Annotated in this window: 31 protein-coding genes, 2 tRNA genes, 6 rRNA genes and 1 pseudogene (2 of these 40 only partly in view); 29 read left to right on the forward strand and 11 right to left on the reverse strand. The window is 60.2% G+C overall.

What is annotated here, in order from left to right; translation table 11 throughout:
- From LOY53_RS00690 to rrf (LOY53_RS00725), 8 genes are all read left to right on the forward strand, one after another.
- Positions 1–1,795 (forward strand): 23S ribosomal RNA (locus tag LOY53_RS00690); it begins 1,097 nt to the left of the window's first position.
- Between the two features lie 128 nt (positions 1,796–1,923).
- Positions 1,924–2,039 (forward strand): 5S ribosomal RNA (gene rrf, locus LOY53_RS00695).
- A gap of 450 nt (positions 2,040–2,489) precedes the next feature.
- Positions 2,490–4,026 (forward strand): 16S ribosomal RNA (locus LOY53_RS00700).
- Between the two features lie 87 nt (positions 4,027–4,113).
- A tRNA-Ile gene (locus LOY53_RS00705) sits at positions 4,114–4,190 on the forward strand.
- 24 nt (positions 4,191–4,214) lie between these two features.
- Positions 4,215–4,290 (forward strand) — tRNA-Ala (locus LOY53_RS00710).
- A gap of 238 nt (positions 4,291–4,528) precedes the next feature.
- A 23S ribosomal RNA gene (locus LOY53_RS00715) occupies positions 4,529–7,421 on the forward strand.
- Positions 7,422–7,549: 128 nt separating this feature from the next.
- A 5S ribosomal RNA gene (rrf, locus tag LOY53_RS00720) occupies positions 7,550–7,665 on the forward strand.
- Between the two features lie 109 nt (positions 7,666–7,774).
- Positions 7,775–7,890: ribosomal RNA gene (gene rrf, locus LOY53_RS00725) — 5S ribosomal RNA — on the forward strand.
- The 16S, 23S and 5S rRNA genes sit together here with 2 tRNA genes alongside, the layout of an rRNA operon.
- A 53-nt stretch (positions 7,891–7,943) precedes the next feature.
- Here rrf (LOY53_RS00725) and LOY53_RS00730 read toward each other — a convergent pair.
- From LOY53_RS00730 to LOY53_RS00745, 4 genes are all read right to left on the reverse strand, one after another.
- Complete coding sequence (locus LOY53_RS00730; protein WP_309475942.1) at positions 7,944–10,358, reverse strand: TonB-dependent siderophore receptor; 2,415 nt, start codon at positions 10,356–10,358, stop codon at positions 7,944–7,946.
- Between the two features lie 172 nt (positions 10,359–10,530).
- Complete coding sequence (locus LOY53_RS00735) at positions 10,531–11,499, reverse strand: FecR domain-containing protein (RefSeq protein ID WP_258703477.1); 969 nt, start codon at positions 11,497–11,499, stop codon at positions 10,531–10,533.
- Positions 11,496–11,999, reverse strand: coding sequence for a sigma-70 family RNA polymerase sigma factor (locus tag LOY53_RS00740; protein ID WP_258703478.1), 504 nt, complete (start codon positions 11,997–11,999; stop codon positions 11,496–11,498). The genes LOY53_RS00735 and LOY53_RS00740 overlap by 4 nt, the downstream gene beginning before the upstream one ends.
- Positions 12,000–12,114: 115 nt before the next feature.
- A complete protein-coding gene (locus LOY53_RS00745; RefSeq protein ID WP_252826371.1) occupies positions 12,115–12,804 on the reverse strand; it encodes a GntR family transcriptional regulator in 690 nt (229 codons plus the stop codon).
- Positions 12,805–13,009: 205 nt separating this feature from the next.
- On the opposite strand from LOY53_RS00745, the gene lapG reads away from it, so the two are divergent.
- Entirely contained in the window at positions 13,010–13,771 is a 762-nt protein-coding gene (gene lapG, locus LOY53_RS00750) for a cysteine protease LapG (RefSeq protein ID WP_252826372.1), read from the forward strand.
- A gap of 10 nt (positions 13,772–13,781) precedes the next feature.
- A complete protein-coding gene (gene lapD / locus LOY53_RS00755; RefSeq protein WP_252826373.1) occupies positions 13,782–15,728 on the forward strand; it encodes a cyclic di-GMP receptor LapD in 1,947 nt (648 codons plus the stop codon).
- Between the two features lie 114 nt (positions 15,729–15,842).
- Here lapD and LOY53_RS00760 read toward each other — a convergent pair whose 3' ends face one another.
- From LOY53_RS00760 to LOY53_RS00770, 3 genes are read right to left on the reverse strand one after another with little or no spacing between them, the layout of a single operon-like run.
- The gene (locus LOY53_RS00760; protein ID WP_172961388.1) at positions 15,843–17,201 is read right to left on the reverse strand and encodes an HlyD family type I secretion periplasmic adaptor subunit; all 1,359 of its coding nucleotides are present in this window, start codon (positions 17,199–17,201) and stop codon (positions 15,843–15,845) included.
- A gap of 7 nt (positions 17,202–17,208) precedes the next feature.
- On the reverse strand, positions 17,209–19,365 hold the full coding sequence (locus LOY53_RS00765) for a type I secretion system permease/ATPase (protein WP_085274405.1): 2,157 nt from the start codon (positions 19,363–19,365) through the stop codon (positions 17,209–17,211).
- Positions 19,366–19,409: 44 nt separating this feature from the next.
- Positions 19,410–20,747, reverse strand: coding sequence for a TolC family outer membrane protein (locus LOY53_RS00770; RefSeq protein WP_099452579.1), 1,338 nt, complete (start codon positions 20,745–20,747; stop codon positions 19,410–19,412).
- A gap of 350 nt (positions 20,748–21,097) precedes the next feature.
- Here LOY53_RS00770 and LOY53_RS26750 point away from each other — a divergent pair, with 350 nt between their 5' ends.
- The 10 genes and pseudogenes from LOY53_RS26750 (at position 21,098) to LOY53_RS00800 (ending at position 44,990) form a co-directional block, all read left to right on the forward strand.
- The gene (locus LOY53_RS26750; protein WP_408981313.1) at positions 21,098–31,264 is read left to right on the forward strand and encodes a retention module-containing protein; all 10,167 of its coding nucleotides are present in this window, start codon (positions 21,098–21,100) and stop codon (positions 31,262–31,264) included.
- Positions 31,239–32,693 (forward strand): immunoglobulin-like domain-containing protein, encoded by a 1,455-nt coding sequence (locus tag LOY53_RS26755; protein ID WP_408981314.1) that lies wholly within the window; start codon positions 31,239–31,241, stop codon positions 32,691–32,693. Before LOY53_RS26750 ends, LOY53_RS26755 begins: the two co-directional genes overlap by 26 nt.
- A gap of 20 nt (positions 32,694–32,713) precedes the next feature.
- Positions 32,714–34,036 carry an immunoglobulin-like domain-containing protein gene (locus LOY53_RS26760; protein ID WP_408981363.1) on the forward strand — a complete coding sequence of 441 codons (1,323 nt, stop codon included), beginning with the start codon at positions 32,714–32,716 and terminating at the stop codon, positions 34,034–34,036.
- A 20-nt stretch (positions 34,037–34,056) separates the two neighbouring features.
- Positions 34,057–34,167: pseudogene (locus LOY53_RS26765) on the forward strand (immunoglobulin-like domain-containing protein); the annotation flags it as partial.
- Between the two features lie 48 nt (positions 34,168–34,215).
- The gene (locus LOY53_RS26770; RefSeq protein WP_408981315.1) at positions 34,216–40,599 is read left to right on the forward strand and encodes an immunoglobulin-like domain-containing protein; all 6,384 of its coding nucleotides are present in this window, start codon (positions 34,216–34,218) and stop codon (positions 40,597–40,599) included.
- 163 nt (positions 40,600–40,762) lie between these two features.
- Entirely contained in the window at positions 40,763–41,104 is a 342-nt protein-coding gene (locus LOY53_RS00780; protein WP_027595105.1) for a hypothetical protein, read from the forward strand.
- Positions 41,105–41,304: 200 nt separating this feature from the next.
- Entirely contained in the window at positions 41,305–42,204 is a 900-nt protein-coding gene (locus LOY53_RS00785) for a TauD/TfdA family dioxygenase (RefSeq protein ID WP_252826375.1), read from the forward strand.
- 18 nt (positions 42,205–42,222) lie between these two features.
- Positions 42,223–43,242 carry an ABC transporter substrate-binding protein gene (locus tag LOY53_RS00790; RefSeq protein ID WP_258703479.1) on the forward strand — a complete coding sequence of 340 codons (1,020 nt, stop codon included), beginning with the start codon at positions 42,223–42,225 and terminating at the stop codon, positions 43,240–43,242.
- Positions 43,243–43,248: 6 nt separating this feature from the next.
- A complete protein-coding gene (locus tag LOY53_RS00795; RefSeq protein ID WP_252826377.1) occupies positions 43,249–44,112 on the forward strand; it encodes an ABC transporter ATP-binding protein in 864 nt (287 codons plus the stop codon).
- Between the two features lie 14 nt (positions 44,113–44,126).
- A complete protein-coding gene (locus LOY53_RS00800; RefSeq protein WP_027595109.1) occupies positions 44,127–44,990 on the forward strand; it encodes an ABC transporter permease in 864 nt (287 codons plus the stop codon).
- A gap of 57 nt (positions 44,991–45,047) precedes the next feature.
- On the opposite strand, the gene LOY53_RS00805 is transcribed toward LOY53_RS00800, so the two are convergent.
- Complete coding sequence (locus LOY53_RS00805; protein ID WP_258703480.1) at positions 45,048–45,608, reverse strand: WYL domain-containing protein; 561 nt, start codon at positions 45,606–45,608, stop codon at positions 45,048–45,050.
- Positions 45,609–45,814: 206 nt separating this feature from the next.
- Here LOY53_RS00805 and LOY53_RS00810 point away from each other — a divergent pair, with 206 nt between their 5' ends.
- From LOY53_RS00810 to LOY53_RS00840, 7 genes are all read left to right on the forward strand, one after another.
- Positions 45,815–46,609 (forward strand): tetratricopeptide repeat protein, encoded by a 795-nt coding sequence (locus tag LOY53_RS00810; RefSeq protein WP_099452585.1) that lies wholly within the window; start codon positions 45,815–45,817, stop codon positions 46,607–46,609.
- Between the two features lie 261 nt (positions 46,610–46,870).
- The gene (locus LOY53_RS00815; RefSeq protein WP_085273902.1) at positions 46,871–47,323 is read left to right on the forward strand and encodes a MarR family winged helix-turn-helix transcriptional regulator; all 453 of its coding nucleotides are present in this window, start codon (positions 46,871–46,873) and stop codon (positions 47,321–47,323) included.
- Positions 47,320–49,407, forward strand: coding sequence for an FUSC family protein (locus LOY53_RS00820; protein ID WP_027595113.1), 2,088 nt, complete (start codon positions 47,320–47,322; stop codon positions 49,405–49,407). The genes LOY53_RS00815 and LOY53_RS00820 overlap by 4 nt, the downstream gene beginning before the upstream one ends.
- Entirely contained in the window at positions 49,404–49,616 is a 213-nt protein-coding gene (locus LOY53_RS00825) for a DUF1656 domain-containing protein (RefSeq protein WP_027595114.1), read from the forward strand. Before LOY53_RS00820 ends, LOY53_RS00825 begins: the two co-directional genes overlap by 4 nt.
- Complete coding sequence (locus LOY53_RS00830) at positions 49,613–50,488, forward strand: HlyD family secretion protein (RefSeq protein ID WP_252826379.1); 876 nt, start codon at positions 49,613–49,615, stop codon at positions 50,486–50,488. Before LOY53_RS00825 ends, LOY53_RS00830 begins: the two co-directional genes overlap by 4 nt.
- Positions 50,485–51,906: an efflux transporter outer membrane subunit gene (locus LOY53_RS00835; protein WP_186681800.1), complete on the forward strand. Its 1,422-nt coding sequence runs from the start codon at positions 50,485–50,487 to the stop codon at positions 51,904–51,906. Before LOY53_RS00830 ends, LOY53_RS00835 begins: the two co-directional genes overlap by 4 nt.
- A 400-nt stretch (positions 51,907–52,306) precedes the next feature.
- Positions 52,307–54,250: a cytochrome c/FTR1 family iron permease gene (locus tag LOY53_RS00840; RefSeq protein WP_258703481.1), complete on the forward strand. Its 1,944-nt coding sequence runs from the start codon at positions 52,307–52,309 to the stop codon at positions 54,248–54,250.
- A 27-nt stretch (positions 54,251–54,277) separates the two neighbouring features.
- Here LOY53_RS00840 and LOY53_RS00845 read toward each other — a convergent pair whose 3' ends face one another.
- Both LOY53_RS00845 and LOY53_RS00850 read right to left on the reverse strand, forming a co-directional pair.
- A complete protein-coding gene (locus tag LOY53_RS00845) occupies positions 54,278–54,523 on the reverse strand; it encodes a TIGR02647 family protein (protein WP_186681804.1) in 246 nt (81 codons plus the stop codon).
- A 69-nt stretch (positions 54,524–54,592) separates the two neighbouring features.
- Entirely contained in the window at positions 54,593–54,892 is a 300-nt protein-coding gene (locus LOY53_RS00850; RefSeq protein ID WP_027595122.1) for a hypothetical protein, read from the reverse strand.
- A 147-nt stretch (positions 54,893–55,039) separates the two neighbouring features.
- On the opposite strand from LOY53_RS00850, the gene LOY53_RS00855 reads away from it, so the two are divergent.
- Positions 55,040–55,702 (forward strand): glutathione S-transferase, encoded by a 663-nt coding sequence (locus LOY53_RS00855; protein WP_252826381.1) that lies wholly within the window; start codon positions 55,040–55,042, stop codon positions 55,700–55,702.
- 123 nt (positions 55,703–55,825) lie between these two features.
- Here LOY53_RS00855 and argH read toward each other — a convergent pair whose 3' ends face one another.
- A complete protein-coding gene (gene argH, locus LOY53_RS00860) occupies positions 55,826–57,220 on the reverse strand; it encodes an argininosuccinate lyase (RefSeq protein ID WP_258703482.1) in 1,395 nt (464 codons plus the stop codon).
- A gap of 309 nt (positions 57,221–57,529) precedes the next feature.
- Here argH and LOY53_RS00865 point away from each other — a divergent pair, with 309 nt between their 5' ends.
- Positions 57,530–57,671, forward strand: the 5' portion of a protein-coding gene (locus LOY53_RS00865; protein ID WP_027595125.1) for a LytTR family DNA-binding domain-containing protein. The gene runs 602 nt beyond the window's last position; the window shows 142 of its 744 coding nt (coding positions 1–142); its start codon is at positions 57,530–57,532; its stop codon lies off the right edge, out of view.

The raw sequence follows: 57,671 nt of genomic DNA on the forward strand, positions 1-57,671 counted from the left end.
TCGAGTCGGCCTGCGCGGAAGATGTAACGGGGCTCAAACCATGCACCGAAGCTACGGGTATCACCTTTTGGTGATGCGGTAGAGGAGCGTTCTGTAAGCCTGTGAAGGTGAGTTGAGAAGCTTGCTGGAGGTATCAGAAGTGCGAATGCTGACATGAGTAACGACAATGGGAGTGAAAAACTCCCACGCCGAAAGACCAAGGTTTCCTGCGCAACGTTAATCGACGCAGGGTTAGTCGGTCCCTAAGGCGAGGCTGAAAAGCGTAGTCGATGGAAAACAGGTTAATATTCCTGTACTTCCAGTTATTGCGATGGAGGGACGGAGAAGGCTAGGCCAGCTTGGCGTTGGTTGTCCAAGTTTAAGGTGGTAGGCTGAGATCTTAGGCAAATCCGGGATCTTAAGGCCGAGAGCTGATGACGAGTTGCCTTTAGGCGACGAAGTGGTTGATGCCATGCTTCCAAGAAAAGCTCCTAAGCTTCAGATAACTGGGAACCGTACCCCAAACCGACACAGGTGGTTAGGTAGAGAATACCAAGGCGCTTGAGAGAACTCGGGTGAAGGAACTAGGCAAAATGGCACCGTAACTTCGGGAGAAGGTGCGCCGGCGAGGGTTAAGGACTTGCTCTGTAAGCCCATGCCGGTCGAAGATACCAGGCCGCTGCGACTGTTTATTAAAAACACAGCACTCTGCAAACACGAAAGTGGACGTATAGGGTGTGACGCCTGCCCGGTGCCGGAAGGTTAATTGATGGGGTTAGCGCAAGCGAAGCTCTTGATCGAAGCCCCGGTAAACGGCGGCCGTAACTATAACGGTCCTAAGGTAGCGAAATTCCTTGTCGGGTAAGTTCCGACCTGCACGAATGGCGTAACGATGGCGGCGCTGTCTCCACCCGAGACTCAGTGAAATTGAAATCGCTGTGAAGATGCAGTGTATCCGCGGCTAGACGGAAAGACCCCGTGAACCTTTACTATAGCTTTGCACTGGACTTTGAATTTGCTTGTGTAGGATAGGTGGGAGGCTTTGAAGTGGGGACGCCAGTTCTCATGGAGCCATCCTTGAAATACCACCCTGGCAACTTTGAGGTTCTAACTCAGGTCCGTTATCCGGATCGAGGACAGTGTATGGTGGGTAGTTTGACTGGGGCGGTCTCCTCCCAAAGAGTAACGGAGGAGTACGAAGGTGCGCTCAGACCGGTCGGAAATCGGTCGTAGAGTATAAAGGCAAAAGCGCGCTTGACTGCGAGACAAACACGTCGAGCAGGTACGAAAGTAGGTCTTAGTGATCCGGTGGTTCTGTATGGAAGGGCCATCGCTCAACGGATAAAAGGTACTCCGGGGATAACAGGCTGATACCGCCCAAGAGTTCATATCGACGGCGGTGTTTGGCACCTCGATGTCGGCTCATCACATCCTGGGGCTGAAGCCGGTCCCAAGGGTATGGCTGTTCGCCATTTAAAGTGGTACGCGAGCTGGGTTTAGAACGTCGTGAGACAGTTCGGTCCCTATCTGCCGTGGACGTTTGAGATTTGAGAGGGGCTGCTCCTAGTACGAGAGGACCGGAGTGGACGAACCTCTGGTGTTCCGGTTGTCACGCCAGTGGCATTGCCGGGTAGCTATGTTCGGAAGAGATAACCGCTGAAAGCATCTAAGCGGGAAACTTGCCTCAAGATGAGATCTCACTGGGATCTTGAATCCCCTAAAGGGCCGTCGAAGACTACGACGTTGATAGGTTGGGTGTGTAAGCGCTGTGAGGCGTTGAGCTAACCAATACTAATTGCCCGTGAGGCTTGACCATATAACACCCAAGCAATTTGCTAGCGCGAATTGCGGTGGTGAAGACGAAAGACCCGAAAGTTCGTAACCACAAAATCGCATATCCGAATTCGCTGGGCTGTCCATCTGGACATTCTGGCTACAGAATTTCTTGACGACCATAGAGCATTGGAACCACCTGATCCCATCCCGAACTCAGTAGTGAAACGATGCATCGCCGATGGTAGTGTGGGGTTTCCCCATGTGAGAGTAGGTCATCGTCAAGATTCATTTCGCAAAACCCCTATCTGCGCAAGCAGGTAGGGGTTTTGTCTTTAAGTAGAAGCTCAAGCTTCTTGCTGACCAGGTTGAATGACCGCTCAGCAGCGGTAAAAAGGTGGTTGACAGCGTTTTTGAATGCTGTATTATCCGCCCCCGCTACGAGAGATCGCAGCGAGTTAAGTGGTTGAAGTAAAACGAGTTTCTCGCGAAAATACTTCAAAATAAACGCTTGACAGGCCCTGAGGAAAGCGTAGAATGCGCACCTCGGTTGAGACGAAAAGCTCTTAACCAAACGCTCTTTAACAAATTGAATCAAGCAATTCGTGTGGGTGCTTGTGAGTATGGACTGATAGTCACAAAGATTATCAGCATCACAAGTGACCATGCGAGAAATCACATAGTCATTTGAGATTGCTGAGCCAAGTTTAGGGTTTCTTAAAAACCCAAGCAGTATTGAACTGAAGAGTTTGATCATGGCTCAGATTGAACGCTGGCGGCAGGCCTAACACATGCAAGTCGAGCGGATGAGAAGAGCTTGCTCTTCGATTCAGCGGCGGACGGGTGAGTAATGCCTAGGAATCTGCCTGGTAGTGGGGGACAACGTTTCGAAAGGAACGCTAATACCGCATACGTCCTACGGGAGAAAGCAGGGGACCTTCGGGCCTTGCGCTATCAGATGAGCCTAGGTCGGATTAGCTAGTTGGTGGGGTAATGGCTCACCAAGGCGACGATCCGTAACTGGTCTGAGAGGATGATCAGTCACACTGGAACTGAGACACGGTCCAGACTCCTACGGGAGGCAGCAGTGGGGAATATTGGACAATGGGCGAAAGCCTGATCCAGCCATGCCGCGTGTGTGAAGAAGGTCTTCGGATTGTAAAGCACTTTAAGTTGGGAGGAAGGGCAGTAAGCGAATACCTTGCTGTTTTGACGTTACCGACAGAATAAGCACCGGCTAACTCTGTGCCAGCAGCCGCGGTAATACAGAGGGTGCAAGCGTTAATCGGAATTACTGGGCGTAAAGCGCGCGTAGGTGGTTTGTTAAGTTGGATGTGAAAGCCCCGGGCTCAACCTGGGAACTGCATCCAAAACTGGCAAGCTAGAGTACGGTAGAGGGTGGTGGAATTTCCTGTGTAGCGGTGAAATGCGTAGATATAGGAAGGAACACCAGTGGCGAAGGCGACCACCTGGACTGATACTGACACTGAGGTGCGAAAGCGTGGGGAGCAAACAGGATTAGATACCCTGGTAGTCCACGCCGTAAACGATGTCAACTAGCCGTTGGAATCCTTGAGATTTTAGTGGCGCAGCTAACGCATTAAGTTGACCGCCTGGGGAGTACGGCCGCAAGGTTAAAACTCAAATGAATTGACGGGGGCCCGCACAAGCGGTGGAGCATGTGGTTTAATTCGAAGCAACGCGAAGAACCTTACCAGGCCTTGACATGCAGAGAACTTTCCAGAGATGGATTGGTGCCTTCGGGAACTCTGACACAGGTGCTGCATGGCTGTCGTCAGCTCGTGTCGTGAGATGTTGGGTTAAGTCCCGTAACGAGCGCAACCCTTGTCCTTAGTTACCAGCACGTTATGGTGGGCACTCTAAGGAGACTGCCGGTGACAAACCGGAGGAAGGTGGGGATGACGTCAAGTCATCATGGCCCTTACGGCCTGGGCTACACACGTGCTACAATGGTCGGTACAGAGGGTTGCCAAGCCGCGAGGTGGAGCTAATCTCACAAAACCGATCGTAGTCCGGATCGCAGTCTGCAACTCGACTGCGTGAAGTCGGAATCGCTAGTAATCGCGAATCAGAATGTCGCGGTGAATACGTTCCCGGGCCTTGTACACACCGCCCGTCACACCATGGGAGTGGGTTGCACCAGAAGTAGCTAGTCTAACCTTCGGGAGGACGGTTACCACGGTGTGATTCATGACTGGGGTGAAGTCGTAACAAGGTAGCCGTAGGGGAACCTGCGGCTGGATCACCTCCTTAATCGACGACATCAGCCTGCTGATGAGCTCCCACACGAATTGCTTGATTCACTTGTATAAAGACGATGCTGTAACGCGACCCTGTTATAGGTCTGTAGCTCAGTTGGTTAGAGCGCACCCCTGATAAGGGTGAGGTCGGCAGTTCAAATCTGCCCAGACCTACCATTACATGGTTCAGCCGTAGAATACGGGGCCATAGCTCAGCTGGGAGAGCGCCTGCCTTGCACGCAGGAGGTCAGCGGTTCGATCCCGCTTGGCTCCACCAATTTTCGCAGTACGCAGTAACGTGTCAGAACTTAGAAATGAACATTCGTTGATGAATGTTGATTTCTGACTTTTGTCAGATCGTTCTTTAAAAATTCGGATATGTGATAGAAATAGACTGAACACTACTTTCACTGGTAGTGGATCAGGCTAAGGTAAAATTTGTGGGCTCGAAAGAGCAAAACGAATTTTCGGCGAATGTCGTCTTCACAGTATAACCAGATTGCTTGGGGTTATATGGTCAAGTGAAGAAGCGCATACGGTGGATGCCTTGGCAGTCAGAGGCGATGAAAGACGTGGTAGCCTGCGATAAGCTTTGGGGAGTCGGCAAACAGACTGTGATCCAGAGATCTCTGAATGGGGGAACCCACTCAGCATAAGCTGAGTATCTTGTACTGAATACATAGGTGCAAGAGGCGAACCAGGGGAACTGAAACATCTAAGTACCCTGAGGAAAAGAAATCAACCGAGATTCCCTTAGTAGTGGCGAGCGAACGGGGACCAGCCCTTAAGTTGGTTTGAGATTAGTGGAACGCTCTGGAAAGTGCGGCCATAGTGGGTGATAGCCCCGTACACGAAAATCTCTTATCAATGAAATCGAGTAGGACGGAGCACGAGAAACTTTGTCTGAATATGGGGGGACCATCCTCCAAGGCTAAATACTACTGACTGACCGATAGTGAACTAGTACCGTGAGGGAAAGGCGAAAAGAACCCCGGAGAGGGGAGTGAAATAGATCCTGAAACCGTATGCGTACAAGCAGTGGGAGCCTACTTTGTTAGGTGACTGCGTACCTTTTGTATAATGGGTCAGCGACTTATATTCAGTGGCGAGCTTAACCGAATAGGGGAGGCGTAGCGAAAGCGAGTCTTAATAGGGCGTTTAGTCGCTGGGTATAGACCCGAAACCGGGCGATCTATCCATGGGCAGGTTGAAGGTTAGGTAACACTGACTGGAGGACCGAACCGACTACCGTTGAAAAGTTAGCGGATGACCTGTGGATCGGAGTGAAAGGCTAATCAAGCTCGGAGATAGCTGGTTCTCCTCGAAAGCTATTTAGGTAGCGCCTCATGTATCACTGTAGGGGGTAGAGCACTGTTTCGGCTAGGGGGTCATCCCGACTTACCAAACCGATGCAAACTCCGAATACCTACAAGTGCCGAGCATGGGAGACACACGGCGGGTGCTAACGTCCGTCGTGAAAAGGGAAACAACCCAGACCGTCAGCTAAGGTCCCAAAGTCATGGTTAAGTGGGAAACGATGTGGGAAGGCTTAGACAGCTAGGAGGTTGGCTTAGAAGCAGCCACCCTTTAAAGAAAGCGTAATAGCTCACTAGTCGAGTCGGCCTGCGCGGAAGATGTAACGGGGCTCAAACCATGCACCGAAGCTACGGGTATCACCTTTTGGTGATGCGGTAGAGGAGCGTTCTGTAAGCCTGTGAAGGTGAGTTGAGAAGCTTGCTGGAGGTATCAGAAGTGCGAATGCTGACATGAGTAACGACAATGGGAGTGAAAAACTCCCACGCCGAAAGACCAAGGTTTCCTGCGCAACGTTAATCGACGCAGGGTTAGTCGGTCCCTAAGGCGAGGCTGAAAAGCGTAGTCGATGGAAAACAGGTTAATATTCCTGTACTTCCAGTTATTGCGATGGAGGGACGGAGAAGGCTAGGCCAGCTTGGCGTTGGTTGTCCAAGTTTAAGGTGGTAGGCTGAGATCTTAGGCAAATCCGGGATCTCAAGGCCGAGAGCTGATGACGAGTTGCCTTTAGGCGACGAAGTGGTTGATGCCATGCTTCCAAGAAAAGCTCCTAAGCTTCAGATAACTGGGAACCGTACCCCAAACCGACACAGGTGGTTAGGTAGAGAATACCAAGGCGCTTGAGAGAACTCGGGTGAAGGAACTAGGCAAAATGGCACCGTAACTTCGGGAGAAGGTGCGCCGGCGAGGGTTAAGGACTTGCTCCGTAAGCCCATGCCGGTCGAAGATACCAGGCCGCTGCGACTGTTTATTAAAAACACAGCACTCTGCAAACACGAAAGTGGACGTATAGGGTGTGACGCCTGCCCGGTGCCGGAAGGTTAATTGATGGGGTTAGCGCAAGCGAAGCTCTTGATCGAAGCCCCGGTAAACGGCGGCCGTAACTATAACGGTCCTAAGGTAGCGAAATTCCTTGTCGGGTAAGTTCCGACCTGCACGAATGGCGTAACGATGGCGGCGCTGTCTCCACCCGAGACTCAGTGAAATTGAAATCGCTGTGAAGATGCAGTGTATCCGCGGCTAGACGGAAAGACCCCGTGAACCTTTACTATAGCTTTGCACTGGACTTTGAATTTGCTTGTGTAGGATAGGTGGGAGGCTTTGAAGTGGGGACGCCAGTTCTCATGGAGCCATCCTTGAAATACCACCCTGGCAACTTTGAGGTTCTAACTCAGGTCCGTTATCCGGATCGAGGACAGTGTATGGTGGGTAGTTTGACTGGGGCGGTCTCCTCCCAAAGAGTAACGGAGGAGTACGAAGGTGCGCTCAGACCGGTCGGAAATCGGTCGTAGAGTATAAAGGCAAAAGCGCGCTTGACTGCGAGACAAACACGTCGAGCAGGTACGAAAGTAGGTCTTAGTGATCCGGTGGTTCTGTATGGAAGGGCCATCGCTCAACGGATAAAAGGTACTCCGGGGATAACAGGCTGATACCGCCCAAGAGTTCATATCGACGGCGGTGTTTGGCACCTCGATGTCGGCTCATCACATCCTGGGGCTGAAGCCGGTCCCAAGGGTATGGCTGTTCGCCATTTAAAGTGGTACGCGAGCTGGGTTTAGAACGTCGTGAGACAGTTCGGTCCCTATCTGCCGTGGACGTTTGAGATTTGAGAGGGGCTGCTCCTAGTACGAGAGGACCGGAGTGGACGAACCTCTGGTGTTCCGGTTGTCACGCCAGTGGCATTGCCGGGTAGCTATGTTCGGAAGAGATAACCGCTGAAAGCATCTAAGCGGGAAACTTGCCTCAAGATGAGATCTCACTGGGATCTTGAATCCCCTAAAGGGCCGTCGAAGACTACGACGTTGATAGGTTGGGTGTGTAAGCGCTGTGAGGCGTTGAGCTAACCAATACTAATTGCCCGTGAGGCTTGACCATATAACACCCAAGCAATTTGCTAGCGCGAATTGCGGTGGTGAAGACGAAAGACCCGAAAGTTCGTAACCACAAAATCGCATATCCGAATTCGCTGGGCTGTCCATCTGGACATTCTGGCTACAGAATTTCTTGACGACCATAGAGCATTGGAACCACCTGATCCCATCCCGAACTCAGTAGTGAAACGATGCATCGCCGATGGTAGTGTGGGGTTTCCCCATGTGAGAGTAGGTCATCGTCAAGATTCATTTCGCAAAACCCCTATCTGCGCGAGTAGGTAGGGGTTTTGTCTTTAAGTAGAAGCCATAGAAATTCGCGGGCACGTCTTGAAGACGGGCCGGCACACAGAATTTCTTGACGACCATAGAGCATTGGAACCACCTGATCCCATCCCGAACTCAGCAGTGAAACGATGCATCGCCGATGGTAGTGTGGGGTTTCCCCATGTGAGAGTAGGTCATCGTCAAGATTCAAACCCAAAGCCCCTGTCTGCGATGCAGACAGGGGCTTTGTCTTTTCCGGTCAGAATTGATAGCTGACCGTAGCGCTTACGTTTCGCTCTTCACCCATGTAGCAGTAGTTCAGGCTGGCACATGAGGTGATGTAGCTTTCGTTGGTCAGGTTGTTCGCATTCAGGCGCACATCCACCCCGGTGAGGCCGACCTTGCCCAGGTCATAGCCGATCGAAGCGTCAAACAGCGTGTAGGAGGGTACCTTCATGCTGTTTTCCGCATCCACCCAGCTATACCCCACATAGCGCATCCCGCCGCCCAGCCGCAGGCCGTCCAGCGCCCCCTGCCGGAAGTTGTAGTCGGCCCACAGCGAAAACATCTGCTTGGGTGCCTGGGTGGGCGAATTACCCTTGTTGTCCAACTGGGTCGACACCAGGCTCGGCATCGTCTTGGCGTACTTGATGTCGGTAAAGGTGTAGCCGCCCAACAGCTTGAGGTTATCAGTCAGCTGAACATGGGCCTCCAGCTCCAGCCCTTGTGAGCGAACTTCACCCACAGGGCGATAGAACTCCTCGTTCGGTTGTTTGGAGGCAAGGTTCTCTTGCTCGATGCGGAACACCGAGGCGGTGAACAGGTTGTCACTGCCTGGCGGCTGGTACTTGATACCTGCTTCCCACTGGGTGCCCTCGGTCGGCGCCAGTGGGCGGCCATCCTGGTCGGACACGGTATTGGGGTTGAACGACTCCGAGTAGCTGACATAAGGCGCCAGGCCATTCTCGAACAAGTAGAGCACGCCTGCTCGGGTGGTGAACTTGGTGCGCTCGTCATTGACCTTGGTGTTGCTGTCGCGGTTTTCCTCAGAAACCTTCACCCAGTCCTGACGCAGCCCCAGCGAAAAGCGCCACTGGTCGAGCTCGACCAGGTCCTGCAAATACACCCCTGTCTGCTGCAGGCGACGCTGGTAGCGGTTCTCGCCGAGTACCTGCAGGTTGCCATTGCCATATTGAGGGTTGCCGGCATCCAGCGCATCGACCGTGCCGTAGCGCCATTCCACGTCGGCTTTGCGGCGTTGATAGTCGGTGCCCAGCAGCAAGGTATGCTTGGCCGCACCGGTGAAGAACTCAGCCTGCAGCATGTTATCGATGATGTAGGAGTGCAGGCGCTCGTCGCCGCCGGTATAGGCGCGGTTGAGGATATTGCTGTCGGCATCCGCCCAGCCAGCGGAATACACCTGGTCCATCGAGACGTCAGAGTCCTGGTAGCGGAAGTTCTGTCGGGCGGTGAACACATCGTTGAAGCGGTGCTCGAACTGGTAACTGAACGACTGCTGAGTGCGTTCGTAGTTGTCGATCCCAGGCTCGCCTTCAAAGAAGTGATCTGACAGACGCAGCCCGTTGCGCTTGTGCAGCATGCCGTCTGCCGGGTTACCGCCGTGGTACCCACCATTCGGGTCATGCTGCAGATACGCCTGGAGCGTCAGCGATGTGTCTTCAGTGAAGTCGATGCTGACAGCCGGTGCGATGGCGTAGCGTTCTTCCTTGTTGTGGTCGAACTGGGTATCAGCGCTATCGGCCAAACCTGTCAGGCGATAGGCGATACGTTTGTCGTCATCGACTGGGCCGCTGAAGTCGAAACCCATGCCACGCTGACCCTGGGTGCCGACTGTGGCCTGCACTTGATGGAATGGCGTGAGCAGTGGCTTCTTGGTGGTCAGTGCCACCAGGCCCCCTGGGGAGCTGCGGCCATAGAGTACCGAAGATGGCCCTTTCAGGATGTCGATGCGCTCAAGGAAGTACGGGTCCACTTGCATGGTGCTGTAGGTGCCGTTGTCACCCATGGATTTCAGGCCATCGACGTAGATGTTGTCCACCGAGCCGTCGTTGAAGCCGCGCATGGCCACATAGTCGTAGCGGTGTGTGGCGCCATAAGGGTTGGTCAGCACACCTGGCGTATAGCGCATGGCCTGGGCAACGGTCTGCGAGCCCTGGTCGTCCATCTGCTGACGGGTGACCACGGAGACCGACTGTGAAGTCTCCACCAACGGCATGCTGGTCTTGGTGGCCACCTGGCTGTGCGTGGCGTTGTAGCCGTCCATGCTGCCCAGGGCATTACCCAGGGTAAAACTGCGTACATCGGTGTCTGGCAACGACAATGCGGCCTCTTCAGGCTGGGCCCGCAGCACGTAGCTGTGCCCACCCTGGCTGACGGCTTCCAGGCCGCTGCCATTGAGCAGTTGGCGCAGGGCCTGATCAGGCGAGTAATGCCCCTGCAGGCCATTGGATTGCAACCCGTTGGTCAGCTGCGGCGTGCTCGACAGGGTGATCCCCGCCTGACGGGCAAACTGGTTGAGTACATCGTTCAATTGCCCCCCCGGGATCGCGTACTGCTGGCTGACCTGGGGCGCTTCGGCGGCCAGAGCCTGGAGGGGCAGGGTGGACATGCCCAAGGCTGTGCCGAACAAAGCTGCCTGGACTGCCTTGCGCAGAGTGGCTGAATTCAAGACAGGTCGAAAATCATTCTCGTTGCATGGGCGTGTGTGTGGTGAGGCGCTGGGCATGAAAGAGTCCGTTTAAGGGTGGGAGGGCAGAAGATGATGCTTACTGTCCTAGCCGGTTCGGCGCCCAGAACCCGCCAAAAAGAGCAGCGCTTGGGTGAGGTCAGGCAGCCTGCTCCACACGAATCCACCAGCGCGTGCGTTGACGAAGCCTCACAGGCAGCGTTTGTGGCAGCAATTGCAGCAGCTGCTCAGGGTCCTCGAGGCGGAACACACCTGACAGGCGTAAATCGGCAATCTCATCGCTGCAACCCAAGTAGCCATGGCGATAACGGCCCACCTGTTCAAGAAAGTCGCGCAAGCGCATGTCGCGGGTAACGATCAGCCCTTCGCTCCAGGCAGCTGGGTCCATGGTCACGCTCTCCAGGCGTTGTGCGCCCTGAGCGTCCAGGCGCCAGTGCTGGCCGCTGGCAATCCACTGCACCTGGCCGTTCCCCGGCCGGTGTATCGCCACGTTGCCGTGGCTGACGCTGACCTGCGTGCAGTCTCGCTCCTGGCGCACCACAAAGCGCCCGTCGAAACCTTCGAGCAGGCCATCTTGCGTCTGTACCAGCAGAGGGCGAGCCTGGCTCGGTACGTCACTACACGTGAGCATCAGCTCCCCATGCCTGAGGCGGAGCAAGCGCTGCTGATCGTCGAAAGCGAGGTCTACCGCACTGCGCGTGTTGAGTTGCATCAGCGAGCCATCGGGCAGCTGGAAGCTACGCCGTTCGCCCGTGGCAGTCGCGTAGTCCGCAGTCCAACCGCTGACGGTATCGAGGTCTTTGGCCAGCCATGTCGCCGAGCCCGCCATGGCAGCGCAGCCAAGCAACTTGAGCGCCTGGCGACGGTGCAGGCGCCGCTGGCTGGTTTCCAAGGTCTGTAGGGCAACCCCCGCGCCGGGGATGGCGCGCAGGTCAAGGTCCTGATGCAGGTGAACCACCCGTTGCCAGGCCAGTTCGTGCTCGTGCCGTGCGCTACGCCACTGCTCGCATTGCTGCAGCAGCACGGGGCTATTGCCGCTTTCTCGTAGCCTGATCATCCACTGAATGGCGTGCTTGACCGCTTTGGCGGAAGGGGCGGCGGCTGTCATCGCTCGTCTTCAAAGCGCAGCAGGTAGCAATGATAAAGCGCATCAGCAATGTAGCGCTCCACTGTACGCACCGAGATACCCATCTGCTCGGCGATCGCCTGGTGTTTCAGCCCTTCGCACTGGGCCAGCAGGAACGCGCGGCGCACCTTTGGCTTGAGGCCATAAAGCATGCGAGCAATACGCTCCAGCAGTTCAAGCAGCACCTCGCGGGTTTCCGCCGAGGGTGCCGAGGCTTCCGGTAGATGGGCCAAGGCTTCGAGGTAAGCCCGGTGCAATTCTTCGCGGCGCCAGTGATCAATCACCAGCCCGCGTGCCACGGTGCGCAAGAAGGCCCTTGGCGTATTGAGTTGAACTTGCTCGCCACGCTGCAACAGCCGGACGAACGTGTCCTGGGCCAGGTCCGCGGCATCGGCGGCGTTACCTAGCTTGCTGCGCAGCCAGGCATGCAACCAGCCGTGGTGGTCACTGTAGAGCGTTTGCACGGAGTCATTGGAAGGCATGGAGGAGGGCGCTGGCTTCAATGGACATAAATGATAATTAGTCTCATTGTTTGCGGAGCCCGTTTATTTTGCAACAGGCTGATGTCGGGCGATCGTCTGTCCCGTTCAGAACCCGCTACCGCCCTAGCTGTGTGTCCAGATACTGCCTGATGACACGCGCCCCTGAGTTCAAGTGCTGCTCAAGCACCGCGACCGCTTCATCCACCAGCTTGTCGCTGGCCGCATCCACCAGCGCGTTGTGATCGTCCTGGGTGAGCTTGCCCAGCCCCATCGACGAAAGATGGAAGCGCAGAAAGCGCTCTTCTTCGTTCAGTTCGTTCTCGATCAGGCGCAGCAACTTCTTGTTCGGCGCCTTGCTGTACAGCGCCATGTGGAACAGGCGGTTGAGGCGGCCGATTTCGGCGTGACGGGTTTCGTTTTCCAGTTGCTGGATATACCCGCGCGCGTGGGCGATGTCATCGGCATCGAGCAACGGAATGGACTGGCGCAGGGCTTCGCTTTCGAGCAGAACACGCAGGGCGTAGGTGTCCACCGCGTCTTCGCCAATCAAGGGCGCAACCACTGCGCCCTTGTGCATCTCCACGTTCAGCAGCGACTGCGCTTCGAGCTGGCGCAAGGCCTCGCGCACGGGCATGCGGCTGACCCCGAACAAGGTGGCGAGCTCTTGCTGACGCACGGCAGTACCTGGCGGCAGACGACCATCAAGAATGGCGCTGCGCAGGCGCTCCTCGATAACAGCACGTGCCATGTGTGGGGATAGCTGTTCGCTAGCCAGCACGTTGCTCAGTTTGATTTTCTCGGCCACGCGGAGTCTGCCTCGACGATAAGAAAAGTTGGATCCAATGAAACTAGTAACAGGCAAGGGGGCTTGTCAAACCGTCGACCGCACTGGAGCGGCCGACCCAAGGCCGCGGCTATGGTGTATGAAGTCGCTTGGCAAAGGAAGCGGTACATAGAACGAGATAGCCATAAAGTCAGTATGGCCCGACCATTGGCTGCGTGATTGCAGGGTGCCATTGTTTTTTGCACGGGCAGGCCGCACCATCGCTGCTTTCGACGGGTCTGAACAGGTCTTCGCAGTGGCGATATCCTGGATGTTCAAAACGGCTGTGCGACGTGTCGGCCTTGCCGCGCTGCTGGGTAGCTTGCTACTGGGCGGTTTGCACGCGGATTGGGATTTTTCCCAGATCAGCCGCCAGTCGCAGGCGCTGTATGGCCCGCTTGGCGCGGGGCAGGGGCGTATCGACGCCTGGCAGAACCTGATGGCCACGCAGAAGCAGGGCAGTGAGCTGGAACGGCTGCAAGTGGTCAATCGCTTCTTCAACCAGCAATTGCGCTATGTCGAAGACATCGACTTGTGGCATGAGGTCGATTACTGGGCCACGCCGGTCCAGGCCCTGATCAAGGGGGCCGGTGATTGCGAGGACTACGCTATTGCCAAGTATTTCAGCCTGCGACGTATGGGCATCCCCAGCGAGAAGCTGCGCATCACCTACGTCAAGGCGCTGCGGCAGAACCGGGCGCACATGGTACTGACCTATTATTCCAGCCCACAGGCTCAGCCGTTGGTACTCGACAGCCTGATGGATGCCATCAAGCCGGCGAGCCAGCGCACCGACTTGCTGCCGGTGTACGCCTTCAATGGCGAGGGGTTGTGGCTGACAGGCGCCGCCGGCAACAAGAAGGTCGGCGATACCAAGCGCCTGTCACGTTGGCAGGATTTGCTGAAGAAAATGCAGGCCGAAGGGTTCCCGGCCGAGCCGGTTTACTGAAGGAGCACAGATGTCACTGTTCAAACAATTGCTGTTGGCCATTTGCCTGTTCCTGGTGGTCGCCTTCAGCGGCAGCTTCATGGTCAGCCTGGAGAGCTCGCGCAGCCAGTACGTCAACCAGCTGCGCTCGCACGCCCAGGATGCGGCGACTGCCTTGGCGCTGTCGCTGACGCCTAACATTGACGATCCGGCGATGGTCGAACTGATGGTCAGCTCGATCTTCGACAGTGGCTACTATGCGAGCATCAAAGTTGTCGACCTAGGCTCCAATGCCGTGCTGGTGGAGCGCCACGCCGAGCCCGACCCCGGGGGTGTGCCGGCCTGGTTCGTCCACCTCATCGGTCTTGAAGCCGCAGGTGGGGATGCCATCGTCAGCCGTGGCTGGCAGCAGGCGGCGCGGGTGGAGGTGATCAGCCATCCGATGTTCGCCATTGCCAAGCTCTGGCAGAGTGCGTTGGGCAGCCTGGGTTGGTTGTTGTTGTGCGGTGCCGCCAGCGCGGTGCTCGGCGCCTTGTTGCTGCGTCGGCAATTGCGGCCGCTGGATTACATGGTCGAGCAATCCCATGCGATCGCTCGGCGCGAATTCCTCAGCCTGCCAGACCTGCCGCGCACCCCTGAGCTGCGCCGTGTGGTGCAGGCAATGAACCAGATGGTCGAGAAGCTCAAGGCACTGTTTACCGAGCAGGCCGAGCGCAGTGAGCGGCTGCGCGCAGAGTCCTACCAGGACAGCCTCACCGGCTTGTCCAACCGCCGCTATTTCGAGATGCAACTGAATACGCGCGTCAGCAACCTGGAAGAGGCGCGCGCCGGTTACTTGTTGTTGCTGCGGGTTCAGGGCCTGGCAGGCCTTAACGCGCGCCTGGGTGGGCAGCGCACCGATCAGCTGTTGCAGGCAGTGGGCGAGCAGCTGCGCCGTACCTGTGCCAGCTACCCGGAGACCAAAGACCTGATCTCGCGCAGCCGTGGGGGCGAGTTTGCCGTGCTGGCGCCGGGCATGGTGCATGAAGAAGCGGTACAGCTCGCCCAGGCCCTGGAAGCGACACTGCAGAGCCTGCACGAGACGGGCGCCAGTGATGTCGACCCGGTGGCGTGCATCGGCCTTGCGCCGTTCACCCCAGGCGATGCGCCACAGGCATTGCTGAAGCTCGCCGACGAGGCCCTGGCGCGCGCCGAAAACCAGCCTGAGCCGGGCTGGGTGTGCCTTGAACAGGGTGCGGCCGCGGTGGCCGGTGATAGCCATCATGCCTGGCATGAGCGACTTGACCAGGCCTTCGCAAATGGGCAATTCGAACTGTTCTTCCAGCCGGTGGTGGACTGCGGCACAGGGCAACGGGTACTGCACCACAAAGTGATCTCGCGTTTGCACGATGAGCAGGGCGAGGCGCTGCCGGCCGGGCGCTTCTTGCCTTGGCTGGAGCGCTTCGGCTGGATGCCGCGCCTGGATCTGCTGGTGCTGGAAAAGGTGCTTGCCCACCTGCGCACTCATGATCAGGTGCTGGCGCTGAACCTGTCCGCTGCAACCTTGGCCGACCCCAAGGCGCTGCAACGCGTCTACGAGCTGTTGAGCCAGCATGCGGCGCTGGGCCCACGCCTGACATTCGAGATCGGCGAAGAGCAATTGCCCGAACAGTCAGCCCTCGAACAACTGACCCGACGCCTGCACGCGCATGGCTTCGGGCTGGCGCTGCAGCGCTTTGGCGGCCGGTTCAGCATGATTGGCAACCTGGCGCACCTGGGCCTTGCATACCTGAAGATCGATGGTAGCTATATTCGTAACATCGACCATGAACAACACAAGCGCCTGTTCATCGAAGCGATACAGCGCGCGGCGCACAGCATCGACCTGCCATTGATTGCTGAACGGGTCGAGACGGAAGGGGAAAGGTTGGTGCTGCGGGAAATGGGCGTGGGCGGTATTCAGGGGCAGTTGGTGGGTGAGCCCGCACCCTGGCGCTGACCGGGTAGGAGCAGCCTTGTGCTGCGAAGAGGCCAGTGGCGGCACCGATAATCTTCCGTGCTGCCACTGGCCTCTTCGCAGCACAAGGCTGCTCCTACCGGGATTGGGTAAGACTCAACGCTCGCGCAAGGCTTCCGAACGCGCCTTCATGATCGGCTTGAGCAAGTAGCTCATGATGGTCTTCTTGCCGGTCATGATATCCACCGTCGCCACCATCCCGGGGATGATCAGCAGCGGCTTCTCGTCGGTGCCCAAGTGGCTGCGGTCGGTGCGCAACTTGATTAGGTAGTACGTGGTCTTCTTGTCTTCATCGGTGATGGTGTCGGCGCCAATCTGTTCCAGCTTGGCCTTGAGGCCACCGTAGATGGTGTAGTCATAGGCGGTGAACTTGACGGTCGCCTCCTGCCCAGGGTGCAGGAAAGCGATGTCCTTGGGCAGGATCTTCGCCTCGATGACCAGTGTGTCGTCCAGCGGCACCACTTCGACGATGTCGCTACCCGGCTGGATGACCCCGCCGATGGTGTTGACCAGCAACTGCTTGACGATACCGCGTACTGGCGAGGTGACCATGGTGCGGTGTACCCGGTCATCCAGTGCCTTGCTGGTAGCAGTGGCCTTGTTGAGCTCGGTGCGGGCCTCGTTGAGCTGGGTCAGCGCCTCGCTGCGGAACTTGCCACGGGTCTCCTCGACCTTGCTCTGCACTTCGCGGATGGCCGCCTCGGCGCGCGGGATGGCCAGCGCGGTGGAGTCCATCTGGCCACGGTTTTCCACTTCGGCACGGCGCAGGCGCAGCACTTCGACCTGGGAAATCGCGCCCTGGGCCACCAGCGGCTCGGACATCGCGATTTCCTGACGCAGCAGTTGCAGGCTGTTGGCGTACTGGGCGCGCTTGGAGGTGTACTCGCGCAGCTCTTGCTGGCGCTGTACCAACTGCTGCTGCAGGCCGCCGATTTCGTCCTGCAGTTGCTGGCGCCGGCTCAGGTACAGCGACTCTTCGTTGGCTGCCTGGCTGGGCGCTGCCTTGCGCAGTTCTTCATCGATTTTCAGCGGGCGGTCTTCGACCTCTGCACTCAGGCGTTCGACCCGCAGCGCCATGGCCAGGCGGTCGGCCTCGGTTTCACCGACGTTGGAGGCGAAGCGGGTTTCGTCCAGGCGCAGCAAGGGCTGGCCGACTTCGACGATTTGCCCTTCCTTGGCGTAGATCTCAGCGATGATGCCGCCCTCAAGGTTCTGGATCTTCTGCACCTTGGACGACGGAATGGCCTTGCCTTCGCCGCGCGTGACCTCATCGATCGGCGCGACGCTGGCCCAGACGATCATGAACACGAAAAACGCGATCACACCCCAAATGGTCAGGCGAACCACCCGCGGCGCGTCCTCGATCAGCGCCTTGTTGACCTCAGGCAGTGGCTGCCCGCCAAGCGAGTCGGAGCCTTTGAAGTAGCGCCGCAGGCCATCCTTGAATTGCCCCATATCGAGCTTATGCAACACTGATCTGCCCCTTCTTCAGCGCATCCATGACCGCGGCTTTCGGGCCGTCGGCGACAATCTGCCCGCGATCGATCACGATCAGCCGGTCCACCAGCGACAGCAACGAAGCGCGGTGGGTCACCAGCAGCACCGTCTTGTTTTCGATGACCGCCTGCAGGCGCTGCTTGAGGCGCTCTTCACCGGTGTTGTCCATGGCGCTGGTCGGTTCGTCGAGCAGCAGGATCTGTGGATTGAGCAGCAATGCACGGCCCAGGGCGACGTTCTGCCGCTGGCCGCCGGAGAGGTTCTGGCCACGTTCGCCCACCTGCAGCTCATAGCCGTCAGGGTGCAGCCTGGCAAACTCATGAACACCTGCCAGCTCTGCAGCCTGCAGGATCATTTCGTCTTCGATGTAGCGGGCGCCGCTGACCAGGTTGTCGCGCAGGGTGCCGGCCATCAGCTGGATGTCCTGGGGCACATAGCCGATATTGTGGCGCAGCTCGCTGACGTCGATCTGGCGGATATCCACGCCATCGACCAACAGCGACCCGCCGTCGGATTCATACAGGCCAACGATCAGCTTGGCCAACGAGCTCTTGCCCGAACCGCTTCGGCCAATGATGCCCACCTTCTCGCCGGGGCGAATGGTCAGGTTGATGTTCTTGAGGGCCAGGTTCTGCTGGTTAGGATAGGTGAAGTCGACCCCGCGGAACTCGATGCTGCCCTGCAGCACCCGGCGGCTCAGTGGGCGCTCTTCGAAGTTGCGTTCCTGCGGCAGCTCCATCATGTGGTCGGTGGAGACCATGGTCACCTTGGCCTGCTGATAGCGGGCCAGCAAACCATTGAGCTGCCCCAGCGGGCCAAGGGCACGGCCGCTGAGCATGTAACAGGCGACTAGGCCACCCATGCTCAGGTTGCCGTCGATGATCATGTAGACACCGACGCAAATCATCGCCACCCCAGCCAGTTGCTGGATCAGCAGGGTGATGTTCATCGCCAGGCTCGACAACACCTTCACGCGCAGTTCCAGACGGCTGAGGGTGCCGAGCGTCTGTTCCCACATGTACTGGCGCTCGCTTTCAGCGTTGTTGACCTTGACCGCATCCAGGCCTGCCAGGGTCTCGATCAGGCTCGACTGGCGTTCCGAGGCTAGGGCCATGGTCCGCTCCATGGTCGCCATCAGCGGCCGCTGCAGGGCGTAACCGATACCCAGGGCCAGCGGGAAGGCGATGATCGGGATCCACACCAGATGCCCGCCAATGATGGCGATAACGATCAGGATCAACAGCGTGAACGGCAGGTCGATCAGGCTGGTCAGGGTCAAGGAGGCGAGGAAGTCGCGTAAACCCTGGAACTCATGGATGTTCTGGGCAAAGCTGCCGACCCGCGCCGGGCGGTACTTCATCGACATTCCGACGATACGTTCGAACAAGGTCGCCGAGATGATCAGGTCGGTCTTCTTGCCGGCCAAATCCAGGCAGAGGCCGCGCAGGCCCTTGAGGATCAGGTCGAAGAAGTAGGCCCCGGCGATGCCGACGGCCAGCACCCAAAGGGTCGAGGTCGCCTGGTTGGGCACCACCCGGTCATACACGTTCATGACGAACAGCGGCGCTGCCAAGGCGATCAGGTTGATCACCAGGCTGGCGGCGATGGCGTCGATATACAGCCATTTGCTGCGCAGCAAGGTGTCGCGGAACCAGGATTTCGCGCGCGGGATGAGGTTGCCGTGGTTGACGTCGAACTTGTGCTGCGGCTGGGCGAAGAACACACGCCCGCTGTAGTCACTGAGCAGCGCTTCGCGGCTGACGTGCACCTCGCCACCATCGCTCTCGCTGAGCAGCAGGCGTGCGGTGTCTTCATTCTCCCACCCCAGCAGGACGGCGCTGCGGCCTTCCTTGAGCAACAGCATGGCAGGCATGGCGATACTGGGGATCTGCTCCAGTTTACGCTGCAGCAGCCGCCCCTGCAGGCCGGCCCTGGCCGCCGCACGGGGCAGCAGCTCGGGGCTCAGGCGCTGCGCGGGCAGCGGCAGGCCGGTGGTCAGCATGACCCGGCTTGCAGGTTTCTGGTGCAGGACACACAGGCTCAGCAGACTATCCAGCAAGGGATCGTCATGCTGACTGCGTGGATCGTGGCTGAGTTGGACTCGACTGACTTCGGATTCCACGCGGCGCTCTCTTCATCCTTGCGGTGGGTGGGGCAGGGTGAGCCTCAGTTCAGGCCTGGCAGGCTCACCCTTGGTTTCAGATCGTTCTGCACAACGGTGGCCATCGGGGCAACGACACCCTGACTCTTGAGCAGTTGGCCAATGGTCGCCTTGATTCGATACTGAGTAAACAATTGTATGTTCTTCACTTCCACCAGGCGACGCTGGGCAGTGAAGGTTTCATTCTCGCTGTCGAGCAAGTCGAGCAGGGTTCGCTCGCCCAGGCTGAATTGCTGTTGGTAGGCGCTGCGCACACGGTTGCTGTGATCGACGTACTGCTGGGCGATCGGCAACTGGGCGTTGGCGTTCTCCTGAGCATTCCATGCCAGGCCCAACTCTTCATTGAGCTGACGCAAGGCATTGTTGCGGATATCCAGCGCCTGGTTGGACAGGTACGATTTGGACTCCAGGTCTGCCTTGTTGCTGCCGCCAGCATACAGGTTGAAGTTCATTCGCAGCATAGCCTGCCATTCGTTGTTATGGCCTGCTGTGCCATCGATATTGTTATCCGCCGTTCGTCCGAGTTCTGCATCGAAGCGTGGGTAGAAGGACGACTTTGCGGCCTCGTACTGTTTTTCTGCGGCGGCAACGTCCGATTCGGCCGAGCGCAGCACCGGGCTGCTTTCAACCAACTGTGTGCGGGCTTCCTCCAGCGTGGCGGGCAGCAGGTCGATGAACGGCGCCGGTGCGCTCAATTCATCGGGCATCTGGCCGACGACGCTGAGGTAATTGGTGCTGGCATCGGCCAGGTTGGTCTTCTCGGTGATCAAGTTGTTTTGCGCCTGCGCCAGTCGTGCCTCGGCCTGGTCCAGGTCAGCCAGGCGGCCGACGCCGCGGCTGGTGCGCAGTTTGATCTGATCCAGAATTCGTTCGTGGTTGCTCAGGTTGTCTTCGGCCAGGCGTACCATCTCGCGCCGCGACAGTACATCCAGATACACCTGGGCGACGTCGAGCGCGGTGCGCTCGGAGGTGCCCATCAGGGAGTAGGCCCGGGCGTTGGCGGTGGCTTGTTGACGGTCGACTTCGTTTGACGTGGCAAAACCGTCAAAAACCATTTGGCGAAGACGGATTGCTGACTCACCTCGGTTCAGTGTGTCCCAGCGGTTACCGGTGCTCGGGCTATCGGTACCCTCGCGCCCATAGCCCGCCGTTACATCGACCCTCGGCAAGTAGCCGCCCTTGGCCGCGCGCAGCTGGTAATCCGCGGCCACACGAGCATTCACGCCGGCTTGGATTTCCGGGTGTCGCTCAAGGGCTGTTTGCATGGCTTCGGGCAAGGATTGTGCTTGTACGAACGTGGCGGCTAGGGTGATGGGAAGAACGGTAAACAGTGACGCACGCATTTTTGGCGGGTTCCCGAAGGCGCAGTTGTCCTGAATCACGGTTGAAGGTTTTCAGGGCCTGGAAAATGGCACCTGATCTGACCGATGAGCGAACTTCCGACGGGCACTGGATTAGTACTAAAGGAAGGGGTGGCAAAGGTGCAAATATCAATGTGACATTACATTGCCGATTGTTTAGGATGGCGAGTATAAGGTCAATAGTTTGGCAGATAGTTAATTCCAAACAGTTATAGACGGAATTTTGACGTCAAAATCGTCAACACATCAATCGACACAGTTCCGCCTGAAGTGGCTTTCAAGAGCGCCGCTCTGGCAGGGAAGTACCCCAATCGGGTCACACGGAGAGTCCAATGAGCAGCGTTGTAGCCATCGTCAAAAGCATTGTCGGCCAGGTTATTGCGGTATCCCCAGAGGGCATCCGGCGTGTACTCATTGAAGGTGACCGCCTGTTGGCGGGTGAGGAAGTCCTCACCGGCCCAGGCGGCGCGGTAACCCTCGAGTTGGCCGACGGCCGTATGCTCGACCTGGGCCGTGACAGTCAGTGGAGCGCGGATGCGCCTTACAGCAGCGCCGACCTGAGCCAGGCCACTGCGCAGGCTGCACCGTCGGTTGAAGAGCTGCAGCAGGCGATCGCCGCAGGTGTCGACCCGACTACCGAGCTTGAAGCTACCGCAGCAGGCCCGGCAGCGGCAGGCGGTGGCGGTGCGCTGGGGGGTGGCCACAGCTTCGTCATGCTTGAGGAGACCGCAGGCCGGGTCGACCCGAGCATCGGCTTCCCGACTGGCCCGTTGGGCTTTGCCGCAGCGCTGGACAATGAAGACGTTGGCGCGGTGGACACCAGCAACAACAACCAGGCCATTCCGCCCACAACGGAGACCAACGTCTCCACCGCTCTTGTACTCAACGCCACCCCTTCCATCACCGAAGCGGGTGGCGTAATCGTTTACACCGCGACAGTTGGCCAGGCGCCGACGTCCAACCTGATCGTCACCCTGGCCAACGGCGCAGTGATCGTCATTCCGGCAGGGCAGACCAGCGGTAGCGTCAACGTCACCATCCCGGCCAATGACACGCCGTACATCGACGGTGGTCAGATTTCGACCACCGTAACCGGCACCACCGGTGGTAACGGTCTGATCGTGACCCTGCCGCAAACGCCGGCGGTTACGCAGATTACCGATACCATCGACACCACCACGGCGACCTTGACCGCCACCCCTTCGGTAACCGAAGGCGGTGTGATCACCTACACAGTGACCCTGAGCAACCCTGCTCAGACGCCGGTGACCGTGACCCTGTCCAATGGCCAGACGATCACCATTGAGCCTGGCAAGAGCCAGGGCAGCGTTGATTTTCAGACGCCGGCTAACGACGTCTACAACAATGGCTCGACCGTTAGCACCACCATCACCGGTGCTACTGGCGGCAACTTCGAGCAGCTGACGCCGAACCCTGCGCCGGCCGAGACCACGATCAATGATTCGGTGGACGTCACTACGGCGACCCTGACTTCCAATCCGTCGGTCACCGAAGGCGGTGTGATCACCTACACCGTGACCCTGAGCAACCCTGCCCAGACGCCGGTCACTGTTACCCTGTCGAACGGCCAGACCATCACCGTCGAGGCTGGCAAGACCCAGGGCAGCGTTGATTTCCAGACCCCGTCCAACGACGTCTACAACAACGGCTCGACCGTCAGCACCACCATCACCGGTGCCACTGGCGGTAACTTCGAGCAGTTGACGCCGAACCCGACCCCGGCTCAGACCACGATCAATGATTCGGTAGACGTCACTACCGCGACCCTGACTGCCAACCCGTCGGTGACCGAAGGTGGCTTGATCACCTACACCGTGACTTTGAGCAATCCTGCTCAGACGCCGGTCACCGTGACCCTGTCCAATGGCCAGACCATCACCGTTGAAGCCGGCAAGACCCAGGGCAGCGTTGATTTCCAGACCCCGGCCAATGACGTCTACAACAACGGCTCGACCGTTAGCACCACAATTACCGGCGCTACTGGCGGTAACTTCGAGCAACTGACGCCGAACCCGACCCCGGCTCAGACCACGATCAATGATTCGGTAGACGTCACTACTGCGACCCTGACGGCCAACCCTTCGGTGACCGAAGGCGGTGTGATCACCTACACCGTGACCCTGAGCAACCCTGCCCAGACTCCGGTAACCGTGACTCTGTCCAATGGCCAGACCATCACCGTTGAAGCTGGCAAAACCCAGGGCAGCGTTGATTTCCAGACCCCGGCCAATGACGTCTACAACAACGGCTCAACCGTAAGTGTCACGATCAAGGACGCTACTGGCGGTAACTTCGAGCAACTGACGCCGAACCCGACCCCGGCTCAGACCACGATCAATGATTCGGTAGACGTCACTACTGCGACCCTGACGGCCAACCCTTCGGTGACCGAAGGCGGTGTGATCACCTACACCGTGACCCTGAGCAACCCTGCCCAGACTACAGTCACCGTGACCCTGTCGAACGGCCAGACCATCACCGTCGAGGCCGGCAAGACCCAGGGCAGCGTTGATTTCCAAACCCCGGTCAACGATGTCTACAACAATGGCTCGACCGTTAGCACCACCATCACCGGTGCCACTGGCGGCAACTTCGAGCAGCTGACGCCGAACCCGACCCCGGCTCAGACCACGATCAATGATTCGGTAGACGTCACTACTGCGACCCTGACGGCCAACCCTTCGGTGACCGAAGGCGGCGTGATCACCTACACCGTGACCCTGAGCAACCCTGCCCAGACTCCGGTAACCGTGACTCTGTCCAATGGCCAGACCATCACCGTTGAAGCTGGCAAAACCCAGGGCAGCGTTGATTTCCAGACCCCGGCCAATGACGTCTACAACAACGGCTCAACCGTAAGTGTCACGATCAAGGACGCTACTGGCGGTAACTTCGAGCAACTGACGCCGAACCCGACCCCGGCTCAGACCACGATCAATGATTCGGTAGACGTCACTACTGCGACCCTGACGGCCAACCCTTCGGTGACCGAAGGCGGTGTGATCACCTACACCGTGACCCTGAGCAACCCTGCCCAGACTCCAGTCACCGTGACCCTGTCGAACGGCCAGACCATCACCGTCGAGGCCGGCAAGACCCAGGGCAGCGTTGATTTCCAAACCCCGGTCAACGATGTCTACAACAATGGCTCGACCGTTAGCACCACCATCACCGGTGCCACTGGCGGCAACTTCGAGCAGCTGACGCCGAACCCGACCCCGGCTCAGACCACGATCAATGATTCGGTAGACGTCACTACTGCGACCCTGACGGCCAACCCTTCGGTGACCGAAGGCGGCGTGATCACCTACACCGTGACCCTGAGCAACCCTGCCCAGACTCCGGTAACCGTGACTCTGTCCAATGGCCAGACCATCACCGTTGAAGCTGGCAAAACCCAGGGCAGCGTTGATTTCCAGACCCCGGCCAATGACGTCTACAACAACGGCTCAACCGTAAGTGTCACGATCAAGGACGCTACTGGCGGTAACTTCGAGCAACTGACGCCGAACCCGACCCCGGCTCAGACCACGATCAATGATTCGGTAGACGTCACTACTGCGACCCTTACGGCCAACCCTTCGGTGACCGAAGGTGGCGTGATCACCTACACCGTGACCCTGAGCAACCCTGCCCAGACTCCGGTAACCGTGACTCTGTCCAATGGCCAGACCATCACCGTTGAAGCTGGCAAGACCCAGGGCAGCGTTGATTTCCAGACCCCGGCCAATGACGTCTACAACAACGGCTCAACCGTAAGTGTCACGATCAAGGACGCTACTGGTGGCAACTTCGAGCAACTCACGCCGAACCCAACCCCAGCGTCCACTGTAATCAATGACAGTGTCGATACCGTAAACGTAAGCATCGTCAGTAACGGTAATGTCACTGAAGACCAGCAGCCATCCTTCACGATCAAAGTGAGCCAGGCGCTGGACCGTCCGCTCACTGTGACCCTGTCGAATGGCGAAACCGTCACCATCGAGGCCGGCAAGACCGAAGTCGAGTATAAGACCCCGGCTCAGGGCGATGACGTCATCAAGGACGCGGGTTCCGTGACGCTGAGCGTCACCGATGCCACTGTTTCGGGTGCAACCTTCGAGCATCTGGCCATCGGCGGCCCAGCTACCGTCGAGATTTCGGACACCATCAGCGAAGTTGTTGCAACCCTGACTGTCGACAAGGCGACTGTGGCGGAAGGCGGCCAGGTGACCTACACCGTCACGCTGACCAACGCGCAGGGGCTTTCGGTCACTCAGCACGGGGCACTGACCTTCACCCTGACCGACGGCACAAAAGTCACGATTCCGGCTGACAGTGCCTCTGGTACCGCGACCATCACGGTTAACGATGACGTGTACGTCGGCGGCCAGGCCGCTATTGCCAACAAGCTTGAGTCGGTTTCGGGTGCAGACAGCTTCGAGAAGCTGACTCTGGATGGTGAAACCGTCACTACTTCTGTGACGGACGAACCGGGTTCGGGTACTCCAGGTACCGGCAACCAGGGCGATTTGGTGCAGGTCACCATCACCGCTGACCAGGTTTCGGTTGCTGAGAACGTCAAGCCGACCTTCACCGTTCACATCAACACTGCCCTGGCTCACGACTTGGTCGTGACGCTGAGCAACAACGCTACTGTCACCATCAAAGCGGGTGAAACCAGCGCGCCGTACACCCACGAAGCGCAGGGCGACGACGTCTACAAAGACGCCGGTGAAATCAGCCTGGGTATCAAGTCGGCAGCAGACATCGATGGTCGGGCCTTCGAGAACCTGCAGTTGGGCGACGCGGCATCGGTCAAAGTTACCGATACCACTGACGACGTCATCGCCAAACTGACCGCCACCCCTTCGGTCACCGAAGGCGGCGAGATCACTTACACCGTCACCCTGACCAACAAAGACGGTCTGCCGATCGATAACCACGCGCCGTTATACTTCACCTTGAGTGACGGCAAAACGGTCATCACCGTCCCGGCCAACGGCACCACCGGTTCGATTACCGTAACTGCCCCGGACAACGTCTACACCGGTACTAACCCGCCGGTAGAGCAGAGCCTGCAATCGGTTAGCGGCGCTGATGCTTGGAAGTTCGAAAACCTGGTTCTGGACAAGACTCCAGTCAGCACCACTGTCACTGACGAGCCGGGTACCCCAGGCAACGAAGGCGATGTGGTCAAGGTCACCATTACCGCCGATCAAATCTCGGTGGCTGAAAACGTTAAACCGACCTTCACCGTCCATATCAACACTGCCCTGGCCCACGACCTGGTCGTGACCCTGAGCAACAACGCTACCGTCACCATCAAAGCGGGTGAAACCAGCGCGCCGTACACCCACGAAGCGCAGGGCGACGACGTCTACAAAGACGCCGGTGAAATCGAGCTGGGCATCAAGTCGGCAGCAGACATCGATGGCCGTGCCTTCGAGAACCTGCAGCTGGGCGACGCCGCTTCGGTCAAAGTGACCGATACTACTGACGATGTCATCGCCAAACTGACCGCCACCCCTTCGGTCACCGAAGGCGGCGAGATCACTTACACCGTCACCCTGACCAACAAAGACGGCTTGCCGATCGACAACCATGCGCCGTTGTATTTCACCCTGAGTGACGGCAAAACGGTCATCACCGTCCCGGCCAACGGCACCACCGGTTCGGTTACCGTGACTGCGCCGGACAACGTCTACACCGGCGCTAACCCGCCGGTAGAGCAGAGCCTGCAATCGGTTAGCGGCGCTGATGCTTGGAAGTTCGAGAACCTGGTTCTGGACAAGACTCCAGTCAGCACCACTGTGACTGACGAGCCGGGTACCCCTGGCAACGAAGGCGATGTGGTCAAGGTCACCATCACCGCTGACCAAGTCTCGGTGGCGGAAAACGTCAAACCGACCTTCACCGTTCACATCAACACTGCCCTGGCCCACGACCTGGTCGTGACGCTGAGCAACAATGCCACCGTCACCATCAAGGCTGGCGAAACCAGCGCGCCATACACTCACGACGCGCAGGGCGACGACGTCTACAAAGACGCCGGTGAAATCAGCCTGGGTATCAAGTCTGCCGTCGATGTTGACGGTCGTGCCTTCGAGAACCTGCAGTTGGGCGACGCGGCATCGGTCAAAGTCACTGACACCACTGACGACGTCATCGCCAAACTGACCGCCACCCCTTCGGTCACCGAAGGCGGCGAGATCACTTACACCGTCACCCTGACCAACAAAGACGGTCTGCCGATCGACAACCACGCGCCGTTGTATTTCACCCTGAGTGACGGCAAAACTGTCATCACCGTACCGGCCAACGGCACCACCGGTTCGATTATCGTGACCGCGCCGGACAACGTCTACACCGGCGCTAACCCACCGGTAGAGCAGAGCCTGCAGGCAGTCAGCGGCGCTGACGCCTGGAAGTTCGAGAACCTGGTTCTGGACAAGACGCCGGTCAGCACCACTGTTACTGACGAGCCAGGCACGCCGGGCAACGAAGGCGACCTGGTCAAGGTCACCATCACCGCCGACCAGGTTTCGGTTGCTGAGAACGTCAAACCGACCTTCACCGTTCACATCAACACTGCCCTGGCTCACGATCTGGTCGTGACCCTGAGCAACAACGCTACCGTCACCATCAAAGCGGGCGAAACCAGCGCGCCATACACCCACGAAGCACAGGGCGACGACGTTTACAAAGACGCCGGCGAAATTTCCCTGGGTATCAAGTCTGCCGTCGATGTTGACGGCCGTGCCTTCGAAAACCTGCAGCTGGGCGATGCGGCTTCGGTCAAAGTCACCGACACCACGGATGACGTGGTGGCCAAGCTGACTGCCACGCCTTCGGTTACCGAAGGCGGTGCGATCACTTACACCATCACCCTGACCAACAAAGATGGCTTACCGATCGATAAGCACTCGGCGCTGACCTTCACCCTGAGTGATGGCACCACCGTCATTACCGTGCCGGCCAACAGCACCACTGGTTTCACCACGGTGACTGCCCCGGACAACGTCTACGTCGGTACCAACGACCCAGTGATCAAATCGATCGCTTCTGTTGATGGCGCGGATGTCGGCAAGTTCGAGAACCTGGTTCTGGACAAAACCCCGGTCAGCACCGCTGTCACCGACGAACCAGGCACGCCGGGCAACGAAGGCGACGTGGTCAAGGTCACCATCACGGCTGACCAGGTATCGGTCGCCGAGAACGTGAAGCCGACCTTCACCGTTCACATCAACACCGCGCTGGCCCACGACCTGGTCGTGACGCTGAGCAACAATGCCACCGTCACCATCAAGGCTGGCGAAACCAGCGCGCCGTACACCCGCGAAGCGCAGGGCGACGACGTCTACAAAGACGCCGGCGAAATCAGCCTGGGTATCAAGTCTGCCGTCGATGTTGACGGTCGTGCCTTCGAAAATCTGCAGCTGGGCGACGCGGCATCGGTCAAAGTGACCGATACCACTGACGATGTCATCGCCAAACTGACCGCCACCCCTTCGGTCACCGAAGGCGGCGAGATCACTTACACCGTCACCCTGACCAACAAAGACGGTCTGCCGATCGACAACCATGCACCGTTGTACTTCACCTTGAGTGACGGCAAGACGGTGATCACCGTACCAGCCAACGGCACCACCGGTTCGGTCACCGTGACCGCGCCGGACAACGTCTACACCGGCGCTAACCCACCGGTCGAGCAGAGCCTGCAGGCGGTCAGCGGCGCTGACGCCTGGAAGTTCGAGAACCTGGTTCTGGATAAGACTCCAGTCAGCACCACTGTCACTGACGAGCCGGGTACCCCTGGCAACGAAGGCGATGTGGTCAAGGTCACCATCACCGCTGACCAAGTCTCGGTGGCGGAAAACGTCAAACCGACCTTCACCGTTCACATCAACACTGCCCTGGCCCACGACCTGGTCGTGACGCTGAGCAACAATGCCACCGTCACCATCAAGGCTGGCGAAACCAGCGCGCCATACACTCACGACGCGCAGGGCGACGACGTTTACAAAGACGCTGGCGAAATTTCCCTGGGTATCAAGTCTGCCGTCGATGTTGACGGCCGTGCCTTCGAAAACCTGCAGCTGGGCGATGCGGCTTCGGTCAAAGTCACCGACACCACGGATGACGTGGTGGCCAAGCTGACTGCCACGCCTTCGGTCACCGAAGGCGGCGAGATCACTTACACCGTCACCCTGACCAACAAAGACGGTCTGCCGATCGATAACCATGCACCGTTGTACTTCACCTTGAGTGACGGTAAAACGGTCATCACCGTACCAGCCAACGGCACCACCGGTTCGGTTACCGTGACTGCGCCGGACAACGTCTACACCGGCACTAACCCGCCGGTAGAGCAGAGCCTGCAATCGGTTAGCGGCGCTGATGCTTGGAAGTTCGAAAACCTGGTTCTGGACAAGACTCCAGTCAGCACCACTGTCACTGACGAGCCGGGTACCCCAGGCAACGAAGGTGATGTGGTCAAGATCACCATTACCGCCGATCAAATCTCGGTGGCTGAAAACGTTAAACCGACCTTCACCGTCCATATCAACACTGCCCTGGCCCACGACCTGGTCGTGACCCTGAGCAACAACGCTACCGTCACTATCAAAGCCGGTGAAACCAGCGCGCCATACACTCACGACGCGCAGGGCGACGACGTCTACAAAGATGCCGGTGAAATCTCTCTAGGTATCAAGTCTGCCGTCGATGTTGACGGTCGTGCCTTCGAAAATCTGCAGCTGGGCGACGCGGCGTCGGTCAAAGTGACCGATACCACTGACGATGTCATCGCCAAACTGACCGCCACCCCTTCGGTCACCGAAGGCGGCGAGATCACTTACACCGTCACCCTGACCAACAAAGACGGTCTGCCGATCGACAACCACGCGCCGTTGTATTTCACCCTGAGTGACGGCAAAACGGTCATCACCGTACCGGCCAACGGCACCACCGGTTCGATTACCGTGACCGCGCCGGACAACGTCTACACCGGCGCTAACCCACCGGTCGAGCAGAGCCTGCAGGCGGTCAGCGGCGCTGACGCCTGGAAGTTCGAGAACCTGGTTCTGGATAAGACTCCAGTCAGCACCACTGTCACTGACGAGCCGGGTACCCCTGGCAACGAAGGCGATGTGGTCAAGGTCACCATCACCGCTGACCAAGTCTCGGTGGCGGAAAACGTCAAACCGACCTTCACCGTTCACATCAACACTGCCCTGGCCCACGACCTGGTCGTGACGCTGAGCAACAACGCGGTTGTGACCATCAAGGCTGGCGAAACCAGCGCGCCATACACTCACGACGCGCAGGGCGACGACGTCTACAAAGATGCCGGTGAAATCTCTCTAGGTATCAAGTCTGCCGTCGATGTTGACGGTCGTGCCTTCGAAAATCTGCAGCTGGGCGACGCGGCATCGGTCAAAGTTACCGATACCACTGACGATGTCATCGCCAAACTGACCGCCACCCCTTCGGTCACTGAAGGCGGCGAGATCACCTACACCGTCACCCTGACCAACAAAGACGGTCTGCCGATCGACAACCACGCGCCGTTGTATTTCACCCTGAGTGACGGCAAAACGGTCATCACCGTTCCGGCCAACGGCACCACCGGTTCGATTACCGTAACTGCCCCGGACAACGTCTACACCGGCACTAACCCACCGGTCGAGCAGAGCCTGCAGGCGGTCAGCGGCGCTGACGCCTGGAAGTTCGAGAACCTGGTTCTGGACAAGACCCCGGTCAGCACCACTGTGACTGACGAGCCAGGAACGCCGGGCAACGAAGGCGACGTGGTCAAGGTCACCATTACCGCCGACCAGGTTTCGGTTGCTGAGAACGTCAAACCGACCTTCACCGTTCACATCAACACTGCCCTGGCTCACGACTTGGTCGTGACGCTGAGCAACAACGCTACTGTCACCATCAAAGCGGGTGAAACCAGCGCGCCGTACACCCACGAAGCGCAGGGCGACGACGTCTACAAAGACGCCGGCGAAATCAGCCTGGGTATCAAGTCTGCCGTCGATGTTGACGGTCGTGCCTTCGAAAATCTGCAGCTGGGCGACGCGGCATCGGTCAAAGTTACCGATACCACTGACGATGTCATCGCCAAACTGACCGCCACCCCTTCGGTCACTGAAGGCGGCGAGATCACCTACACCGTCACCCTGACCAACAAAGACGGTCTGCCGATCGACAACCACGCGCCGTTGTATTTCACCCTGAGTGACGGCAAAACGGTCATCACCGTACCGGCCAACGGCACCACCGGTTCGGTTACCGTGACTGCGCCGGACAACGTCTACACCGGCGCTAACCCGCCGGTAGAGCAGAGCCTGCAATCGGTTAGCGGCGCTGATGCTTGGAAGTTCGAGAACCTGGTTCTGGACAAGACTCCAGTCAGCACCACTGTGACTGACGAGCCGGGTACCCCAGGCAACGAAGGCGACTGTGGTCAAGGTCACCATCACCGCTGATCAGGTTTCGGTGGCGGAAAACGTCAAACCGACGTTCACCGTTCACATCAACACTGCCCTGGCTCACGACCTGGTCGTGACCCTGAGCAACAACGCTACCGTCACCATCAAGGCTGGCGAAACCAGCGCGCCTTACACCCACGAAGCGCAAGGCGATGACGTCTACAAAGACGCCGGCGAAATCGAGCTGGGCATCAAGTCGGCAGCAGACATCGATGGCCGTGCCTTCGAGAACCTGCAGCTGGGCGATGCGGCCTCGGTCAAAGTCACCGACACCACCGACGATGTCGTGGCCAAGCTGACCGCCACCCCTTCGGTCACCGAAGGCGGTGCAATCACTTACACCATTACGCTGACCAACAAAGATGGCTTGCCGATTGATAAACACTCGGCGCTGACCTTCACGCTGAGCGACGGCACCACCGTCATCACGGTCCCGGCCAACAGCACCACTGGTTTCACCACCGTGACTGCTCCGGATAACGTCTACGTCGGTACCAACGACGCGGTGATAAAGTCGATCGCGACCGTCGATGGCGCCGATGTTGGCAAGTTCGAGAACTTGGTTCTGGACAAGACGCCGGTCAGCACTGCTGTCACCGATGAGCCTGGCTCGGGTACTCCGGGGACCGGCAACGAAGGCGACTTGGTTAAAGTCACCATTACTGCTGACCAGGTATCGGTGGCGGAGAACGTCAAGCCAACCTTCACCGTTCACATCAACACTGCGCTGGCTCACGACCTGGTCGTGACCCTGAGCAACAACGCGGTTGTGACTATCAAGGCCGGCGAAACCAGCGCGCCGTACACCCACGAAGCGCAGGGCGATGACGTCTACAAAGACGCTGGCGAAATCGAGCTGGGCATCAAGTCCGCCGTCGATGTTGACGGTCGTGCCTTCGAGAACCTGCAGCTGGGTGACGCCGCTTCGGTCAAAGTCACCGACACCACCGATGACGTGGTGGCCAAGCTGACCGCGACGCCTTCGGTGACCGAAGGTGGTGCGATCACCTACACCATTACGCTGACCAACAAAGACGGTCTGCCGATTGATAAGCACTCGGCACTCACCTTCACCTTGAGCGACGGCACCACCGTCATCACCGTGCCGGCCAACAGCACTACCGGTTTCACCACGGTGACTGCTCCGGACAACGTTTACGTTGGTACCAACGACGCGGTGATCAAATCGATCGCCACCGTCGACGGTGCCGATGTCGGCAAGTTCGAGAACCTGGTTCTGGACAAGACGCCGGTCAGCACTGCTGTTACCGACGAGCCAGGCTCGGGTACTCCAGGCGCTGGCAACGAAGGTGATCTGGTCAAAGTCACCATCACGGCTGACCAGGTATCGGTCGCCGAGAACGTGAAGCCGACCTTCACCGTCCACATCAACACCGCGCTGGCTCACGACCTAGTCGTGACCTGAGCAACAACGCTACCGTCACCATCAAAGCTGGCGAAACCAGCGCGCCTTACACCCACGAAGCGCAAGGCGATGACGTCTACAAAGACGCCGGTGAAATCGAGTTGGGCGTGAAGTCGGCAGCAGACATCGATGGCCGTGCCTTCGAAAACCTGCAGCTGGGCGACGCGGCGTCGGTCAAAGTGACTGACACCACCGACGATGTCGTGGCCAAGCTGACTGCCACCCCTTCGGTTACCGAAGGTGGTGCGATCACTTACACCATCACCCTGACCAACAAAGACGGTCTGCCGATCGACAAGCATTCGGCGCTGACCTTCACCTTGAGTGACGGCACCACCGTCATCACGGTTCCGGCCAACAGCACCACCGGCTTCACCACCGTGACTGCTCCGGATAACGTCTACGTCGGTACCAACGACGCGGTGATAAAGTCGATCGCGTCCGTCGATGGCGCCGATGTTGGCAAGTTCGAGAACCTGGTTCTGGACAAGACGCCGGTCAGCACTGCTGTTACCGACGAGCCAGGCTCGGGTACTCCAGGCGCTGGCAACGAAGGTGATCTGGTCAAAGTCACCATCACGGCTGACCAGGTATCGGTCGCCGAGAACGTGAAGCCGACCTTCACCGTTCACATCAATACCGCGCTGGCTCACGACCTGGTCGTGACGCTGAGCAACAACGCTACCGTCACCATCAAAGCTGGCGAAACCAGCGCGCCGTACACCCACGAAGCGCAGGGTGACGACGTCTACAAAGACGCCGGTGAAATCGAGTTGGGCGTGAAGTCGGCAGCAGACATCGATGGCCGTGCCTTCGAGAATCTGCAGCTGGGCGACGCGGCGTCGGTCAAAGTGACTGACACCACCGACGATGTCGTGGCCAAGCTGACTGCCACCCCTTCGGTTACCGAAGGTGGTGCAATCACCTACACCATCACCCTGACCAACAAAGACGGTCTGCCGATCGACAAGCATTCGGCGCTGACCTTCACCCTGAGCGATGGCACCACCGTCATTACTGTGCCGGCCAACAGCACCAGCGGTTTCACCACCGTGACTGCTCCGGACAACGTCTACGTCGGTACCAACGACGCGGTGATCAAATCGATCGCCACCGTCGACGGCGCCGATGTTGGCAAGTTCGAAAACCTGGTTCTGGACAAGACCCCAGTCAGCACCGCTGTCACCGACGAGCCAGGCTCGGGTACTCCAGGCGCTGGCAACGAAGGTGATCTGGTCAAAGTCACCATCACGGCTGATCAGGTATCGGTCGCCGAGAACGTGAAGCCGACCTTCACCGTGCACATCAACACCGCGCTGGCTCACGACCTGGTCGTGACCTGAGCAACAACGCTACCGTCACCATCAAGGCTGGCGAAACCAGCGCGCCGTACACCCACGAAGCGCAGGGCGACGACGTCTACAAAGACGCCGGTGAAATCGAGCTGGGCGTCAAGTCGGCAGCAGACATCGATGGCCGTGCCTTCGAGAACCTGCAGCTGGGCGACGCGGCGTCGGTCAAAGTGACTGACACCACCGACGATGTCGTGGCCAAGCTGACTGCCACCCCTTCGGTTACCGAAGGTGGTGCGATCACTTACACCATCACCCTGACCAACAAAGACGGTCTGCCGATCGACAAGCATTCGGCGCTGACCTTCACCCTGAGCGATGGCACCACCGTCATTACTGTGCCGGCCAACAGCACCAGCGGTTTCACCACCGTGACTGCCCCGGACAACGTTTACGTTGGTACCAATGACGCGGTGATCAAATCGATCGCCACCGTCGACGGCGCCGATGTTGGCAAGTTCGAGAACCTGGTTCTGGACAAGACCCCGGTCAGCACTGCTGTCACCGACGAGCCAGGCTCGGGTACTCCAGGCACCGGCAACGAAGGCGACTTGGTCAAAGTCACCATCACTGCCGATCAGGTTTCGGTGGCTGAGAACGTCAAACCGACCTTCACCGTGCACATCAACACCGCCCTGGCTCACGACCTGGTCGTGACGCTGAGCAACAACGCGGTTGTGACTATCAAGGCCGGCGAAACCAGCGCGCCGTACACCCACGAAGCGCAGGGTGACGACGTCTACAAAGACGCCGGTGAAATCGAGTTGGGCGTGAAGTCGGCAGCAGACATCGATGGCCGTGCCTTCGAGAACCTGCAGCTGGGCGACGCGGCGTCGGTCAAAGTCACCGACACCACCGACGATGTCGTGGCCAAGCTGACTGCCACCCCTTCGGTTACCGAAGGTGGTGCGATCACTTACACCATCACCCTGACCAACAAAGACGGTCTGCCGATCGACAAGCATTCGGCGCTGACCTTCACCCTGAGCGATGGCACCACCGTCATTACTGTGCCGGCCAACAGCACCAGCGGTTTCACCACCGTGACTGCGCCGGACAACGTCTACGTCGGTACCAACGACGCGGTGATCAAATCGATCGCCACCGTCGACGGCGCCGATGTTGGCAAGTTCGAAAACCTGGTTCTGGACAAGACGCCGGTTAGCACCGCTGTGACCGACGAACCCGGCGTAGGCACCCCAGGCAGCAACAACCAGGGCGACAAAGTCGAACTGAGCATCGTTGCCAACCAGACCTCGGTCTTCGAGAACGAGAAACCGACCTTCACCATCAGCATCAAAGAGGCCCTGGACCAGGACCTCACGGTGCAGCTGACCGAAGGCAAGTCGGTGGTGATCAAGAAGGGCGAAACCTCGGCCATCTTCACCCACGACGCGCAAGGCGAAGACGTATACGTCGATGCTGGCTCGCTGACCGTCAGCATCACCGGCACCAGCGTGCCGGATGGTCGCCAGTTCGAGAACCTGGTGGTCAGCAAGCCTTCGGCCTCGGTGGACATCAAGGACACCTCGAACGAAGTCATCGCCAAGCTCACTGCAACCGAGTCGGTCACCGAAGGCGGCTCGATCGTCTACACCGTGACCCTGACCAGCAAAGATGGCCTGCCAGTCAACAACCACGGCGCCCTGACCTTCACGCTGAGCGACGGCAAAACCGTCATCACCGTGCCGGCCAATGGCACCGTCGGTACGGCCACCGTCGCTGCGCCGGATAACGTCTACATCGGCCAGAGCTCGGTCAGCCAGACCCTGCAATCGGTAGGCGGCGCGGGCGCCAGCAAGTTCGAAAACCTGACCCTGGACAAGGCCCCGGCCACCACCACGGTCAACGACGAACCCGGCGTAGGCACCCCAGGCAGCAACAACCAGGGCGACAAAGTCGAACTGAGCATCGTTGCCAACCAGACCTCGGTCTTCGAGAACGAGAAACCGACCTTCACCATCAGCATCAAAGAGGCCCTGGACCAGGACCTCACGGTGCAGCTGACCGAAGGCAAGTCGGTGGTGATCAAGAAGGGCGAAACCTCGGCCATCTTCACCCACGACGCGCAAGGCGAAGACGTATACGTCGATGCTGGCTCGCTGACCGTCAGCATCACCGGCACCAGCGTGCCGGATGGCCGCCAGTTCGAGAACCTGGTGGTCAGCAAGCCTTCGGCTTCGGTGGACATCAAGGACACCTCGAACGAAGTCATCGCCAAGCTCACTGCAACCGAGTCGGTCACCGAAGGCGGCTCGATCGTCTACACCGTGACCCTGACCAGCAAAGATGGCCTGCCAGTCAACAACCACGGCGCCCTGACCTTCACGCTGAGCGACGGCAAAACCGTCATCACCGTGCCGGCCAATGGCACCGTCGGTACGGCCACCGTCGCTGCGCCGGATAACGTCTACATCGGCCAGAGCTCGGTCAGCCAGACCCTGCAATCGGTAGGCGGCGCGGGCGCCAGCAAGTTCGAAAACCTGACCCTGGACAAGGCCCCGGCCACCACCACGGTCAACGACGAACCCGGCGTAGGCACCCCAGGCAGCAACAACCAGGGCGACAAAGTCGAACTGAGCATCGTTGCCAACCAGACCTCGGTCTTCGAGAACGAGAAACCGACCTTCACCATCAGCATCAAAGAGGCCCTGGACCAGGACCTCACGGTGCAGCTGACCGAAGGCAAGTCGGTGGTGATCAAGAAGGGCGAAACCTCGGCCATCTTCACCCACGACGCGCAAGGCGAAGACGTATACGTCGATGCCGGTTCGCTGACCGTCAGCATCACCGGCACCAGCGTGCCGGATGGTCGCCAGTTCGAGAACCTGGTGGTCAGCAAGCCTTCGGCCTCGGTGGACATCAAGGACACCTCGAACGAAGTCATCGCCAAGCTGACCGCCACGCCTTCGGTAACCGAAGGCGGTGTGATCACCTACACCGTTACCCTGACCAGCAAAGATGGCCTGCCGATCAACAACCACGGCGCCCTGAGCTTCACGCTGAGCGACGGCAAAACCGTCATCAACGTGCCGGCCAACAGTGCAACAGGCTTCGTCAACGTGGCTGCGCCGGATGATGTCTATATCGGCCAGACCTCTGTCGGCCTGGCGCTGCAGTCTGTAGGCGGCGCGGGTGCCAGCAAGTTCGAGCAGCTGACCCTGGACAAAACCACGGCCACCACCGTGGTCAACGACGAGCCAGGTGTCGGCACCCCAGGCACTGGCAACCAGGGCGATGTGACCACCATCGGTATCACCGGCACCACCTCGTTGACCGAAGGTGAAACCGGCAAATACACCCTGACCCTGAGCAGCCCGGCTAAAACGGAAGTCACCGTTACCCTGACTTACAGCGGCACCGCTAACGGCCAGGACTACACTGCGGTCTCCACCGTGAAGATCCCGGCCAACAGCAGCAGCGTCACGTTCGATATCAAGACCATCGACGACAAGCTGGTTGAAAGTACCGAAAACATCATCGTGACCATCGGATCTGCCACCGGTGGCAACTTTGAAAACCTGCAGGTCGATAGCACCAAGGCGAGTGTCACCACCAACATCCTCGACAACGACCACCTGCCGGTTTCGACTGGCGGCGCGGTCAATGGCGTGGAAGACACCGACTACCTGTTCACCTGGAACGACTTCAAGGTCACCGATGCCGATGGCAACACCGGCCTGTTGGTGACCATCACCTCGCTGCCGGTCGACGGTAGCCTGAAGTTCTACAACGGCACCGCGTGGGTCGATGTGAAAGCGGGCCAGGTCGTCAGCCAGGCCGACATCACCAGCAATTACCTGAAGTTCGTGCCGAAGGCGAACGAGTCGGGCACCGACGGCTATGGTGGCTCGGGTGTCGGCAACAAACAGGCTGACTACGCGCAGTTCAAGTACAAGCCGAACGACGGCACCAACCTGGGCAGCGAAGTGACCATGAAGGTCGACATCAGCCCAGTGGCCGACAAACCAACCCTGACGATTGGCAGTACCGATGTCGTGTCCAAAGGCCTGACCAAGGAAATCTGGACCACCCTCAAAGGGCTGGGTACCGACGGCAACGGCATCACTGGCGATGCGCTGAAAACGGTCTTCGCCAACTCCGGCAGTGCTACCTCCAGCGCGACCACCACCAACGTGCAGTCCGATGGCAGCGTCACCGCTGGCACCGGTTCGAAAACGTCGGGCCTGCTGTTCCTGGAAGCCGGCAAGACCTACACCTTCAGCGGCATCGCCGATGACAGCCTGGTGGTCACCATTGGTGGCAAGACCGTGGTAACTGCGACCTGGGGCGCAGGTGGCCAGATTTCTGGCACCTTCACCCCAACGTCCAGCGGCTACTACCCGATCGAGGTTTACCACGCCAACCAATCAGGCCCTGGTAGCTATGACCTGAACATTCAGGCGGGCTCCGGTGCCGTGACCGACCTGAGCAGCAGCAACATCCCGATGTACCAGAACGTGACCGAGATGGCCAACGCTGGCCTGGGCGTGTCCGACCTGCACACCGTCAATGGCCAGAGCTACTACGACGGCTACAAGCTCAACGAAGGGCCGGAAGGTGGCTCGGTCAAGCTGGTCGGTATCAGCACCGGCCTGACCGACACCGATGGTTCCGAAACCTTGAGCGTGACCCTCAGCGGCATTCCGAAAGGGACTGTGCTGAGCGATGGCGCGGGCCACACCGTGACTGTCGGCGGTACGCCGGTGGACGTAACAGGCTGGAAACTCAGCGGCCTGACCCTGACCCCGCCGACCTACTACAAAGGCACGTTCGACATCACCGTCACCTCCACGGCCACCGAAAGCCTCGGCGGTTCGGACAGCATCACCGGCAAGATTCCGGTCACTGTCTACGGCGCCACCTACAAGGCAACGGTGGGCACCTCGGGCGATGACACCATCAATGGCAGCGAAGGCAACGACATCATCGTCGCCGATGTGGCTGGCCTGAACGTGGTGGCGGGCAAGAACTACAACATTGCCTTCATGGTCGACAGCTCGGGCAGTATGAGCACCCAGTCCGTCGCTGCGGCCAAGGCGCAGTTGGCATCGGTGTTCCAGACGCTGAAAGCCAGCCTGGGCGCTGATACTTCGGGGACGGTGAATATCTTCATCGCCGACTTCGATACCCAGGTAAACAAGAACGTGGCGGTCAATCTTGCCGATACCGACGCACTGACCAAGCTTCAGGCGGTGCTGGACTCGATGGTGGGTGGTTCAAGCTACGGCGGTGGTACCAACTATGAGGATGTGTTCAAAACCACGGCCAACTTCTTCAAGAGCACCATGGCTACCGGTAACAGCGGTGCAGAGAACCTGACCTACTTCATCACCGACGGTAAGCCGACCTATTACCAGACCAATGAAACGACCAACTACCGCCTGTGGAGCGGCGGCAAGTACCTGGATGACGTAGTCAACGTCAACAACTACAAGGTGGGTGAAACCTTCAGTGTCTGGGCCGACGCAACGCACAAAGTTGAGATCAACAGCGAAGGCAGCCTCAAAGTGCTGACCTACACAGAAAACCGTTGGGGCAACCTGGTGCTTGATTCCACCCGCACGATCGGGACGATTCATGCTCAAGGGGATGGCACCTACGAGTTCTCCGGCCTGGGCGGTACCGGTTATGCCGATTCCTGGAACTACGCGGACTCGGCGAGCAACACCTCTGCCAGCTTCGCCCTCTTGGGTGGGACTAACGGTGTAAGCAAGGTTCAGGCAATTGGTTTGAACAGCGATGTCAGCCTGACTGACCTGAAGCCATACGACAGCGCCGGCAAGCCGCAGGCCAATATTGACCCATCCAACCTGGCCAGCGCGATCCTCGGGCATTCCGAGGCGACCCTGCCAGGCGCCGACAAGGTCGATGGTGGCAACGGCAACGACATCATCTTCGGTGACCTGATCACCCTCAACGGTGTCGTCAGCGAGGGCTACCAAGCCCTGCAGGCGTACGTTGCGCAGAAGAGCGGTGTCGAGGCCAGTGCCATCACCACCAACAATGTCCACCAGTACATCACCGAGCACTACACCGAGTTCGATATCTCCGGTGCCAACGACGGCAAGGATTTCCTGTCGGGCGGCAATGGCAACGACATCCTCTTCGGCCAAGGTGGCGATGACACGCTCGATGGTGGCAAAGGTAACGACATCCTGTTGGGCGGTACCGGCAAGGACATCCTGATCGGTGGCCAAGGCGATGACATCCTGATCGGCGGTAGTGGTGCAGACACCTTCGTGTGGAAGTCGGGCGATGTCGGCAACGACGTGATCAAGGACTTCAAAGTGGCCGAGGGTGACCGTATCGATCTGAAGGATCTGCTTCAGTTCGAGAAGGGCAGCACCATCGACAACTACCTGAAGATCACCACGGTGGACGGCACCTCGACGCTGCAGGTCAGCAGCGAGGGCAAGCTCAACGCCACCGGTGGCTTGGCCAACGCCGATGTGACGATCAAGCTGGAAGGGGTCAACTGGTCCAATACCTCGATCAACTCGTTGATCAGCGGTGGCGACCCGACCATCCGTATCGATAACAAAGACAGCTGATGCCCAGCCCACCCGGGCGGTCGAGAAGACCGCCCGGGTGGGTGCCGGCTCTTTCCTGCCTTCCCCTGACAGCGCATACTCGTGCGCCGGGCCTGCGTGCCCGGGAATCTTTGCCTATGCTGCTGTCTACCAACAAGGAACCAACGTGACGAGGGACACCGCCATGTTCTACGTGCAACGCAACGCTAGCGGCCAGTTGCTGCGGGTAGAAGCAGCCTCTTTTGACGAATTCACCGAAATACTCCCTGCTGACCATGCCGACGTTCAGGAATGGTTTGCCGACGACGAAGTGGAAAACAGCCTCAAAGAGCTCAAGCAAAGTGATCTGGACATGATTCGCGTGCTTGAAGACTTGATCGATGTGCTGACCGCCAAGGGTGTGTTCAGCATCACCGACCTGCCGGCCGGGGCGCAGGCCAAGCTGCTTAACCGTTCCAAGGCGCGCAAGGCGCTGGGCAGCCTGAACAACCTGATCGATGAAGAAGAGCAGGGCGGGTTGATCTGACCGCGGATCAGCCCCGATCTACAGTGATATGGTTATTCATTAAAGATATTTAAAATATCTTTCTTATGACTTTATAGTTGCTCCCACTGCGTACCCGTCGACCAATCGATGCGCCGCACGACTTGAACCCACACGGGAAATCCCCGTGCGTTTCTGATCGTTGCGCGCCTTTGACGTCGCGCACTGCGTGGGAGTGAACCATGTCCGCCGCCTCGAACGCCTTGTCGTCCATCGACAGCGCCCAGCCGCAAAGCTTTGAAATCCGCCCGTTCTCCGGTGCCGTCGGTGCCGAGATTATCGGCCTGGACCTGACCCGACCGGTCAACGCCGAGGATTTCACCCAAATTCATCGCGCCCACCTCGATCACCATGTACTGGTGTTCCGCGACCAGCGCATCACCCCGGAGCAACAGATCAGCTTCAGCCGCCGTTTCGGCGAGCTGCAGATTCATGTGCTCAAGCAGTTCCTGCTGACCGGGCACCCCGAAATCCTGATCGTTTCCAACATTGTCGAAGACGGTCGCAACGTCGGCCTGGGCGATGCTGGCAAGTTCTGGCATTCGGACCTGTCGTATAAAGAGCTCCCCAGCCTGGGTTCGATGCTGCATGCCCAGGAGCTGCCCAGCGAGGGCGGCGATACGCTGTTCGCCGATATGCACAAAGCCTGGGACGCCGTGCCCGAAGCCCTGCGCAAGGTAATCGCCGGCCGCGACGCGGCCCATTCCTACACGGCCCGGTATGCCGAGACCAAGTTCGAAGGCAACTGGCGCCCGACCCTCAGCGCCGAGCAGTTGGCCCAGGTGCAGGAAGTGATCCACCCGGTGGTACGCACCCACCCGGAAAACGGCCGCAAGGCGCTGTTCGTCAGCGAAGGCTTCACCACCCGCATCGTCGGCCTGCCGGACGACGAAAGCCGCGACGTGCTGCAGCAGCTGTATGCCCTGAGCGTGCTCGAGCAGAACATCTACCGCCATCAGTGGCAGCCCCACGACCTGGTGTTCTGGGACAACCGTTCGCTGATCCACCTCGCCACCGGTTGCCCCGCGCACCTGCGGCGCAAGCTCTATCGCACCACCATCCAGGGCGATGCCCCGTTCTGACGACTGAGGAAACACACCATGCGTAAATCCATCAGCCGCCTGGCGGCAAGCATTGGCCTGGGCGCGAGCCTGGTCGTCGGCAGCCTGGCGGCCCCCGCCGTGGCCCAGGCCGAAGGCAAAATCCGCATCGCGGAACAATTCGGCATCGTCTACTTGTTGCTGAACGTGGTGCGTGACCAGCACTTGATCGAAAAACACGGTAAAGAACAGGGCGTCGACATTGATGTCGACTGGGCCCAGCTCTCGGGTGGCGCGGCCATCAACGACGCGCTGTTGTCCGGCTCGGTGGATATCGCCGGCGCTGGCGTTGGCCCGCTGCTGACCGTTTGGGACCGCACAAAAGGCCGGCAGAACGTCAAGGCGGTCGCCTCGCTTGGCAACTTCCCGTACTACCTGGTCAGCAGCAACCCGAATGTGAAGACCATCGCTGACATCTCCGAGAAAGACCGCATCGCCGTGCCAGCCGTGGGCGTCTCCGTGCAGTCGCGCTTCCTGCAGTACGCCGCCGCCCAGCAGTGGGGCGACAAGGAATACAACCGCCTCGACAAGTACACCCTGGCCGTACCGCACCCCGATGCCACGGCCGCGCTGATCGCCGGTGGCACCGAACTGAACGGGCACTTCTCCAACCCGCCGTTCCAGGACCAGGCGTTGGCCAACAAGGACGTGCACGTTGTGCTCAACAGCTACGACCTGCTTGGCCCCAACTCGCCGACCCTGTTGTTCGCCACTGAAAAATTCCGCAAGGACAACCCCAAGACCTACAAAGCCTTCGTCGACGCGCTGGCCGAGGCCGCAGACTTCGCCCAGAAGGACAAGGCGGCCGCCGCTGACACGTACATCCGCGTGACCAAGGCCAAGATCGACCGCGATGTGCTGATCAAGCTGATCGACAACCCGCAGTACGAGTTCACGGTAACGCCGAAGAACACCTACAAACTGGCGGATTTCCTATATCGGGTCGGCGCCATCAAGCACAAGCCGGAGTCGTGGAAGGATTACTTCTTCCAGGATGAACGCCCGTTGCAAGGGAGCTGATCGATCATGACCGCCCCATTGCCAGGCCACGCGGCCAGCAACCTGAGCCGTGTCGCCACGCCATCGCTGCTCTCGGTGGATAACCTCAGCCTCGAATACCGCACCGCGCAACGCGTGGTGCGGGCCACCCACCAGGTCAGCTTCGAAGTCGACCGCGCCGACCGTTTTGTCTTGCTGGGGCCTTCGGGCTGCGGCAAGTCCACCTTGCTCAAGGCCGTGGCCGGGTTCATCGAGCCCCAGGAAGGGCAGATTCTGCTGCAGGGTCAGCCCGTCAAAGGCCCCGGCCCTGACCGCATCGTGGTGTTTCAAGAGTTCGACCAGTTGCCACCCTGGAAGACGGTAAAGCAGAACGTCATGTTCCCTTTGCTGGTATCGGGCCAGCTCAAGCGTGCCGAGGCCGAGCAGCGGGCACTGCACTACCTGGACAAAGTCGGCCTGGCCGCCTTTGCCGATGCCTACCCACACACCCTTTCTGGCGGCATGAAGGCGCGCGTGGCGATTGCCCGGGCCTTGGCCACCCAGCCGAAGATCCTGCTGATGGACGAGCCGTTCGCCGCGCTTGACGCGCTGACCCGGCGCAAGATGCAGGAAGAGCTACTGCTGCTGTGGGAAGAGGTGCGCTTTACCCTGCTGTTCGTGACCCACTCCATTGAAGAAGCGCTGGTGGTCGGCAACCGCATCTTGCTGCTGTCGCCACACCCAGGGCGGGTACGGGCCGAGGTGCATAGCCATCAGTACGACCTTGGCAGCCTGGGCGCCGCCGATTTCCAGGCCAGTGCCCGGCGTATCCATCGTCTGTTGTTCGATGAGGCGGACACGCCCGAGCAGGCCGACGACCTTGGCTTCAACGATATCCGTATCGCCTACTGACAGGAGCTTCAGCCATGACCACTACACCTGTACGTCAGGAATACGAGGTGCAGCTGGAGCCGCTGCTCAGTGTGCCTCTGGAACGCCAACTGCCCTTAGCCCAGCGTTTGTGGCAGCAAGGCTGGCTGCGCAAGGCTGTCATCCTGGTGGTGATCGCCGCGCTGTGGGAGGCCGTGGCCCGCTACCAAGGCAACGACCTGCTGCTGCCAAGCTTTCTGCAAACCTCTGCTGCGCTGTGGGACGGCCTGCTCAGTGGCGAGTTGCCCGCCAAGGTCGGCGTGTCGCTGGTGATACTGCTCAAGGGCTATGTGCTGGGCATTGTGCTGGCGTTCGGTTTGACCAGCCTGGCGGTGTCGACCCAGCTTGGCCGTGACCTGCTGGGCACATTGACCTCCATGTTCAACCCCTTGCCGGCAATCGCCTTGCTGCCGCTGGCGCTGTTGTGGTTCGGCCTGGGCGACAACAGCCTGATCTTCGTGCTGGTGCACTCGGTGCTGTGGGCGCTGGCGCTGAATACGTATGCGGGCTTTCTTGGGGTGTCCGAGACGTTGCGCATGGCCGGTCGCAACTATGGCCTCAAGGGCTTGCGCCTGGTGCTGCACATCCTGGTACCGGCGGCCTTGCCGTCGATTCTGTCGGGCTTGAAGATCGGCTGGGCGTTTGCCTGGCGCACCTTGATTGCTGCCGAATTGGTGTTTGGCGCCAGCAGCGGCAAGGGCGGGCTGGGTTGGTACATCTTCCAGAACCGCAACGAGCTGTACACCGACAAGGTCTTTGCCGGGTTGGCGGTGGTGATCCTGATTGGTTTGCTGGTCGAGGGGTTGGTGTTCAACACCCTGGAGCGGCTGACCGTGCGGCGGTGGGGGATGCAGCGCTAGCCAGTAAGCTTGCCCCCGGCCTCTTCGCGGGCTTGCCCGCGAAGAGGCCGATACAGGCTATGGAGTCTGATACTGAGCCGCCGCATTGCTCAGCATCTTGCCAATCTCTTCGCGCAACCCCTCTGGTTGCTCAACCACCACCCCATCCCCCTGGCTCAGCAGCCACCAACGCAGCGGCCAGCCATCGCTTACCGTGGCCCGCAACCGATGCCCATGCTCTAGCGCCGTCAGCTGCATGTCGGTGCTCAACGGCGCCTCGCGCAACTGCCGCGCCAAGGCATCACTGACTCGCGCCACCAGCTCTACCCCCTCGCCTTGGGCCGGCTGCAGCGCATCACCGCGCAAGTACGTCAGCAAGTCGAAATTGCCGCGCAGCTCGCCCACGGCACTCGACGACCAGTGCCAGCCGAACGGTATGCTCTTGTCATTGCGCTCCAACGGAAAAATCAGCGACAACTCGTTGAGGTCGCGCTCAACCGTGCGTTTGCTGACATTGAACCCCACATCACGCAGGCGCCACACCAACTCGGCGCTGGTGATGCCTGGGGAGCGGCTGGGCAGTTGGCGCAGCAGCGCCCACTGACGACTGAGGGTGGCGCGAGTGGTGGCGAACGGCAAAAGATAACGTCCTTGTCTAGGCTTGCCGCAATAGGATGGCGGCACGAGCGGGGCATGGCAATTGGCCACAGCCTGCTCAGATCAAGGAAGTCGCATTTGGTTGCCTCGTGCCGAATCGTTCGCGACAGGTTTTGTCGTGACGTCACGCAGAATCACGCCTCATCACAGCCGAGGTCGAGGTTGTGTGTCGTTCAATGAGGATGAACATGTCTGCTGCCAGCAATATCCATTCGCTGCTTGCCCGTCTTCTGCCAGAGCGGGTCATCGCCCCGCCAGCCCCTGCCGGGAGGCGTCATCGGCTGTTTGCCGGGGTCGGGCTGCCCAGCCAGCGGTCGTTGCTGGTCAGCCGCCTGGACGAGGCCAGCGATTTGCAGGGTGTGTACGCCGACCTGCGCCGCCAAGCGCTGCAAGGCAGCGTGGCCGCACTGAATGACCTCGGCTGGATCTGGCTCAATGGCAAGTACTGGCGTGCCGACACCGTGCTGGCCGGCCACCTGCTGCGCATGGCGGCCTTGCAGGGTAACGCCGCGGCCTGGTTCAACCTGGGCCAGCAGCATTACTTCGGCAAAGGCATCGACACGTCTTACGTGCAGGCGGCCGAGTGTTATCGGCAGGCGTTTGACCGCGGCATGTTGCATGCTGCCGCCGCCCTTGGTGACTTGTATGAAGAAGAAGTGTGCGATGGCGACCTGGACTGGCAGGTCGACCTGGTGCAGGCCTATCAATGGTTTTTGCGCGGTGCCCAGCGGGGCGAAGCGCGGTGCCGGTTCGAGGTAGGTTACCGGCTGATGCATGGCCTGTACGTGGAGGCCGATATCAAAGGCGCGCTGTATTGGCTTGAGCTGGCGGCTGCGGCAGGAGTGATGCAGGCGGCCGAGGAGCTGGCGGTGCACTTCAGCAGCCGCGACCGCGCGCGTTACCTGGACTGGCGCGACCGGGCCGTGCAAATGGGCAGCACGCTGGCGCTGACGATGAAGCTGGAAGACCAGGTCCAGCCTTGAACCTGTGCAGTGGGAGGTCGCGGGCCCTGTGGGAGCGGGTTTACCCGCGAAGCAGGCAACGCGGTACATGGCACCGGCTTCGCCGGTGTTCGCGGGTAAACCCGCTCCCACAGGGAATGTGCAACGCAGTTGCTCTCGCGGCCTGAAGACCACGCATGAACAGAATTTCACCCACGCTACCCGTCGCCCACTGTTGACGACAGGGGGAGGGCCAGGCGTATATTGATAGTTAGCAAACTATGAATATCCTTGGTTCCCTTCATGACCCTTGATCTCCTGCGCCTGCAAGTCAGCAGCGGCATGGTGGTTGCCGCTCGCCATTGGCGGCGCATCTGCCACGCGGCCCTGACTGGCTACGGCATTTCTGAAGCCTGCGCCGCGCCGCTGTTGATGATCGTGCGCCTGGGCGATGGCGTGCATCAGGTGGCGGTGGCCCAGGCCGCTGGCCTTGAAAGCCCGTCGCTGGTACGCCTGCTCGACCAGCTGTGCAAAGCTGGGCTGGTGTGCCGCAGCGAGGACCCTCTCGACCGCCGCGCCAAGGCCCTGAGCCTGACCGCCGAAGGCCGTGCCTTGGCCGAATCCATCGAAGCCGAGCTGGTGCGCTTGCGCCGTGAGGTGCTGCAGGGCATCGACCAGGCTGACCTCGAGGCCGCCTTACGTGTGCTGCGCGCGTTCGAAGCCGCCGGCCTCGGCACACCTGGCGGGGCAGCATGAACGGATTCTTCAGCTCGGTACCCCCAGCCCGCGATTGGTTCTACGGCGTGCGCACCTTCGCCGCGTCGATGATCGCCCTGTACATCGCCCTGCTCATGCAGCTGCCGCGCCCCTACTGGGCCATGGCAACCGTCTATATCGTCTCCAGCCCATTCGTCGGCCCGACCAGTTCCAAGGCCCTGTACCGCGCCCTGGGCACCTTGCTCGGGGCCGGCGGGGCGATATTTCTGGTGCCACCCTTGGTGCAGTCGCCGCTGTTGCTGAGCGTCGCCATCGCCTTGTGGACCGGCACCTTGCTGTTCCTCTCGCTGAACCTGCGCACCGCCAACAACTACGTGTTGATGCTGGCGGGCTACACGCTCCCGATGATCGCCCTGGCCGTGGTCGACAACCCTACCGCAGTGTTCGATGTGGCCTCGTCGCGGGCTCAGGAAATCTGCCTGGGCATTGTCTGCGCGGCCGTGGTCGGTGCAATCTTCTGGCCACGCCGCCTGGCCCCGGTGGTGGTTGGCTCGACTGGCAACTGGTTTGCCGAGGCGATCCGCTACAGTGATACCTACCTGGCCCGTGACGTCGCCGCCGACAAGGTGGGCGGCATGCGTGCCTCGATGGTGGCCACGTTCAACACCCTGGAAATGATGATCGGCCAGCTCGGCCACGAGGGTGCCGGCCCCCACACCCTGAAGAACGCCAGCGAGCTGCGTGGGCGGATGATCCACCTGCTGCCGGTGATCGACGCCCTGGACGACGCCCTGGTCGCCCTCGAAGGCCGTGCGCCTGTGCAGTTCGCCCAGTTGCAACCGTTGCTGGCCGAGGCCCGCGAGTGGCTCAAAGGCACTGCCGACGATGCCTCCCTGGCGCCCTGGGCCGCCTTGCACGAGCAGATCACCCGCCTGCAACCCAGCGCCGCCGCACTGGACCAGCGCGCCGGCCTGTTGCTGTCCAACGCCTTGTATCGCCTGACCGAGTGGGTCGACCTCTGGCAAGACTGCTGCACCCTCCAGCACGCCCTGCGCAAGGACGACGCCACGCCCTGGCGCGCCGCTTACCGCCACTGGCGCTTGAGCCGCCTGACGCCCTTCTTCGACCGGGGCCTGATGCTGTACTCGGTGTTCTCCACCGTCACCGCGATCATCGTCGCCAGCGGTTTATGGATTTTGCTCGGCTGGAACGACGGCGGCAGTGCGGTCATCCTCGCCGCCGTGGCCTGCAGCTTCTTTGCCGCGATGGACGACCCAGCGCCGCAGATCTACCGGTTCTTCTTCTGGACGCTGATGTCGGTGATCTTCTCCAGTGTCTACCTGTTCCTGGTGCTGCCCAACCTGCACGACTTCCCGATGCTGGTGCTGGCATTCGCCGTGCCGTTCATCTGCGTCGGCACGCTGACCGTGCAGCCGCGCTTCTACCTCGGCACCTTGCTGACCATCGTCAACACCGCCACCTTCATCAGCATCCAGGGCGCGTACGACGCAGACTTCCTGACCTTCATCAACGCCAACCTGGCCGGCCCGGTGGGGCTGCTGTTCGCGTTCATCTGGACCTTGCTGCTGCGCCCGTTCGGTGTCGAGCTGGCGGCCAAGCGCATGACCCGGTTCGCCTGGCGCGACATCGTCGAAATGACCCAGCCCGCCACCCTGGCCGAACACCGCCAGGTCGGCGTACAGATGCTCGACCGCCTGATGCAGCACCTGCCACGCTTGTCGCAGACTGGCCAGGACAGCGGCGTGGCACTGCGTGACCTGCGCGTGGGCCTGAACCTGCTCGACCTGCTGGCTTACATGCCCCGCGCCAACCCGCAGGCCCGTGAGCGCCTGGCCACGGTCATCGAGGAAGTCGGCGCCCACTACGCCGCCTGCCTGCGCGCCAACCAGCGCCTGCACGCCCCGGCCACACTGTTGCGCAACATGGAGCGTGCACGGCAAGGGCTGGCGCTGGACGACCACAACGACCGCGGCGATGCCCGCGTGCACCTGCTGCATGCCCTGAGTGGCCTGCGCTTGGCCTTGCTGCCTGGGGTCGAGGTGATGCTCGAGCCGACCGAACAACCGCAACTGCCCCCCGGCATCGATGGAGCCCCACTGTGATCGGTGATCTGGATATCAGCGGGGTGTTTCTGCCCACGCTGCTGGTGATGATGGTGTTCACCTACCTGCTGTTTCTGGGCGTGCACGCCTTGCTTGTGCGCCTGCATTTTTACCGCCTGGTCTGGCACCGGGCTTTGTTCAACGTTGCCCTCTACGCCGTGATGCTGGGCGCGGTCGACCACTTTTGCCGAAACCTGATGCTGCCATGAAAAAACCTTTGCTGACCCTGGGCCGTGTGGTCCTGACCTTGCTGGTCGTGAGTTTCGCCGCCGTGCTCGTGTGGCAGATGGTGGGCTACTACCTGTTCGCCCCCTGGACCCGCGACGGCCACATCCGCGCTGACGTGATCCAGATCGCCCCGGATGTGTCCGGGCTGATCCAGAAGGTCGAGGTGCGTGACAACCAGGTGGTCAAGCGCGGCGACGTGCTGTTCACCATCGACCAGGACCGCTTCAGCCTGGCCCTGCGCCAGGCCAAGGCGACCCTCGCCGAGCGCGAGGAAACCCTGGCCCAGGCTGCCCGCGAGACGCGCCGTAACCGCAAGCTGGGCAACCTGGTCGCGGCCGAGCAACTGGAAGAGAGCCAGTCCCGCGAAGCCCGCGCCCGCTCGGCGGTCAACGAGGCACAAGTGGCCGTCGATACCGCCCAGCTCAACCTCGATCGCTCGGTGGTGCGCAGCCCGGTGGATGGCTACCTTAACGACCGCGCCCCGCGTAACCACGAATTCGTCACCGCCGGCCGCGCAGTACTGTCGGTGGTCGACAGCGCCTCGTATCACGTCGATGGCTACTTCGAAGAAACCAAGCTCGGTGGCATTCACATCGGCGATGCCGTGGACATCCGCGTGATGGGCGACAACACCCGCCTGCGCGGCCACGTACAAAGCTTCGCCGCTGGCATCGAAGACCGCGACCGCAGCAGCGGCGCCAACCTGCTGCCTAACGTCAACCCAGCGTTCAGCTGGGTGCGCCTGGCCCAGCGGATTCCGGTGCGTATCGCCTTCGATGACGTGCCGGAAGACTTCCGCATGATCGCCGGGCGCACGGCCACGGTGTCGATCATCGAGGACAAACGCCCATGAAACGCCTGATGTTGGTGGGCATGGCCCTGTCCCTCGGTGCCTGTGCCCTGGTTGGCCCGGATTACGAAGTGCCGAAAGACGCAGCCGTGCAGCGCAGCGACCTCAACGGCCCGCTGCGCCAGGACGCCGACAGTGTGGTGTCGGCGCCGGTGCCCGAAGACTGGTGGCAGCTGTACCAGGATCAGCGCCTCAACCAACTGGTGCGCCAGGCATTGAGCGCCAATACCGAGCTGCGGGTGGCTGCGGCCAACATCGCCAAGGCCCGCGCCCAGGTCGAAGTGGCCGAATCGCAGGGCGGTTTCAGTGGTGGCATCAAGGCTGGCGCCCAGCGCTTGCAGGAGTCTGGCGAGGCCTTTTTGCTGCCCGAGAAGGTGCCCGTGGCCAATATCGGTGAGGCCATCATCAGTGCCTCCTACCAGTTCGACCTGTGGGGCACGTTCAAGCGCGGCACCGAGGCGGCCAAGGCCAACGCCGACGCGGTGCAGGCCGCAGCGGACACCGCGCGCATCACCCTGGTGGCGGATGTGGTCAAGGCCTACACCCAGGTGTGCTCGGCCAACGAGGAATACCACATTGCCCGCGAGTCACTGGACCTGCAGGAGCAAGGCGTAAAGCTGAACCAGCGCCTGCGCGATGCCGGCCGTGGCGACGAAACCCAGGTCACCCGCTCGCAGACCCAATTCAAATCCCTGCGCGCCGAACTGCCACGCTTCAAGGCCGAGCGCGAGACCGGCCTGTATACCCTGGCCGCACTGCTGGCCAAACCGGTCGAGCAGCTGCCCGCCGGCACCGCCGATTGCGCCGAACTGCCGCACCTGGCCCAACTGATCCCGGTCGGCGACGGTGCCGCGCTACTCAAGCGGCGCCCCGACGTGCGCCAGGCCGAGCGCCAACTGGCGGCCGCCACCGCTTACATCGGCGTGGCCACGGGCGCGCTGTACCCGGATATCAGCATCGGCGCCCAGGTGGGCACCATCGGTATCCTCGAGAACCTTGGCGAGCCTTCCACCAACCGCTGGGGCTTTGGCCCACAGATCAGCTGGACCATCCCCACCAACGGCACCCGTGCCCGCATCCGCATGGCCGAAGCCTCGACCCAAGCGGCGCTGGCGCATTTCGACGGCGTGGTGCTGAACGCCATCCGCGAGACCCAGACCCGGCTGGCGCAGTACAGCGCCTTGCTCGACCGGCGTGATGCATTGGCCGAGGCAGAGAAGTCGGCCAAGGAAGCGGCGGACCAGACGCACCGGTATTACCAGGCTGGGCGTGAGTCGTTCCTGGCGGATTTGCAGGCGACGCGGACGTATACCGATATGCGCGCGCAGTTGGCGGCGGCGAATAGCCAGGTCGCGGTGGGGCAGATTGGGGTGTTTTTGGCGTTGGGTGGGGGATGGAAGGGGGCTGCTGGCAAGCCTTGATCATTGTGTGGTGGCGAGAAGGTGTTTGGCGACAGGGTTGCGGCGCCTATGAGATCGAGCGCCGCCCGCGCGGCGCTCGGTCTTGAGGGCGCCGAACCTCTAACGTCGAACACCCCGAATACGTAAGACATTTCCGAATCTGATACCAAGTGCTTCAGCTCTCGCTATCAGGCGAACTATCCCACGCGCCGTTCCATTTCAATATCCCTTCACCGGGTCCAAGTTCGCCATTTTATTTTCAGCATGCTTGGAAAATTTTCAATTGAAGAGACCTTGATCATTTTTTTCAGAATCATAGGCAAAAATTGTAAGTGCCGTTGCTGCGCCCCTCTCGATTTGTCACAAGATTTTTCATGAAATCCGTCCGCGACCCTTGAGAGAAATAGAGTGGAAGTGAACAATGTTCTCTTTCGCATTCCCTCCGAGACTGGCCATGAAAACCCGTTCCCGTCTGCTTGCCTGGCTGCCTGCTTTACTGCTTGGCCCAGTGCTGGCGCTGTGCAGCACCGCGGTGCTGGCCGAAGCCCCCGCCGAGGCCGCCAAGGCCTTGCACCTGCTCGATTACATCGGTGCCGACTACCCGCCGACCGTGCGCGACGGCAAGGTGATCGACGAGGGAGAATACCGCGAGCAACAGGAATTCACTGCGTTACTGGCCGACCTGGTCAAAGGTTTGCCGGCGCATGCTGAGCAAACGGCACTGGAGCAGGGTGTAGAGGGTTTGCGCCAGGCCATTGAACGGCGTCATGAAGGCGCCGCCGTTGCCCGTCAGGCCCGCCAGTTGGGCGCGCGCCTGGCGGTGGCCTACGAGGTTAGCCAGGCCCCGGTGATCACCCCGGACCCGGCCCGCGGGGCTTCGCTGTATGCGCAGAACTGCTCGATCTGTCATGGCGATACCGGCGCCGGCGATGGCCCGGCCGGTGTCGGCCTGGAGCCGCCGCCCGCTAACCTGCGCAGCGTGGAGCGGCTTGACCAGTTGAGCCTGTTCGACCTGTACAACACCCTTGGCCTGGGCATCGAAGGCACCGAGATGCCATCGTTCGCCGATCAGCTCGATGAGCGTCAGCGCTGGGACGTCGCTGCCTATGTGGCAAGCTTCACCGCCCAGCCTGAAGCCGCCAAAGGTGACAAGGTCTGGAACCTGGCCGACCTTGCCCGCCAAACCCCGGCCGAAGTCGCGGCCAACGAAGGCGTCGGTGCGCTGGACGCGTTCCGTGCCCAGCGTGCCCAGCCGCCGCAGGCCAAACGCGGCCCGGCGCAGTTGCTCGAGTACACCGCCAGCACCCTGGATAAAAGCCTGGCCGCCTACCGCGAAGGCGATCACGACCAGGCGTATGACCTGTCGGTGGCCGCGTACCTGGAAGGGTTCGAACTGGTGGAAAGCTCGCTGGACAACATTGATACCCAAGCGCGCAAAGACACCGAAAAATCCCTCATGGCTTACCGCCAGTCGCTTCAGGATGGTTTGCCGGTGGCCCAGGCTGAGCAGCGCCTGGCCGAAGCCAAGGCCAAGCTCGGCCAGGCCGCCAAACTGCTGGGCAGCGATGGCCTGAGCTGGTCGCTGAGCTTCATTTCCGGGCTGTTGATTCTGCTGCGCGAAGGCCTTGAAGCGATTCTGGTGCTGGCAGCGGTCCTCGCCTTCCTGCGCAACACCGGCCAACAGTCGGCTGTGCGCAGCGTCAATATCGGCTGGGGCCTGGCGCTGGTAGCCGGCTTTGCCACCTGGGCCCTGGCGGCTTATGTGATCGACGTGGGCGGTGCCCAGCGCGAGCTGCTGGAAGGCTGCACGGCGCTGTTTGCTGCGGTCATGGTGCTGTGGTTGGGGGTATGGATGCACGACCGCCGCCACGCTGCAGCCTGGCAGGACTACATCAAGAGCAGCCTGGTCAGTGGCGGCGGGCGCTTCGGCTTTGCCGTGCTGGCGTTCTTCTCGGTGTACCGCGAGCTGTTCGAAGTGATCCTGTTCTACGAAACCCTGTGGCTGCAGGCGGGGCCAGCCGGGCATCAGGCGGTGCTGGCAGGGGGCGCGACGGCGCTGGTGCTGCTGGTGGGGTTGGCGTGGGTGATTTTGCGTGGCTCGGCCAAGCTGCCGCTGTCGCTGTTCTTCAGCATCAACGCGGCGCTGTTGTGCGCGCTGTCGGTGGTGTTCGCCGGGCACGGCGTCAAGGCACTGCAAGAGGCCGGGGTGCTGGGCACGCGGCCGGTGGCGTTCTTCGAGTTCGACTGGCTGGGCATTCATGCCGATGCCTACTCGCTGGCAGCTCAGGCGGTGGCATTGCTGGCCATCGTGTTCCTGTACGGGCGCTCGCGGTTGGCCGAGAAGCGCAGGGCGGCGGCCAGCTAAGGCCGCCCTCCTGGTATACCTGTTCGATCAGGCCGGTTGTGGCGCCTTGAGAATGTTCTGCAGCAGTTGAACACTGTCGACGGCGTCATGACCCAGGCTGGTCAGGTAGCCGCCATCGGGTTGATCGGTCAGCCCTTTATCGTACAGGCGCTGAGCGGCCGCGATCAGGGCAGGGGAGGCGTGGCTGTTTATCTTGATGCCTTCCTGGCTGCTGTCGTGCTTGAACAGCGCGAGGACTTCCAGTTCGGCGATCAGATCGGGGGTAAAGGACATGGCGACTCCTGACTTCCAGACGAGGATGGCGGCACCGTCATCGGTGCCTGACCTTCGAGTGTAGTCGGGTTATTCGTCGTCGCCTTGATCCATCTCAGGTGGCAGCTCGGGCAGGGCGCGCAGGGCGTTTTCATACCACTCGCTATTGAAGGCGCGGTCTTCCACCAGCATGTTGTCGATCTCGAAGGCCAACACATGGGCCATCAGGTTGAGGATGTCCTCGCGCGCGTAGCCGACCAGAGTGAGCTTGTTGAAGGTGGCTTTGGCGGCCGGCGGCTCGCCGCTTTCGATCTGGTTCTCGATGGCCTGGGTCAGCGTTGCCTCGGCGAAGGCTTCGTCGTCATTGTCGATGTCGGTGGGCTCGCTCATGGCGGTACTCCTGTGATGGGGCATACAGTTTGCCACGCCTGTGCTGGCAATGTCCGGTCATCGACCGGGTGCATGACGCTGGTCAGACGCTGGCGCAGGGGCTATAAAAGCCGGGCCATCCCCATACGGCCTGGAGGCTGTTACCCCATGCTCAAGCTTCACGGATTCTCGGTCAGCAACTACTACAACATGGTCAAGCTGGCGCTGCTGGAAAAAGGCCTGCCTTTCGAGGAGGTCACCTTCTACGGCGGCCAGGCGCCCAAGGCACTGGAAGTCAGCCCGCGGGGCAAGGTACCGGTGCTGGAAACCGAGCACGGCTTTATCAGCGAAACCAGTGTGATCCTCGACTACATCGAGCAGACCCAAGGCGGCAAGGCACTACTGCCAACCGACCCGTTCGAGCAGGCCAAGGTGCGTGAGCTGCTGAAGGAAATCGAGCTGTACATCGAGCTGCCGGCGCGTACCTGCTATGCCGAGTCCTTCTTTGGCATGGCGGTGGAGCCGTTGATCAAGGAACGCGCCCGTGCCGACCTGCTGGCGGGTTTCGCCACGCTCAAGCGCAATGGGCGCTTCGCACCCTATGTGGCGGGTGAGCAGCTGACGATTGCCGACCTGATGTTCTGCTTCTCGGTCGACCTGGCCAACGCGGTGGGCAAGAAGGTGCTGAACCTCGACTTCCTCGCGGACTTCCCCGAGGCCAAGGCATTGCTGGAGAAAATGCGCGAGAACCCGCACATGGCGCGGATCCTGGCAGACAAGGACGCGGCGATGCCGGCCTTCATGGAGATGATTCGTAGCGGCAAGCGCTAACTGTAGCTAGCGCTGAACCTGTAGGAGCAGCCTTGTGCTGCGAAGAGGCCGGTGCAAACGCCTTAGATCCATGGTGTTTGCACCGGCCTCTTCGCAGCACAAGGCTGCTCCTACAACAAGCAGTTAGCGCGAAGCCAGCAGCGCCTGACCGCGCACCACGGCCGCACGCACCTGCGCCGGTGCGGTACCACCAATGTGGTCACGGGCATTCACCGACCCTTCCAGGGTCAGCACAGCGAACACGTCCTGCTCGATCTGGTCGCTAAACTGACGCAGTTCGTCCAGGCTCATCTCGGCCAGGTCCTTGCCAGTGTCCACGCCATACTTCACCGCGTGGCCGACGATTTCGTGGCAGTCACGGAACGGCAGGCCACGGCGTACCAGGTAGTCAGCCAGGTCAGTGGCGGTGGAGAACCCGCGCAGGGCCGCTTCACGCATGATCGCGTGCTTGGGCTTGATGGCCGGGATCATGTCGGCAAAGGCACGCAGCGAGTCGCGCAGGGTATCGGCGGCGTCGAACAGCGGTTCCTTGTCTTCCTGGTTGTCCTTGTTGTAGGCCAGCGGTTGGCCTTTCATCAGGGTCAGCAGGCCCATCAGGGCGCCGAACACGCGGCCGCTCTTGCCACGTACCAGCTCCGGCACGTCTGGGTTCTTTTTCTGCGGCATGATCGAGCTGCCGGTGCAGAAGCGATCAGGCAGGTCGATGAACTGGAACTGGGCGCTGGTCCACAGCACCAGCTCTTCGGAGAAGCGCGACAGGTGCATCATCGCCAGGCTCGCGGCAGCGCAGAATTCGATGGCGAAGTCACGGTCCGAAACGCCGTCCAGCGAGTTGCCCGATACGTCCTCGAAGCCCAGCAGCTTGCAGGTGAGCTCGCGGTCGATCGGGTAGGTAGTGCCGGCCAGCGCGGCGCTGCCCAGGACCATGCGGTTGGTGCGCTTGCGGCAGTCGACCAGGCGCTCGTAGTCGCGGCTGAGCATTTCGAACCAGGCCAGCAAGTGGTGGCCGAAGGTGACCGGCTGGGCGGTTTGCAGGTGGGTGAAGCCGGGCATGATGGTTTCGGCTTCACGCTCTGCCTGCTCCAGCAGGCCCTGTTGCAGGCGGGTGATTTCGGCCAGGATCAGGTCGATCTCGTCGCGCAGCCACAGGCGGATGTCGGTGGCGACCTGGTCGTTGCGGCTGCGGCCGGTGTGCAGCTTTTTACCGGTGATGCCGATGCGATCGGTCAGGCGTGCCTCGATGTTCATGTGCACGTCTTCAAGGTCGACGCGCCAGTCGAAGTTGCCGGCCTCGATCTCGCCCTGGATGGTCTTCAGGCCATCGATGATGGTGTCGCGCTCGGCATCGCTGAGCACGCCGACCTGCGCCAACATGGTGGCGTGGGCGATCGAACCCATGATGTCGTGGCGGTACAGGCGCTTGTCGAAATCGACCGAAGCGGTGAAACGGGCGACGAAGGCGTCGACGGGCTCACTGAAGCGGCCGCCCCAGGACTGATTGGTCTTGTCGGTGCTCATGGATTCACTCATTGCAGGCGTGAACGAAAAAGTGGCGCCGATAATAGCAGGGTTGGGCTGGCTGCCGCAGGACGCCGGTCGAGAGAAATGACGCCAAATGGGCAGGCAAACGAGCAAGCAAGGATTTGCAGGATTGAACGGCAGTGTTCCACGGACCGTCTACAGTTGGACAGAGGACTGGCAGTGAATCTGCCGGCCGAGTGAATCTTTGGCCATTGCACCGGTCTAGAGCGTGACACGCAGTGTCGCTCGAACCACACTTGTCTACGCTACACCTGTGCGAGACTCATTCAGGAATCCAGCGCAATTATGAATGTCCTGATCGTTGATGACGAACCCCAAGGCCGTGAACGCCTCAGTAGGCTACTCGGCGAACTAGAGGGTTATACCGTGCTGGAGCCAAGCGCCACCAACGGCGAGGAGGCCCTGGCGCTGATCGAAAGCCTAAAGC

The sequence above is a fragment of the Pseudomonas sp. B21-031 genome, from assembly GCF_024748985.1.
GTDB lineage: Bacteria > Pseudomonadota > Gammaproteobacteria > Pseudomonadales > Pseudomonadaceae > Aquipseudomonas > Aquipseudomonas kermanshahensis.

What these genes read in the sequence shown, in the direction of transcription:
- LOY53_RS00735 (WP_258703477.1), bottom strand. Translation starts at nt 11,499, where the DNA reads ATGACAGCCGCCGCCCCTTCCGCCAAAGCGGTCAAGCACGCCATTCAG.
- LOY53_RS00740 (WP_258703478.1), bottom strand. Translation starts at nt 11,999, where the DNA reads ATGCCTTCCAATGACTCCGTGCAAACGCTCTACAGTGACCACCACGGC.
- lapD (WP_252826373.1), top strand. Translation starts at nt 13,782, where the DNA reads ATGTCACTGTTCAAACAATTGCTGTTGGCCATTTGCCTGTTCCTGGTG.
- LOY53_RS00760 (WP_172961388.1), bottom strand. Translation starts at nt 17,201, where the DNA reads ATGGGGCAATTCAAGGATGGCCTGCGGCGCTACTTCAAAGGCTCCGAC.
- LOY53_RS00770 (WP_099452579.1), bottom strand. Translation starts at nt 20,747, where the DNA reads ATGCGTGCGTCACTGTTTACCGTTCTTCCCATCACCCTAGCCGCCACG.
- LOY53_RS26750 (WP_408981313.1), top strand. Translation starts at nt 21,098, where the DNA reads ATGAGCAGCGTTGTAGCCATCGTCAAAAGCATTGTCGGCCAGGTTATT.
- LOY53_RS00780 (WP_027595105.1), top strand. Translation starts at nt 40,763, where the DNA reads ATGTTCTACGTGCAACGCAACGCTAGCGGCCAGTTGCTGCGGGTAGAA.
- LOY53_RS00785 (WP_252826375.1), top strand. Translation starts at nt 41,305, where the DNA reads ATGTCCGCCGCCTCGAACGCCTTGTCGTCCATCGACAGCGCCCAGCCG.
- LOY53_RS00790 (WP_258703479.1), top strand. Translation starts at nt 42,223, where the DNA reads ATGCGTAAATCCATCAGCCGCCTGGCGGCAAGCATTGGCCTGGGCGCG.
- LOY53_RS00795 (WP_252826377.1), top strand. Translation starts at nt 43,249, where the DNA reads ATGACCGCCCCATTGCCAGGCCACGCGGCCAGCAACCTGAGCCGTGTC.
- LOY53_RS00800 (WP_027595109.1), top strand. Translation starts at nt 44,127, where the DNA reads ATGACCACTACACCTGTACGTCAGGAATACGAGGTGCAGCTGGAGCCG.
- LOY53_RS00810 (WP_099452585.1), top strand. Translation starts at nt 45,815, where the DNA reads ATGTCTGCTGCCAGCAATATCCATTCGCTGCTTGCCCGTCTTCTGCCA.
- LOY53_RS00815 (WP_085273902.1), top strand. Translation starts at nt 46,871, where the DNA reads ATGACCCTTGATCTCCTGCGCCTGCAAGTCAGCAGCGGCATGGTGGTT.
- LOY53_RS00820 (WP_027595113.1), top strand. Translation starts at nt 47,320, where the DNA reads ATGAACGGATTCTTCAGCTCGGTACCCCCAGCCCGCGATTGGTTCTAC.
- LOY53_RS00830 (WP_252826379.1), top strand. Translation starts at nt 49,613, where the DNA reads ATGAAAAAACCTTTGCTGACCCTGGGCCGTGTGGTCCTGACCTTGCTG.
- LOY53_RS00835 (WP_186681800.1), top strand. Translation starts at nt 50,485, where the DNA reads ATGAAACGCCTGATGTTGGTGGGCATGGCCCTGTCCCTCGGTGCCTGT.
- LOY53_RS00840 (WP_258703481.1), top strand. Translation starts at nt 52,307, where the DNA reads ATGTTCTCTTTCGCATTCCCTCCGAGACTGGCCATGAAAACCCGTTCC.
- LOY53_RS00845 (WP_186681804.1), bottom strand. Translation starts at nt 54,523, where the DNA reads ATGTCCTTTACCCCCGATCTGATCGCCGAACTGGAAGTCCTCGCGCTG.
- LOY53_RS00850 (WP_027595122.1), bottom strand. Translation starts at nt 54,892, where the DNA reads ATGAGCGAGCCCACCGACATCGACAATGACGACGAAGCCTTCGCCGAG.
- LOY53_RS00855 (WP_252826381.1), top strand. Translation starts at nt 55,040, where the DNA reads ATGCTCAAGCTTCACGGATTCTCGGTCAGCAACTACTACAACATGGTC.
- argH (WP_258703482.1), bottom strand. Translation starts at nt 57,220, where the DNA reads ATGAGCACCGACAAGACCAATCAGTCCTGGGGCGGCCGCTTCAGTGAG.